This window comes from Rhodobium gokarnense, assembly GCF_025961475.1.
Lineage (GTDB): Bacteria > Pseudomonadota > Alphaproteobacteria > Rhizobiales > Rhodobiaceae > Rhodobium > Rhodobium gokarnense.
In genome coordinates, this window is the sequence record NZ_JAOQNS010000002.1 from 1 (window position 1) to 57,671 (window position 57,671).

At 65.7% G+C, this 57,671-nt stretch carries 45 protein-coding genes, 1 tRNA gene and 1 pseudogene (1 of these 47 running past the window's edge); 33 read left to right on the forward strand and 14 right to left on the reverse strand.

Annotation, left to right across the window (positions count from 1 at the left end):
• Nucleotides 1–509: 509 nt before the first annotated feature.
• Nucleotides 510–1,097, reverse strand: a complete 588-nt coding sequence (locus M2319_RS02900; protein ID WP_264599941.1) for a HupE/UreJ family protein — start codon at nucleotides 1,095–1,097, stop codon at nucleotides 510–512.
• 129 nt (nucleotides 1,098–1,226) lie between these two features.
• Between M2319_RS02900 and nikR the strand changes: the two genes are divergently transcribed.
• The 3 genes from nikR (at nucleotide 1,227) to M2319_RS02915 (ending at nucleotide 4,392) form a co-directional block, all read left to right on the forward strand.
• The gene (gene nikR, locus M2319_RS02905) at nucleotides 1,227–1,655 is read left to right on the forward strand and encodes a nickel-responsive transcriptional regulator NikR (RefSeq protein WP_264599942.1); all 429 of its coding nucleotides are present in this window, start codon (nucleotides 1,227–1,229) and stop codon (nucleotides 1,653–1,655) included.
• 24 nt (nucleotides 1,656–1,679) lie between these two features.
• The gene (locus M2319_RS02910) at nucleotides 1,680–2,807 is read left to right on the forward strand and encodes a zinc-binding dehydrogenase (RefSeq protein ID WP_264599943.1); all 1,128 of its coding nucleotides are present in this window, start codon (nucleotides 1,680–1,682) and stop codon (nucleotides 2,805–2,807) included.
• Between the two features lie 412 nt (nucleotides 2,808–3,219).
• Nucleotides 3,220–4,392: a PcfJ domain-containing protein gene (locus tag M2319_RS02915; RefSeq protein ID WP_264599944.1), complete on the forward strand. Its 1,173-nt coding sequence runs from the start codon at nucleotides 3,220–3,222 to the stop codon at nucleotides 4,390–4,392.
• Nucleotides 4,393–4,467: 75 nt separating this feature from the next.
• Here the strand turns inward: M2319_RS02915 and M2319_RS02920 are convergent, their stop codons facing one another.
• From M2319_RS02920 to M2319_RS02930, 3 genes and pseudogenes are all read right to left on the reverse strand, one after another.
• Nucleotides 4,468–5,448 (reverse strand): dimethyl sulfoxide reductase anchor subunit family protein, encoded by a 981-nt coding sequence (locus M2319_RS02920; protein WP_264599945.1) that lies wholly within the window; start codon nucleotides 5,446–5,448, stop codon nucleotides 4,468–4,470.
• A gap of 19 nt (nucleotides 5,449–5,467) precedes the next feature.
• A complete protein-coding gene (gene soeB / locus M2319_RS02925) occupies nucleotides 5,468–6,196 on the reverse strand; it encodes a sulfite dehydrogenase subunit SoeB (protein ID WP_264599946.1) in 729 nt (242 codons plus the stop codon).
• A 248-nt stretch (nucleotides 6,197–6,444) separates the two neighbouring features.
• Nucleotides 6,445–9,288, reverse strand: a pseudogene (locus M2319_RS02930) (molybdopterin oxidoreductase family protein); the annotation flags it as partial.
• A gap of 851 nt (nucleotides 9,289–10,139) precedes the next feature.
• Between M2319_RS02930 and glgC the strand changes: the two are divergent.
• From glgC to M2319_RS02960, 6 genes are all read left to right on the forward strand, one after another.
• Entirely contained in the window at nucleotides 10,140–11,408 is a 1,269-nt protein-coding gene (glgC, locus tag M2319_RS02935) for a glucose-1-phosphate adenylyltransferase (RefSeq protein WP_406682067.1), read from the forward strand.
• A 3-nt stretch (nucleotides 11,409–11,411) separates the two neighbouring features.
• Nucleotides 11,412–12,857 (forward strand): glycogen synthase GlgA, encoded by a 1,446-nt coding sequence (glgA, locus tag M2319_RS02940; RefSeq protein ID WP_264599947.1) that lies wholly within the window; start codon nucleotides 11,412–11,414, stop codon nucleotides 12,855–12,857.
• Between the two features lie 97 nt (nucleotides 12,858–12,954).
• Nucleotides 12,955–15,129 carry a glycogen debranching protein GlgX gene (glgX, locus tag M2319_RS02945; RefSeq protein ID WP_264599948.1) on the forward strand — a complete coding sequence of 725 codons (2,175 nt, stop codon included), beginning with the start codon at nucleotides 12,955–12,957 and terminating at the stop codon, nucleotides 15,127–15,129.
• On the forward strand, nucleotides 15,126–17,273 hold the full coding sequence (malQ, locus tag M2319_RS02950; protein ID WP_264599949.1) for a 4-alpha-glucanotransferase: 2,148 nt from the start codon (nucleotides 15,126–15,128) through the stop codon (nucleotides 17,271–17,273). The genes glgX and malQ overlap by 4 nt, the downstream gene beginning before the upstream one ends.
• A gap of 298 nt (nucleotides 17,274–17,571) precedes the next feature.
• Nucleotides 17,572–19,566, forward strand: coding sequence for a methyl-accepting chemotaxis protein (locus M2319_RS02955; RefSeq protein ID WP_264600374.1), 1,995 nt, complete (start codon nucleotides 17,572–17,574; stop codon nucleotides 19,564–19,566).
• 163 nt (nucleotides 19,567–19,729) lie between these two features.
• A complete protein-coding gene (locus M2319_RS02960; protein ID WP_264599950.1) occupies nucleotides 19,730–20,203 on the forward strand; it encodes a GyrI-like domain-containing protein in 474 nt (157 codons plus the stop codon).
• A gap of 102 nt (nucleotides 20,204–20,305) precedes the next feature.
• On the opposite strand, the gene glgB is transcribed toward M2319_RS02960, so the two are convergent.
• Nucleotides 20,306–22,534: a 1,4-alpha-glucan branching protein GlgB gene (gene glgB / locus M2319_RS02965; protein WP_264599951.1), complete on the reverse strand. Its 2,229-nt coding sequence runs from the start codon at nucleotides 22,532–22,534 to the stop codon at nucleotides 20,306–20,308.
• A 12-nt stretch (nucleotides 22,535–22,546) separates the two neighbouring features.
• A complete protein-coding gene (locus tag M2319_RS02970; protein ID WP_264599952.1) occupies nucleotides 22,547–24,985 on the reverse strand; it encodes a glycogen/starch/alpha-glucan phosphorylase in 2,439 nt (812 codons plus the stop codon).
• A gap of 407 nt (nucleotides 24,986–25,392) precedes the next feature.
• On the opposite strand from M2319_RS02970, the gene M2319_RS02975 reads away from it, so the two are divergent.
• The 22 genes from M2319_RS02975 to M2319_RS03080 all read left to right on the forward strand — a co-directional run bounded on the left by M2319_RS02975 (nucleotide 25,393) and on the right by M2319_RS03080 (nucleotide 45,900).
• Nucleotides 25,393–26,319, forward strand: a complete 927-nt coding sequence (locus tag M2319_RS02975; protein ID WP_264599953.1) for a sulfite exporter TauE/SafE family protein — start codon at nucleotides 25,393–25,395, stop codon at nucleotides 26,317–26,319.
• A 210-nt stretch (nucleotides 26,320–26,529) separates the two neighbouring features.
• Nucleotides 26,530–27,459 (forward strand): sulfite exporter TauE/SafE family protein, encoded by a 930-nt coding sequence (locus M2319_RS02980; protein WP_264599954.1) that lies wholly within the window; start codon nucleotides 26,530–26,532, stop codon nucleotides 27,457–27,459.
• 387 nt (nucleotides 27,460–27,846) lie between these two features.
• Nucleotides 27,847–29,142 carry a dissimilatory-type sulfite reductase subunit alpha gene (dsrA, locus tag M2319_RS02985; protein WP_264599955.1) on the forward strand — a complete coding sequence of 432 codons (1,296 nt, stop codon included), beginning with the start codon at nucleotides 27,847–27,849 and terminating at the stop codon, nucleotides 29,140–29,142.
• Nucleotides 29,143–29,290: 148 nt separating this feature from the next.
• Nucleotides 29,291–30,373: a dissimilatory-type sulfite reductase subunit beta gene (dsrB, locus tag M2319_RS02990; RefSeq protein WP_264599956.1), complete on the forward strand. Its 1,083-nt coding sequence runs from the start codon at nucleotides 29,291–29,293 to the stop codon at nucleotides 30,371–30,373.
• 198 nt (nucleotides 30,374–30,571) lie between these two features.
• Nucleotides 30,572–30,964, forward strand: coding sequence for a sulfurtransferase complex subunit TusD (gene tusD / locus M2319_RS02995; RefSeq protein WP_264599957.1), 393 nt, complete (start codon nucleotides 30,572–30,574; stop codon nucleotides 30,962–30,964).
• A gap of 11 nt (nucleotides 30,965–30,975) precedes the next feature.
• Nucleotides 30,976–31,407 carry a sulfurtransferase complex subunit TusC gene (gene tusC, locus M2319_RS03000; protein ID WP_264599958.1) on the forward strand — a complete coding sequence of 144 codons (432 nt, stop codon included), beginning with the start codon at nucleotides 30,976–30,978 and terminating at the stop codon, nucleotides 31,405–31,407.
• 23 nt (nucleotides 31,408–31,430) lie between these two features.
• Nucleotides 31,431–31,739, forward strand: a complete 309-nt coding sequence (gene tusB / locus M2319_RS03005; RefSeq protein WP_264599959.1) for a sulfurtransferase complex subunit TusB — start codon at nucleotides 31,431–31,433, stop codon at nucleotides 31,737–31,739.
• A gap of 103 nt (nucleotides 31,740–31,842) precedes the next feature.
• On the forward strand, nucleotides 31,843–32,175 hold the full coding sequence (locus M2319_RS03010) for a TusE/DsrC/DsvC family sulfur relay protein (protein WP_264599960.1): 333 nt from the start codon (nucleotides 31,843–31,845) through the stop codon (nucleotides 32,173–32,175).
• Nucleotides 32,176–32,356: 181 nt separating this feature from the next.
• Nucleotides 32,357–33,091 (forward strand): respiratory nitrate reductase subunit gamma, encoded by a 735-nt coding sequence (locus M2319_RS03015; protein ID WP_264599961.1) that lies wholly within the window; start codon nucleotides 32,357–32,359, stop codon nucleotides 33,089–33,091.
• 18 nt (nucleotides 33,092–33,109) lie between these two features.
• Nucleotides 33,110–34,720, forward strand: a complete 1,611-nt coding sequence (gene dsrK, locus M2319_RS03020; RefSeq protein WP_264599962.1) for a sulfate reduction electron transfer complex DsrMKJOP subunit DsrK — start codon at nucleotides 33,110–33,112, stop codon at nucleotides 34,718–34,720.
• A 178-nt stretch (nucleotides 34,721–34,898) separates the two neighbouring features.
• Nucleotides 34,899–36,845 (forward strand): NAD(P)-binding protein, encoded by a 1,947-nt coding sequence (locus M2319_RS03025; protein ID WP_264599963.1) that lies wholly within the window; start codon nucleotides 34,899–34,901, stop codon nucleotides 36,843–36,845.
• 7 nt (nucleotides 36,846–36,852) lie between these two features.
• Complete coding sequence (locus M2319_RS03030) at nucleotides 36,853–37,359, forward strand: hypothetical protein (protein ID WP_264599964.1); 507 nt, start codon at nucleotides 36,853–36,855, stop codon at nucleotides 37,357–37,359.
• Nucleotides 37,356–38,141 carry a sulfate reduction electron transfer complex DsrMKJOP subunit DsrO gene (gene dsrO / locus M2319_RS03035; protein ID WP_264599965.1) on the forward strand — a complete coding sequence of 262 codons (786 nt, stop codon included), beginning with the start codon at nucleotides 37,356–37,358 and terminating at the stop codon, nucleotides 38,139–38,141. Before M2319_RS03030 ends, dsrO begins: the two co-directional genes overlap by 4 nt.
• A 46-nt stretch (nucleotides 38,142–38,187) precedes the next feature.
• Nucleotides 38,188–39,390: an NrfD/PsrC family molybdoenzyme membrane anchor subunit gene (gene nrfD, locus M2319_RS03040; protein ID WP_264599966.1), complete on the forward strand. Its 1,203-nt coding sequence runs from the start codon at nucleotides 38,188–38,190 to the stop codon at nucleotides 39,388–39,390.
• 84 nt (nucleotides 39,391–39,474) lie between these two features.
• Nucleotides 39,475–40,482: a glycosyl transferase family protein gene (locus M2319_RS03045; RefSeq protein WP_264599967.1), complete on the forward strand. Its 1,008-nt coding sequence runs from the start codon at nucleotides 39,475–39,477 to the stop codon at nucleotides 40,480–40,482.
• Between the two features lie 119 nt (nucleotides 40,483–40,601).
• Complete coding sequence (locus tag M2319_RS03050; RefSeq protein ID WP_264599968.1) at nucleotides 40,602–41,171, forward strand: DUF302 domain-containing protein; 570 nt, start codon at nucleotides 40,602–40,604, stop codon at nucleotides 41,169–41,171.
• Between the two features lie 56 nt (nucleotides 41,172–41,227).
• A complete protein-coding gene (locus M2319_RS03055; protein ID WP_264599969.1) occupies nucleotides 41,228–42,634 on the forward strand; it encodes a cobyrinate a,c-diamide synthase in 1,407 nt (468 codons plus the stop codon).
• Complete coding sequence (locus M2319_RS03060; RefSeq protein ID WP_264599970.1) at nucleotides 42,631–43,557, forward strand: TauD/TfdA family dioxygenase; 927 nt, start codon at nucleotides 42,631–42,633, stop codon at nucleotides 43,555–43,557. Before M2319_RS03055 ends, M2319_RS03060 begins: the two co-directional genes overlap by 4 nt.
• Nucleotides 43,558–43,570: 13 nt before the next feature.
• Nucleotides 43,571–43,765, forward strand: a complete 195-nt coding sequence (locus M2319_RS03065) for a sulfur relay protein DsrC (protein ID WP_264599971.1) — start codon at nucleotides 43,571–43,573, stop codon at nucleotides 43,763–43,765.
• A gap of 25 nt (nucleotides 43,766–43,790) precedes the next feature.
• Complete coding sequence (locus tag M2319_RS03070) at nucleotides 43,791–44,006, forward strand: DUF6967 family protein (RefSeq protein ID WP_264599972.1); 216 nt, start codon at nucleotides 43,791–43,793, stop codon at nucleotides 44,004–44,006.
• Nucleotides 44,007–44,024: 18 nt separating this feature from the next.
• Nucleotides 44,025–45,524, forward strand: a complete 1,500-nt coding sequence (cysG, locus tag M2319_RS03075; RefSeq protein WP_264599973.1) for a siroheme synthase CysG — start codon at nucleotides 44,025–44,027, stop codon at nucleotides 45,522–45,524.
• Between the two features lie 34 nt (nucleotides 45,525–45,558).
• On the forward strand, nucleotides 45,559–45,900 hold the full coding sequence (locus M2319_RS03080; RefSeq protein WP_264599974.1) for a hypothetical protein: 342 nt from the start codon (nucleotides 45,559–45,561) through the stop codon (nucleotides 45,898–45,900).
• 77 nt (nucleotides 45,901–45,977) lie between these two features.
• On the opposite strand, the gene M2319_RS03085 is transcribed toward M2319_RS03080, so the two are convergent.
• The 3 genes from M2319_RS03085 to dsrE2 form a co-directional block, all read right to left on the reverse strand.
• Complete coding sequence (locus M2319_RS03085; protein WP_264599975.1) at nucleotides 45,978–47,372, reverse strand: OmpP1/FadL family transporter; 1,395 nt, start codon at nucleotides 47,370–47,372, stop codon at nucleotides 45,978–45,980.
• 400 nt (nucleotides 47,373–47,772) lie between these two features.
• Entirely contained in the window at nucleotides 47,773–47,997 is a 225-nt protein-coding gene (locus tag M2319_RS03090; RefSeq protein WP_111435625.1) for a sulfurtransferase TusA family protein, read from the reverse strand.
• Nucleotides 47,998–48,091: 94 nt separating this feature from the next.
• Nucleotides 48,092–48,595: a sulfur carrier protein DsrE2 gene (gene dsrE2, locus M2319_RS03095; protein ID WP_264599976.1), complete on the reverse strand. Its 504-nt coding sequence runs from the start codon at nucleotides 48,593–48,595 to the stop codon at nucleotides 48,092–48,094.
• A gap of 579 nt (nucleotides 48,596–49,174) precedes the next feature.
• On the opposite strand from dsrE2, the gene M2319_RS03100 reads away from it, so the two are divergent.
• Nucleotides 49,175–49,251 (forward strand) — tRNA-Met (locus M2319_RS03100).
• Between the two features lie 114 nt (nucleotides 49,252–49,365).
• On the opposite strand, the gene M2319_RS03105 is transcribed toward M2319_RS03100, so the two are convergent.
• The 5 genes from M2319_RS03105 to M2319_RS03125 all read right to left on the reverse strand — a co-directional run bounded on the left by M2319_RS03105 (nucleotide 49,366) and on the right by M2319_RS03125 (nucleotide 57,035).
• Nucleotides 49,366–51,936: a tetratricopeptide repeat protein gene (locus M2319_RS03105; RefSeq protein WP_264599977.1), complete on the reverse strand. Its 2,571-nt coding sequence runs from the start codon at nucleotides 51,934–51,936 to the stop codon at nucleotides 49,366–49,368.
• 790 nt (nucleotides 51,937–52,726) lie between these two features.
• The gene (locus tag M2319_RS03110; protein WP_264599978.1) at nucleotides 52,727–53,887 is read right to left on the reverse strand and encodes a mandelate racemase/muconate lactonizing enzyme family protein; all 1,161 of its coding nucleotides are present in this window, start codon (nucleotides 53,885–53,887) and stop codon (nucleotides 52,727–52,729) included.
• An 8-nt stretch (nucleotides 53,888–53,895) separates the two neighbouring features.
• On the reverse strand, nucleotides 53,896–55,404 hold the full coding sequence (locus M2319_RS03115) for a tripartite tricarboxylate transporter permease (RefSeq protein WP_264599979.1): 1,509 nt from the start codon (nucleotides 55,402–55,404) through the stop codon (nucleotides 53,896–53,898).
• 20 nt (nucleotides 55,405–55,424) lie between these two features.
• Nucleotides 55,425–55,931: a tripartite tricarboxylate transporter TctB family protein gene (locus tag M2319_RS03120; protein ID WP_264599980.1), complete on the reverse strand. Its 507-nt coding sequence runs from the start codon at nucleotides 55,929–55,931 to the stop codon at nucleotides 55,425–55,427.
• A 63-nt stretch (nucleotides 55,932–55,994) separates the two neighbouring features.
• A complete protein-coding gene (locus tag M2319_RS03125) occupies nucleotides 55,995–57,035 on the reverse strand; it encodes a Bug family tripartite tricarboxylate transporter substrate binding protein (protein WP_264599981.1) in 1,041 nt (346 codons plus the stop codon).
• A 292-nt stretch (nucleotides 57,036–57,327) separates the two neighbouring features.
• Between M2319_RS03125 and M2319_RS03130 the strand changes: the two genes are divergently transcribed.
• Nucleotides 57,328–57,671, forward strand: partial view of a 2-hydroxyacid dehydrogenase gene (locus tag M2319_RS03130; RefSeq protein ID WP_264599982.1) — the 5' portion only. The gene runs 685 nt beyond the window's last position; the window shows 344 of its 1,029 coding nt (coding positions 1–344); its start codon is at nucleotides 57,328–57,330; its stop codon lies off the right edge, out of view.

A 57,671-nucleotide genomic window follows, 5' to 3' on the forward strand; every position in this document is an offset into this window, starting at 1 on the left:
TCCGTTCGATCGTCCGGTCATAGCTGTTGTCGCGCATGGGTCGCTCCTTTCCGCGATCCCATCACCGAATATCTGAACTCGCACAGCAATGACGGTGAATGCTTAATCCTTCAATAATTTCAACGTCATTGCGAGGAGGCCGACAGGCCGACGCGGCAATCCAGCCCTTGGCTGAGAGCGATCAACGGCAGCGCGGCAATCACGCATGGACCCGGCGGACCGAACGCTCTCAATAGCCAAACACTCTGCCGTCACCCCGGCCCCCGAGCCGGGGCCTATTGCCCCCATCCATGCGGTATGCCGTCGGTTGTTGAAACGAGGCCGCGGCGTGGATGTCGGTCGTGTCAAGACTCGCCAATGGCGTACGGCGTTGCGACGGGCATTAGGCCCCGGGTCTCGCTTCGCTCGCCCGGGGTGACGGCGGTGGGTGAGCGGCACCGGCCGCATAAAAAAGCGGCGCCCGGAAAACTCCGGACGCCGCCTCTGTCGGTGGGGGTGTTTTGGGGCCCTCAGAGCACCAGGAGCGCGACGCCGGCGAGCGCAATGGCGCCGCCGCCGGCGCGGACGGCGGTCTTGCCGAAAGCGGCGCTCGTCATCTGCGCGGCAACGCCGATGCCGATGCCGATGGCGTGCAGGATCGCGGTGGCCAGGAGGAAGCCGGCGCCATAGGCGAGCCCGCTGGCGTCCGCCGGCATTTCCGTGCCGTGGGCGTGGCCGTGGAAGATCGCGAAGGCACCGACCAGGACGACCGCTGCGCCGAGCGGCAGGGAGCGCCCGAAGGCGATCACCGCGCCGAAGACGATGATCGAGCCGACGATGCCGAGCTCCACGAAGGGCACGCCGATGCCGGCCATGCCGGCCGCGCCGCCGACGACCATCATGCCGAGGAAGGCGAGCGGCAGCGCCCACAGCATGCGCCCGCCCATCTGGGCGGCGAGGAAGCCGACTGCGACCATGGCAAGGATGTGGTCGAGGCCGCCGAGCGGATGGCCGAAGCCGGTGGCGAAACCGGAGCCGCCGCCGACGCCGGTATGGGCGAGCGCCGGGCTGGCCACGGCGGTCAAAAGAAGCGAAAGTGGAAGGAGCGACCGATTCATCTCAAAGGAATCCCCTGGTTGCCGTCCGCCTTGATGTCCGGAAGGTGTGGCGGATCGTTATGAAGAAATACAAAAAGATCATACGCCCGATCGGGCGGTGAGGCAACGAACGGGGCGAAACGAACCGCCATGGCGCGCGTGACCATTTCCATCGACGATGAACTCCTGGAAAAGTTCGACGTCTTCATCGCCGAGAAGGGCTACGAGACCCGGTCGGAGGGCATCCGCGACGCCGTCCGGCAACTGCTCGCCGGCGAGGAGGTGACGCAAAAGAAGGACGTGCCCTGCGTCGGCTGCGTCACCTATGTCTACAGCCACCGGGAACGCACGCTGTCCGCCCGCCTGATGGAGACCCAGCACCACCACCACGACATCCCGGCCGCCACGCTCCACGTCCATATCGACCCGGAGACCTGCCTTGAGACGACGGTCCTCAGGGGCACCGTCGCCGAGGTCGAGGACCTTGCCGACCGCATCACCTCCCAGACCGGCGTGCGCCACGGCCGGCTGCACGTCATTCCCGTCGAAACGGCGAAACACGAAAAACACGAAACGTAAAAAGTACAGAGTGCGGAGGAAATCATGTCCATTGAGATCGAAGCCGCGGTGCTGGCCTCCCCGGCGCCGCAGCGCACCTTTGCCGAGGGCCGGCCGCTTTCCATCGAGACCTTGCTGCTCGATCCGCCGAAGGCGGACGAGGTCGTGGTGCGCATCGAGGCGGCGAGCCTCTGTCGCTCGGACCTGTCCGTCATCACCGGCATCCGCGCCTGGCCGATGCCGATCGTGCCGGGCCACGAGGCGAGCGGTATCGTGGAAGAGGTCGGCTCCGAGGTGACGGGCCTTGTCCCCGGCGACCGGGTGGTTCTGGTCTACCAGCCGCAATGCGGCCACTGCCCTGACTGCATCGAAGGCGATGCCCATCTCTGCGAGCCGGGCCTTGCGGCCAACCGCGCCGGCGCCCTCCTCTCCGGCGGCCAGCGGCTGCACAGGGGCGCGGACGCGGTCCACCATCACATGGGGCTCTCGGCCTTCGCGACCCGCGCGGTCGTCTCCGAGGCGTCTCTCGTCAAGGTCGACCCCGACCTCGATCCGGACATTGCCGCACTCTTCGGCTGCGCGGTGATGTGCGGCGCCGGCAGCGTCATCCATACGGGACACGTCACGGCCGGCGAGACGGTGGCGATCGTCGGCATCGGCGGCGTCGGGGCGAGCGCCATCCTAGGCGCGCGGGTCGCCGGCGCCGCGCGCATCATCGCCGTCGACCCGGACCCGGAAAAGCGCAAGGCCGCCCTCGACTTCGGCGCCACCGATGCGGTCGCTGCAGGCGATGACGCGGCAGCCATGATCGTGGAGATGACGAAGGGCGGCGTCGATTGCGCCTTCGAGACGGCGGGCCAGCACGATGCCTTCGCCACCGCCTATGGCGCGGCCAAGCGCGGCGGGCGCGTCGTCACCGTCGGCCTCGTCAATCCGCAAACGCCCTTTGCCCTCGACATCGCCGGCCTCGTCACCGGCGCCAAGTCGATCACCGGCAGCTACATGGGAAGCTGCAATCCGAAGATCGACATCCCGAAATTCGTCGGCCTCTACCGTTCCGGCCGCTTCCCGGTCGACAAGCTGATCACCCACCGCATGCCGCTCGCAGAGGTCAACACGGCCCTCGACCGCATGGCCGACAGCCGCGCGTTCAGGCAGATCCTGAAGCCCTGAGTGCCAACTCGGCAGGCAACGCCGAACTTTAGCCGCAATCCCCGGTATAGTGCCCCGTCTCCTGCCGATCGAGGCGCAACCAAGGGATAGTCGATGCTCAGAGCCATGAACAATTTGCTGGACCGCCCGGCGAATGGCTCCTGTCCTTGCGCCAATTCGCCGATCGTCCGCTAGCCGACAACACGCTTCAAACCGTCGCGATGGTTTGCCGAACGCCCTGAAACCGGGCGTTTGTGGCGGCGTTTGATGCCGTATCGGCTGGCGCTCCGCGCCGGTCCTCACCGAAGACGCGTTTCCGCAGCATCCATATAGCATGCGTGATGCAGGCATTTTTACAAGCCTGACCCATCACGCATTGCGGACAGCGTCTTGCGGCAAGGCCGGCGTACCGAACCCTTTCGAAAGACCCGACATGACCTGCAAGACAACCTTTGCGGGAACTGGAAAGCTGCGCCCGGGGCTCGATGCCCAGCTCCGCCGCTACCATCGCGACCACCGTCGGCGCCTGCGCAAGCTCGCCCGCGGCTCGGTCGCGCTGCGTGATCTCGTCCACGGCTTTCCGGCGATGGCCGTCGCGCTGGTCACCGGCTATCGCACCCGCGCGGATCGCGACGGCTGCATCGCCGTGCTCACGGCGGGCGGCGACCTGAAGCGGGCCGCCGGCGTCCTCGGCCTGCCGTTCTGGCTGCGCCGCCTGCCGCCGGAGGCCTTCGTCGGGCCGCTCGACGAGGGCGTGGACGGCAAGGCGGCGAGCGACGAAAAATTCGCTCGCCGTGTCGTCAACCTCGTGCCGGAAGACCCCAACGCGACGGCCATGTGGCTCGCATGGGTTCAGGCGGCGCGGCGTGGAGCGGGGGACGATTTCGCCCTCTGGCTCGCCTCCCGTCGCATCTACCGGGCGGGGGAGGCCGGGCCGCCGCCGCTGACGGTGCTTGCCGCCTATACCTGGTTCTCCGCGAACCGCGAGCTGACGGCGGCAAGCCTCATCGGCACGCCCTGGCATGCCCGTATGGCGCTTCCCCGTGCCGTGGCGGAGGCGAAGCGCTGGTTCCACCGGGCCGTCTTCGGCTTCTGCCGCAGCGCGCCGGGGATCGACGCGAGCTGGTACCGGACCCAGGCGGTGGCGGGCATCCGCTTCGTGCCGCTGACGAGCCGTGAGGCGCTGCGGCGCGAGGGCGACCGGATGGCGAACTGCGTCGCCGGCTACCACGAAAAGGTCGTCGAGGGCGGTTGCCTGATTTATGGCCTGCGCCGGGACGACGCCCCCGTCGCGACCATGGAGCTGGTGCCGCACCCGTCGGTGCCGGGCGTCGGCCTCATCGCCCAGCTCCTTGGGCCGGGCAACACGCCCGTCGACCGGGATGTGGTCGAGGCCGCCCGGACCTGGCGGGCGCGCCAGGGGCCGTTTCCGCTCGGCATTACCCGCCTTGCGGTCTCGCCCGAGCGCTGGGAGCGGCTCTTTGCGCCCTACCGCGAGGCAATGGGGGCCGATGCGGCGATCGCCGAGGCTCCGACCCCGGCCTTCCTCGCGCGGATCTCCCGCGAGCTGGCGGCGCTGGAGGCGATCGCCACCAAGGCGACGTGATCGCCACACAAAAAGCGCCGCCGCCGGACGAGAAATCCGGCGGCGGTGCGCTTGTTTCGTGCGGCGGGATCGACCTCAGCCGAGCGTGCGGTAGTAGATGTTCTGCGGATGGTTGGCCTCGGCGAAAAAGTACCAGCGCTCCACCAGGAGCCCCAGCACCTGCACCGCGACGGCGGCAACGAGGATCGGCAGCGAGTAGAAGAAAATGCCGGCGGCCGTCAGGATCACCGGGACGACGAAGACGGCAGTGAGGAAGATCGGCCGCAGCAATTTCATCAGCTTGGCGCCCGCCCCGTGGAAGAACTCCCGCGTGTTGAAGGTGCCGCCGAGCGCGCCCATGGACCTCTGGACGATGCGGTCGTGGTGGACGCCGATGGCCGTCTGCGGCGTCGATTTGGGCCTGAGCCGCGCATTGCGGATCAGCGAGGCGCCGCGGGTGACGAAGGCGATGACGGTGAGGACGATCGCCCAGCCGCCGTAGAAGTAGGTCAGCGCCGGGTCGAAATAGGCCGCCAGCGCCGTCGCCAGCACGAAGCCGGAGGCGCCGCCGAGGAGGATGTAGTTCAGCACGGTCAGCGGCGAGTGCCATTCCTGCAGGAATTTCAGGCACGCATAGATCATCGCCGTGCAGACGAAGAGCCCGAAGGAGAACACGGTGCCGACGACGCCGACGAGGAGCGAGAGGCGCACCGGCGGCGCCCCCTCGCGGATCAGGAACACCGGGTTCCAGTCGAGATAATGGATGGCGCCGTAGATGAAGACGAGGCCGATGACCGCCGGCATGATGATGACTTCGCGCGACAGCCAGGACGTCCGCCACATCGCCGCCGCCCGCCAGGCCCGTTCCGGCCGGCCGAGGTGGAAGAACGAGGCGATCAGCCCGCCGATGAGGAGGAGGAAGGCGAGGGCGCTGCCGACGATATAGAGGACCGGCGCCGGATCGACGGGCAGAAGCTCGAAGAAGTCGTAGATCTCCGCCGTCGTCATGGCGAGGAACAGGCCCTGGCCGAGGCCGGCGAGCACCGTCAGAAAGATAACCGAAAATGCGGGATGCATGGGGTAAAGCTCCTTCGGGCTACCAGGGCATGAACTCGTCCGAGGTCGGCTTGTCGAGTTCCGCTTTCGGCTGCTGTTCTTTCTTCAAGGGGTTGTCGGCACGGGTCAGTTCGTCCTCGTGCAGGTGGATGCGGGTCTTGCGCCGCGGCAGGTAGCGGTTGGCCGGCTTGGTGCCCCATTCCGGCATCAGCTCGTAGCCGCCGCGCTCGCGCACCGCGGTCGAGGCCTCCGACTCCGGATCGTGGACGTCGCCGAAGAGCCGCGCATTGGTCGGGCAGGCGAGCACGCAGGCCGGCTTCCTCTGGGCCTCCGGCAGGCTGGTGTCGTAGATGCGGTCGACGCAGAGGGTGCATTTCTTCATCACCTTCTGTTCCTCGTCGATCTCGCGTGCGCCATAGGGGCAGGCCCAGGAGCAGTATTTGCAGCCGATGCACTTGTCGTAGTCGACCAGCACGATGCCGTCCTCCTTGCGCTTGTAGGAGGCCCCGGTCGGGCAGACGGGGACGCAGGGCGGGTCCTCGCAATGCAGGCAGGATTTCGGGAAATGCACGGTCTCCGTCATCGGGAAGGTGCCGACCTCGAAGGTCTGCACCCGGTTGAAGAACGTGCCGCTCGGATCGGCCTCATAGGGCCGCTGGTCGGTCAGCGGCCCGGCCTGGCCGCCGGTGTTCCATTCCTTGCAGGAGGTCACGCAGGCGTGGCAGCCGACGCAGACATTGAGGTCGATGACCAGGGCAAGCTGGGTCATTTGGTGTCTCCTTCGGCTTCGAGCGACTTTTCTTCGGCCGGCGCGGCCGCGGGCGGCGGCGCCTCCTGCTTCGGCAGCTCTTCTTCCGTGGCGGGCGCTGCCGTTGCCTCGGCCGGCACCGGCGGCTCCGCCGGTGCGGCCGCGGGCGTAGCCCCGTTACTGCCTGCCGCCGCAACGCCTGCCCCGACGGCCGGTGTTGCCATCGGCGCCGGCTCCTCACTCATCGCCTTTTTCGGGAAAAGCTTCGACCAGAGGCTCCGCGCGCGCATGCCCGGCACCGGCTTCATGGTGGCGAACTGCGGGTAGCTCTGCTTCGGCTCGTCGGCGCCGGCCTTGCGGATCCTGACGCGCACGTCGTACCAGCCGGCCTGGCCGGTGATCGGGTCGGAGTTGGAGTGGATGTCGCCGGTCTCGGGGTCCGCCGGCAGTTCTTCCGAGATCAGGTGGTTGAGCAAAAATCCCTTCTGGGATTCGTTGGCCTGCGGCGACAGGTTCCAGGCGCCTGACGCCTTGCCGATGGCGTTCCAGGTCCACACCGTGCCGGGCTCGACCGACTCGGAGTAGCGGCACATGCAGCGCACCTTGCCCCACTGGGACTCCACCCAGATCCAGTCGCCGTCGGCGATGCCGAGGCCGGCCGCGACGCTGGAATTGACGTAGAGATAATTGTGGGCGTGGATCTGGCGCAGCCAGGCGTTCTGGGAGTCCCAGGAGTGGTACATCGCCATCGGCCGCTGGGTGATGGCGTTGAGCGGGAAGCTCGCCGTATCCGTCTGCTGCGCCTCCAGTGTCTCGTAATAGAAGGGCAGGGGATCGAAGAAGGTCTCGATGCGCTTCCTCAGCCGGTCCGGCGGCTGGCGGCCGTCACCCTTGCCTTGCGCGGCCAGCCGGAAGCTCTGCAGCACTTCGGAATAGAGGTGGATGATGAGCGGGTCGGCGTAGCGGGTCAGCCGCATGCGCTGCGACCAGTCCAGATAGCCGCGGTTCCAGTTGCGCATATACTGGTAGGAGCGCGGCAGCTCGTAGTGGAAGACGCAGTTGTTGCGGGCGTACATCTCCCACTGCTTCGGGTTCGGCTCGCCGCGCATCGCCTTCTCGCCCGCCTTGCCGCGCCAGCCCGACAGGAAGCCGATGCCGGAGCCCGGCTCGGTCTCGAAATTGACGATGAAGTCGGGGTAGTTACGGTATTTGCGGGTGCCGTCGGGGCGCACGAAGGCCGGCAGCTTCAGCCGCGAGCCGAGCTCGATGATGACCTCCTGGAACGGCTTGGAATTGCCGTGCGGCGGCACCACGGGAACGCGGATGGAATCGCACGGCCCGTCATATTCGGAGATCGGCCGGTCGAGCAGGCTCATCACGTCGTGGCGTTCCAGATAGGTCGTGTCCGGCAGCACCAGGTCGGCGAAGTTGACGGTCTCGGAGTGGAAGGCGTCGGCGACGATGATGAACGGGATCTTGTACTCGCCGTTCTCCTCCTTGTCGGTCAGCATCTGCCTGACGCCGACCGTGTTCATGGTCGAGTTCCAGGCCATGTTGGCCATGAACATGAAGAGCGTGTCGATCTTGTAGGGGTCGCCCCGCCAGGCATTGGTGATGACGTTGTGCATCAGGCCGTGGGCGGCGAGTGGGTAGTCCCAGGAGAACGCCTTGTCGATGCGCACCGGCGCGCCCTCTTCGGTGACGAACAGGTCGTCCGGATCGGCCGGCCAGCCGAGCGGCATGCCGTCGAGCGGCGTGTTCGGCTTGACCGCGAGGTCGGTGGTGGGCGTCTTCGGGCAGGGCGGGATCGGCCGCGGGAACGGCGCCTTGTGGCGGAAGCCGCCGGGCCGGTCGATGGTGCCGAGCAGCGTCATCAGGATCGACAGCGCCCGGATCGTCTGGAAGCCGTTGGAGTGGGCGGCAAGGCCGCGCATGGCGTGGAACGAGACCGGGTTGCCGGTGACGGTGTCGTGGTCCTTGCCCCAGGCATCGGTCCAGGCGATCGGCAGTTCGATCTTCTGGTCGCGGGCGACGACGCCCATCTCGTAGGCGAGCCGGCGGATGGTGTCGGCCGGAATGCCGGTGATGTTGGCGGCCCATTCCGGGGTGTACTGCTCGACCCGCTCCAGGAGAAGCTGGAACGCCGGCTTGACCGGCGTGCCGTCCTTCAGCTCGAACTCGCCGAGGAGCCGGGGTTCCGCGCCATCGGTATGGGTGACGACGGGCGTGTCCTTGTTGAGGTCCCACCACATGGTGTTGGGGGCGTCGAAACAGCCTTCCTCCACCTCGATGTCGGCGCGCACGAACTTGCCGTGTTCCTGCGAGGCCTCGTCGAGATTCACCAGTTGCGGCGCGTTGGTGTAGCGCCACAGGAAGTCGCGGTCGTAGAGCCCGACCTTGATGATCTCGCGGATGAGGGCGAGGAACAGCGCGCCGTCGGTGCCCGGCTTGATCGGCACCCACTCGTCGGCGATCGCGGCATAGCCGGAGCGCACCGGGTTGATGGCGATGAACCGCCCGCCATTGCGCTTGAACTTGGAGATCTCGGCCTTCAGCGGGTTGGAGTGGTGGTCCTCCGCCGTGCCGATCATGACGAACAGCTTGGAACGCTCAAGGTCGGGGCCGCCGAACTCCCAGAACGAGCCGCCGATGGTGTAGATCATTCCGGCGGCCATGTTGACCGAGCAGAAGCCGCCATGAGCGGCATAGTTCGGCGTGCCGAACTGCTTGGCGAAGAGCCCGGTCAGCGCCTGCATCTGGTCGCGGCCAGTGAACATGGCGAATTTCTTAGGGTCGGTCGCGCGCAGGTGCCCGAGCCGCTTTTCCAGGATGTCGAAGGCTTCGTCCCAGGAGATCGGCACGAACTTGCCGGCGCCGCGCTCGGTCCCCGGCGCCCGCTTCAGCGGTTCGGAGAGCCGCGCCGGCGAATACTGCTTCATGATGCCGGAGGCGCCCTTGGCGCAGATCACGCCCTTGTTGAGCGGATGGTCGGGGTTGCCCTCGATGTAGCGGACCTTGCCGTCCCTGACCGTCACGCGGATGCCGCATCGGCAGGCGCACATGTAACAGGTCGTGTTGACGACCCGCTGGCCGCTGCGATCCTCGCCGGTAATCGGCTCGCCGTCCTTGAACCTCGTTGCCACTCGCAACCCTCCCTTGGTCCCTCGGCATCCGGAACGGGTGGGTCTCCGGCTGCCGTGCCGCTCCGCGCCGGCCATGCGGCCGGGTCGGGCATTGTTGTGGAGGAAATGTCGCGGCGGACCGGCGGGCGATCACGGACGCCGGAACGCACAGACCCAAGGGGCCGGCGCGCGAGCGTGCCGAGGCGCTTCCTCACATTCTTTGCGGATAATTTAATACATACTAATATTTACATGCAAACCGCGAGTTCCTCTGTCTTGTTTTTATTTCCTCGGCCCGCATGTCGGCCCCCATCGGCCGAGCAAGCTGCTGCATGGCACAATGGGAGGGACCTTGCGAGTGTGCGTCACTTGCGCACGCTGTCAAGCCGGCCGGCCGATCTTTTTCGTAAAGGCCCGATTCCAAACGGGATTCGCCCTGTGCAACAGCGCGGCCGGCAAGGCGAACAATTACGAAAATCGGAACGTGGCGCCGCCCAAGCGGCGCGCGCAAAGGGTATAAGGGAATGCGGCGCGCCGATGCCCCTGGCCCGCCGGTGCTGCGCCGCAAACGTGTCGAAAATGCCACATTCGCCCGCCGATTGATGTATGGAAAGGAACGGTTTTGTGCTGCGGCGCGTTATTGAAAAACGATTCAACCGCGGCATCGGGCCATTGGTGGGCAGGTGGAAACCTGTAGATGGCATATGGTTTTGCAAATTGCATTCAACGTCATCTCTGCGAAATAATGGGTTGAATACCTTCTGCAGCGCACCGAGACGTGCGACGACAAAATCCAGCAGCCGACCGAAATTCAACGGTCTGAAGCAATCGGGGTCCGGAAAATGCCCACCAATTTCTTGACGCAGCGGCGCCTTGCGCGGCACACCATGGCGATTGTGCTCGCGGGCGGCAGAGGCAGTCGCCTGAAGGAACTGACGGAGACCCGCGCCAAGCCCGCGGTCTATTTCGGTGGCAAGAGCCGGATCATCGACTTTGCCCTGTCCAACGCCCTCAATTCCGGCATCCGAAAGATCGGTGTTGCGACGCAGTACAAGGCTCACAGCCTGATCCGGCACCTGCAGCGCGGCTGGAACTTCTTCCGCGCCGAGCGCAACGAGATCTTCGACATCCTGCCGGCCTCCCAGCGCGTCGAGGAGGGCAAGTGGTACGCCGGCACCGCCGACGCCGTCGCCCAGAACATCGACATCCTGGAAGGCTACGAGGCCGACTACATCGTCATCCTGGCCGGCGACCACATCTACAAGATGGACTACGAGCTGATGCTGGAGCAGCACGTGGAGTCCAAGGCCGACGTCACCGTCGGCTGCATCGAGGTGCCGCGCGAGGAGGCCACCGGCTTCGGCGTCATGAAGGTCGACACCACCGGCCGCATCATCGACTTCGTCGAAAAGCCCGCCGACCCGCCGCCGATGCCCGACGATCCGGACCGGGCGCTGGCCTCCATGGGCATCTACGTCTTCGACCGCAAATATCTCTTCGAGCGGCTGCTCGAGGACACCGACAACCCCGAATCGACCCACGATTTCGGCAAGGACATCATCCCGGACATCGTCCGTAACGGAAAGGCCGTCGCCCACCGCTTCACCACCTCCTGCGTGCGCAAGAGCACCGACGAGGAGGCCTACTGGCGCGACGTCGGCACGGTCGATGCCTTCTGGCAGGCCAATGTCGACCTCACCGACTTCACCCCGTCCCTCGACCTCTACGACACCGACTGGCCGATCTGGACCTACGCCGAGATCGTGCCGCCGGCCAAGTTCATCCACGACGAGGAAAAACGCCGCGGCACGGCGACCTCCTCGCTGGTCTCCGGCGGTTGCATCATTTCCGGTGCCGGCATCGACAAGTCATTGCTTTTCACCGGCGTCCATGCCCATTCCTACAGCCAGATGGAACACGTCGTGGCGCTGCCCTATGTTACCATCAACCGCAAAGCTCGCCTGAAACAGGTCGTCATCGACCGCGGCGTGACCATTCCCCCCGGCCTGGTGGTCGGCGAGGATCCCGAGGAGGATGCCCGCCGCTTCCGCCGCACCGAGAAGGGCACCTGTCTGATCACGCAGAAGATGATCGACCGCCTGGAGATGTAATCCTTGCGCATCCTATTTACGGCATCCGAGTGCTTTCCGCTGATCAAGACCGGGGGGCTGGCCGATGTCGTCGGGTCCCTGCCGCCGGTCCTGCTTGGCCAGGGCTGCGATGTCCGCATTCTCATTCCCGGCTACCGGGACGTCATGGCCAAGGTCGCCAACCCGCGCGCCGTGGCCACCATCGCGGACCTGTTCGGCGGCGAGGCGACGATCCGCCGGGCCGACGTCGGCTCGCTGTCGCTGCTGCTGCTCGACGCGCCGCACCTGTTCGACCGTCCGGGCGGCCCCTATACCGACGACGACAAGAAGGACTGGCCGGACAACCATCGGCGCTTTGCGGCACTGTCCATGGCCGCCGCGACGATCGCCCGCGACGGCGTCGACGACTGGCGCCCGGATATCGTCCACGCCCATGACTGGCAGGCCGGCCTCGTGCCGCTCTACGTCAAGCGCCTCGGCGAGACCCGGCCGAAGACCGTCTTCACCATCCACAACATCGCCTATCAGGGGAACCTGCCGCCCTCGGTGCTGTCGGAACTGGCGCTGGAGCCGACGGAGTTCACCTCCGACCGGCTGGAATACTGGGGCAATATCAGCCTCCTGAAGGCCGGCATCCTCGATGCCGACAAGGTCACCACCGTCAGTCCGACCTATGCCCGCGAGATCCGCACGCCGCAATTCGGCTTCGGCATGGAAGGGGTTCTGAACGCCCGCTCCGCCGACCTTGCCGGCATCCTCAACGGCATCGACGAGACCGTCTGGGATCCCCAGGCCGACGGCCAGATCGCTGCCACCTACAAGCGCACCCAGCTGAAGCGCCGCGTGGAAAACCGCCAGGCCGTCCAGGACGCCCTCATCCTGGAGCGCGATCCGGATGCCATGCTGGTCGCTGTCATCAGCCGGCTGGTGCACCAGAAGGGTCTCGACATCCTGCTCGAAGCCGTGCCGCAGATCGTCGCCCGCGGCGGTCAGCTCGCGCTGCTCGGCTCCGGCGATCCGGGGCTTGAGGCGGGCTATCGCGATGCCGCCCGGCAGTATCCCGGCCGGGTCGGCGTGCGCATCGGCTATGACGAGGAGCTGTCGCACCTGATCTATGCCGGCGCCGACGTCATGGCGATCCCGTCGCGCTTCGAGCCCTGCGGCCTGACCCAGCTCTACGCCCTGCGCTACGGCGCGGTGCCGCTGGTCGCACGCACCGGCGGCCTTGAGGACACCGTCATCGACGCCAATCCGGCGGCGATGTCGGCGCGCACCGCGACCGGTTTCGTGTTCTCGCCGATCACCGCCGGCGAACTCGGCTTTGCCCTGGAGCGGGCCTTTGAGTTGTTTGCGGACAAACCCTCCTGGCACATGGTACAACGCCGGGGAATGGCCCAGGAAGTCGGCTGGTCGCTCTCCGCCAAGAGCTACATGGCGCTCTACAAGGGGTTGCTCGACACCGCGTCCTGACCTTCCGCCGCATTTCGCGGCGCCTCCCGATTCCGTATCGCCAGGGGCCGGTTTCCGGTCGCCCGGACATTGAGAACGAAAAGGTCTTTCCGGTCGTATGAAACCTCCCGCGCACGACCTCGATTTTTCCGTTTCCGCCGGCCACCCCGATCCGCTCGGGGCGACCTGGGACGGGGAAGGCACCAATTTCGCCCTCTTTTCCGCCAATGCCACCCATGTCGAGCTATGCCTGTTCTCGCCCCAGACCGGGCGCGAGGTGGCCCGCATCGAGATGCCGGAATACACCAACGAGGTCTGGCACGCCTATCTCACCGGCATCCGCCCGGGCGCGCTCTACGGCTACCGCGTGCACGGCCCCTTCGAGCCGGAGGCCGGCCACCGCTTCAACCCCAACAAGCTGCTGATCGACCCCTACGCCAAGGCGCTCTCGGGCCGCTTCTCCTGGTCGGATGCGCTAATGGGCTACCGTGTCGGCTCCGGCCGCGAGGACCTCTCCTTCGACCGCCGCGACAGCGCCTTTGCCGTGCCGAAATCCGTCGTCGTCGACCCGTCCTTCGTCTGGGGCGACGACCGGGCGCCGGACACGCCCTGGCAGGACACGATCATCTACGAGGCCAACGTCAAGGGCGTCACCCAGCAGCGCTCCGACGTGCCGCAGACCGAGCGCGGCCGCTTCCTCGGCCTCGTCGCACCGGCCATGCTCGACCATCTCGTCAAGCTCGGCATCACCGCCGTGGAGCTGCTGCCGGTCCATGCCTTCGTCGACGAGCGCTTCCTGGTCGAGCGCGACCTCGTCAACTATTGGGGCTACAACTCGATCGGTTATTTCGCCCCCGATCCGCGCTATCTCGCCGGCCCCGGCGTCGCCGAGTTCCAGCACATGGTCCGGCGCTTCCACTCCGCCGGCATCGAGGTCATCCTCGACGTCGTCTACAACCACACCGCGGAGGGCAATCAGCTCGGGCCGACGCTCTCCTTCCGCGGCATCGACAATGTCAGCTACTATCGGCTGTCCTCGGAAAACCGGCGCTTCTATACCGACTACACCGGCTGCGGCAACACGCTCGACACGCTGCATCCGCGTGTCATCCAGATGATCCTCGACTCGCTTCGCTACTGGGTCGAGACCATGCACGTTGACGGGTTCCGGTTCGATCTCGGCGCCGTCCTTGGCCGCACGAGGCACGGCTTCGACCAGGAAGCGCCGCTGATGAGCGCGATGCGCCAGGACCCGGTGCTGTCGCGGGTCAAGATGATCGCGGAGCCCTGGGACACCGGCCATGGCGGCTACCAGCTCGGCGGCTTCCCGCCCGGCTTCGGCGAGTGGAACGACCGCTACCGCGACACCGTGCGCCGGTTCTGGCGCGGCGATGGCGGCGTCACCCCGGAATTCGCCGCCCGCCTCCTCGGTTCGGCCGAACTGTTCGACAAGCGCGGCCGCCGCCCCAGCGCCTCCATCAACTTCATCACCGCCCATGACGGCTTCACCCTCGCTGATACGGTCAGCTACACCGCCAAGCGCAACGAGGCCAATGGCGAGGACAACCGCGACGGCCACAGCGCCAATTTCAGCTTCAACTGCGGCGTCGAGGGCAAGACCGACAAGCCGGACGTGCTCGCCCGGCGCTGCCGCCAGATGCGCAACCTCGTCGCCACCATGGTGCTGAGCCAGGGAACGCCGATGCTGCTCGCCGGTGACGAGGTCGCCAACGGCCAGCTCGGCAACAACAACGCCTATTGCCAGGACAACGAGATCGGCTGGGTCGACTGGCCGCTGGAGGGCGAGGAGGACCGCTGCAACCAGCAGCGCTTCGTCGCCAACCTCCTGCGCTTTCGCCGCGAGCACAAGGTGCTGCTCCAGACCCGCTTCCTGCATGGCGGGGAGCGCGAGGACGGAGAGGTCGACGTGCGCTGGCTGGCGCCGGAGGGTGGCGAGCCGGACAACGGCCACTGGGGCGATTCCAACTGGCGCTGCATTGGCCTCCTGTTGCGCGTCGCCGCCGATGCGCCGGACTACGAGGCCGACGACGACGCCCTCTTCATCATCTTCAATGCCGGCACGTCCGAGACGGCTTTCACCATCCCCGATGCCCGCGAGAACCACCTCTGGCACGAGGTGTTTTCCAGCGCCACGGCCGACGGCACGCCCGACATCGTCCACATCGTCATGGGCGGCATGGAGATCCCCGTCGAGGGCCAGTCGGTGCTGATCTTCCGCGAGGAATCGAAGCGATGGCCGCCCTTCAACAACGGCCCCAGGGATGACGCATGAGCGGGTTCACCGAGCGCCTCGACCGTCTCGCCGACATGCTCGGGATCGAACGCCACGTCTATGACAGCATCGGCGCCGAGCACATCGCGCCCGACGAGTCGCTGCGGGCGATCATCGCCGCCATGGGCTATGCGGCCGACACCGAGGCCGATCTCGACGCCGCCCTCGATGCCGTCACCGCCATCCGCACGGCGCGCCTGATCCCGGAGACCTGGTGCGTCAACGAGGGAAGCTGGCTGTGCTTTCCGGTGCGCGCCGAGCGCGGCGCCTATCGCCGCACCATCGTGCTTGAGGACGGGCAGAAGCTGGAAGCCGACGGCCTCCTGGAAAACCTCCACCCCTATCACGGCGAGGCGGTCGCCTCGCGCGCGCTGCTCGTCACCGAGCCGGTGCCGGTCGGCATCCACCGGGTGACCCTGGAGACCGGCGAGCGACGCGAGGAGGCAACGCTCATCGTCGCCCCGGCGCGGGCCTTCGGCGTTACTGATGCGACCGGTGGCCGGGACCGGCTGTGGGGCCTGATGGCGCCGCTCTACGGCCTCGTCTCGCAGCGCAATTTCGGCGTCGGCGACTACGAGGACCTCGGCCGCCTGTCGGAGATCGCCGCCGGCCTCGGCGCCGACTTCGTCGGCGTCAATCCGGTCCACGCCCTGTTTCCCGAGGAGCCCGAGGCCGCCAGCCCCTATTCGCCGTCGAGCCGGCTGTTCCTCAACGTCATGCAGATCGCGCCCGACAGGGTGCCGGAATTCGCCGCCAGCGAGGCCGCCCGGCGCTTCGCCTCCGACAAGGCCGGCGCGCTCGCCGCCGACCGCACCAAGGCCTATGTCGACTACAACAGGGTCGCCGGCATCAAGCTGCCGATCTTCGAGCAGCTCTTTGCCACCTTCCGGCAGGCCGCCGATCCGGACCGGATCGCCGCCTTCGATGCCTTCCGCGCCGCCCGCGGCGACCGGCTGCGCAAGCACGCCCTGTTCGACGCCCTCAGCCGCCATTTCGCCGTCATCGGCTGCCGCCGCGGCTGGATGCACTGGCCGCGCGCCTATCGCGATCCGGATACCGCGGCCGTCGCCGATTTCGAGCACGATTTCGAGCGCGACGTCACCTTCTTCGAATATCTGCAGTGGATCGCCGACGAGCAGCTCGGCGATGCCGCGGCCCGCGCCGATGCCGCAGGCATGGCCCTCGGCCTCTATCTCGACCTTGCCGTCGGCGTCACCGAGGGCTCGGCCGACTGCTGGACCTCGCCCGGCGACTACGCGCGCGGTGTCTCCCTCGGCGCACCGCCCGATGCCTTTTCCGCCGACGGCCAGTGCTGGGGTCTTTTGCCGCTCAATGTCGGCGAATTGCGGCGGCGCCACTTCCGCCCCTTCATCGAGCTCCTGCGCTCCGTCATGCGCCATGCCGGCGTCATCCGCATCGACCATATCCTCGGCCTTGCCCGCTGCTTCTGGGTGCCGCACGGCCTGCCGGGCGCCTATGTGCGCTACCCGCTGCACGACCTTTTGGCCATCATCGCCGTGGAGTCCCACCGCGCCAAAACGGTGGTCATCGGCGAGGACCTCGGCAACATCCCCGACGGCCTGCACGAGGCACTGACGGGCCGCGGCATCCTCGGCTGCCGCGCCGCCTATTTCGAGCGCACGGGCAATGGCGATTATCTGAGCCCGCACCACTATCCGCGCGACGTCCTCGCCTCGGTCGGCACCCACGACCTGCCGCCCCTGCGCGGCTTCTGGGAGGGCTGCGACCTCGCCTGGCGGTTCGACATCGCCGACCTCTCGGAGGACGAGGAGAAGGCCGAGATCACCGGCCGCATCGCCGACCGCCACGCGCTCTGCCGGCTCGTCGGCCACGACGTCGATTTCGACGTCGACCCGATCGAGGACCCTTGCGCCTTCGGCGTCGTCTCCGCCGGCCTCACCGCGCAACTGGCCGAAAGCCCGGCCAGCCTCGTCGCCCTTGAGAGCGAGAACGTCCTCGGCCTCACCGAGCGCACCAACATGCCGGGAACGACCGACGAGCATCCCAACTGGTGCCGCCGCCTGCCGGTCGATATCGAGGATCTGGCCGAACGGGCGGACGTGCAGAACGCCGCCAAGACCATGAACGCCGCACGCGGCCATCCGGACGAGTCAGACGGTTAACTTAGGTGCCTCGTCTTTTTTCTTGCGAAAACGCAGCATTGCGCGCGAAAGGCGGGTGGAAGCTTTCTAAAATCTAAATACTACGGCGAAAAATGCACGTGGTTTATATCATAGATAGAAATCAATATTTTAGATAGACAATACCAGCGCGTACAGATTGTCGCGTTGGTTTCCGTTCTTTTCCAAATTTTAACAAAGCGCGTCCACTTTGGCACAACATTCCGATTATTGAAGGCATTCCGCAATGGTTCGGTCCTTGAGTGCGCGCATCATCCTTGGTGTGGTGTTTTTGCTTTTTGTGGTTTCGGCAACGAATTTCGCCATCGGTCTCTATGTCGGCGACAGCATCATCGACGGGTCCTCGAAGCTCGTCGACGTCATGCAGAAGGGTATCGAGGACAAGGAAACGGCCCTGGAACAATCCGTCCACCAGGGGCTCACGCTCGAGACTGAACGCCTCGGCGCCATCCAGGAAACCGACCGTCTGCGCAGCACCATGAAGACCGAGAAGGAGGAGAGCTTCCTGCACGGCAAGCGCTCCGGCCTGTCCGCCACCGTGGTGACCATGATCCGCGCCTCGATGATGTCCGGCGAGGCCTCCGCCACCACCGACCTGATCGACACCCTGACCGAAGATCCCAACCTTGCCTCCATCTCCCTGTGGCGCACCAACGGCGTCAAGGCGCTCAGCGACAACGCCACCATCGATGCGGTCAACGAGATGATGGGCGACGAGGTCTTCAAGCGCCGCACCGACGTGGCGACGGAAAGCATCGAGGGTCCGCGCGCCGAGGCGCTGCAGAAGGCGGTCGCCGATCCGGATGGCGACGTCACGCTGGAGACCGAGATGGACATCGACGGCACCGAGACGCCGGTGATCTATTCCTACCACGTCCTGAAGAACACCGAGGAATGCCAGGGCTGCCACACCGACGTGATGAGCCCGCGCGGCGTCCTTGAGATCGCCATTTCCCGCGCCGATCTGCTCGCCCTGCAGCAGAACGCGGAAAAGGAAATCGCCGCCCTTCAGGCAAGCCAGGCGGCCGAGGCGGAACAGCTCCGCACCGCGGCCGAGACCCGCGTCGAGAAGATGAAGGCGGACGTCGCCGCGCTCGCCGCGCTGGTCGGCGAACGGCGCGACGAGCTGAGCGCGCTGCACGGCGAATCCCGCTGGCTGCTGATCATCGTCACCGCCGTCGTGCTGGTCGTCGCCGTCGTCTTCATGACGATCGCCCTGCGTCGCACCCTGTCGGTGCCGCTGACCCGGATGACCGAGGCGATGCGCAAGCTGTCCGGCGGCGACTTGGACACCACCATCCCGGCCCGCCACCGCAAGGATGAGATCGGCCAGATGGCCGGCGCGGTGCAGGTCTTCAAGGAGAGCATGATCACCTCGGCCGAGCTTGGCGAAGCCCAGGCCAAGGAAGAGGAGCGCAAGGAAGAGCGCCGCGTCCTGATGGAGGAACTGACGCTGGAATTCGAACAGCGCGTCTCCGGCGTCATGAAGGCGGTGCAGGAAGCGGCCGCGAGCATGGCGACGCTGTCGTCCGACCTCACCGACACGGCCGACCGCACCAACCACCGCGCCGCAGACGTCACCCGTTCGGTGGAGAACGTCTCGTCCAACATCGAGACCGTCGCCTCGGCGACCAGCGAACTGTCCTCCTCGATCCAGGAGATCAGCGCCCAGGTCGCCCAGTCGAGCACCGAGGCCCGCGCGGTCGCCGGCGACGCCGATGCCGCCAACAGCCGCGTGCGCAGCCTCGCCGATTCCGCAGAGCGCATCGGCGAGGTGGTGACCCTGATCCAGGGCATCGCCGAACAGACCAACCTCTTGGCGCTGAACGCCACCATCGAGGCCGCCCGGGCCGGCGAGGCCGGCAAGGGCTTTGCGGTCGTCGCCGCCGAGGTCAAGGAACTGGCCACCCAGACCGCACGCGCCACCGAGGACATTGCCGACCAGGTCAGCTCGATCCAGGGCGCCACCCAGGAGACCGTCCACGCCATCCAGGGCATTGCGGAGAAGATCGCCAAGATGAGCGAATCGAGCTCGGCGATCGCCGCGGCCGTTGAGGAGCAGGGCGCCGCCACCTCCGACATCTCGCGCAGCGTCAACCAGACCTCCGACGCCACCCATCAGGTGACCGAGACGATCGCCGAGGTCTCCAAGGCGACCGGCGAGACCGGCCACGCGGCCGATACCGTGTCGAGGGCCGTCGTCAACCTGAAGGCCCAGTCCGAACAGCTCAATGAGCACGTCTCGGCCTTCCTGATGAACATCAAGGCCGTCTGATCCGCCTTTCCGCCAACCGCACCATCGGACGTCGCCGCCGGCCCGGCAAAGGGCCGGCGGTTTTTTGCTGCACGGAGCAACAAGAGCGGGTCAGACGTTTCTCTGGCATCATGGCACCGCACGCCAACGGCGTGTGGGTGGATTGAGGGCAGGGAGAGGATCGATGAAGTTTGAGATGACCGAGGTGTCGGAGCGCCCCTATCTCTATGTGGAGCGCACCACCGGCATGGACCCGGACGAAATCGGCGCGGCGATGGGCGCGGCCTTCGGCGAGGTGGCGGGGTTCCTGCAGGAACACGGCATCATGGCGACCTCCGCGCCGCTGTCGGCCTATTACGAGTACGATCCGGAGAAACTGACCTTCCGCGCCGGCTTTCCGGTCGCCCCAGCCGATCTGGAACGGGCGTCCGGCAACGTCGAGGCCGGCACCTTGCCGGGCGGCCGGGTGATGACGTTCACCCATGTCGGGCCCTATTCGCGCCTGCGCGATTCCTACGCGGCGCTGATGGCCCATATGGCGGAAAACGGCCTGGAGTTCGGTGGCCCGGCCTGGGAGGTCTATGTCGACGATCCGGCAAAGGTGCCGGAGGAGGATCTCCACACGCTGGTCTATGTGTCGATCGCCGAGCCGGAATAGGGCCTCTCCGGGCCCTGTTCAGGTGCGGACCCGGCTCGGACATGCCAAGCGCAACCGCGCCGGCGCTCATGCGCCGCAAAGCCCCGCTGGCGCCTGAACGCTTTAACCGTCCAGTTCGAAGATGACCGTTGAGAGCGGGGGCACGGTGATGAGGGCCGAACAGGGCCGGTTGTGCCAGCCGACCGAATCGTCGGCCACCACGGCACCCTGGTTGCCCATGCCCGAACCGCCATAGTCGGCAGCGTCGGTGTTCATGATCTCGCGCCAGCGGCCGGGCTGGGGCAGGCCGAGCCGGTAGTTCTCGCGCGGCACCGGCGTGAAGTTGCTGACCACCGCGACCGGCCGGTCGCCGGCGTTACCGAGCCTCAGATAGGCAAAGATCGATTCCGCATCGGCATTGGCTTCCAGCCATTCGAAGCCGCCCGGCTCGCAGTCCCGCACATGCAGCGTCGGGTGCTCCCGGTACATCCGGTTGAGGTCCCGCACCAGGCTCTGCACGCCGCGGTGCGGCGCCCACTCAAGGAGGTGCCAGTCGAGCGACTCGTTGTGGTTCCACTCCGCCCACTGCGCGAACTCGCCGCCCATGAACAGGAGCTTCTTGCCGGGCTGGGTCCACATGAAGCCGAAATAGGCCCTGAGGTTGGCGAATTTCTGCCAGTCGTCGCCGGGCATGCGGCCGATCAGCGAGCCCTTGCCGTGGACCACCTCGTCGTGGCTCAGCGGCAGCACGAAATTCTCCGAATAGGCATACATCATGCCGAAGGTCATCTGGTTGTGGTGGAACCGGCGGTGGATCGGCTCGCGGCCCATATAGGCCAGCGTGTCGTTCATCCAGCCCATGTTCCACTTGAAGCCGAAGCCGAGGCCGCCGCCGTCGGTCGGCCGCGACACGCCGCTCCAGGAGGTGGATTCCTCCGCCACCGTCATGATGCCCGGGTTGCGGCCGTAGGAGACCTCGTTCATCCGCTTCAGGAAGTCGATCGCTTCCAGGTTATGGTTGCCGCCATAGATGTTGGGCAGCCACTCGCCCTCTTTGCGCGAGTAGTCGAGATAGAGCATGGAGGCGACCGCATCGACCCTGAGCCCGTCGATGTGGAACTGCTCCAGCCAGTAGAGCGCATTGGCGATCAGGAAGTTGGAGACCTCCGGCCGGCCGTAATTGTAGATCAGCGTGTTCCAGTCGGGATGGAAGCCGCGTCGCGGGTCCATGTGGTCGTAGAGATGGGTGCCGTCGAACTGGTTGAGCCCGTGGGCGTCGGCCGGGAAATGGCCCGGCACCCAGTCGAGGATCAGGCCGAGCCCGGCCTCGTGGCAGGTCTCGACGAAGAACTCGAAGTCCTCCAGCGTGCCGAAGCGGCTGGTCGGCGCATAGAGCCCGACCGGCTGGTAGCCCCAGGAGCCGTCGAACGGAAACTCGCTGACCGGCAGCAGTTCCAGATGGGTGAAGCCCATGTCCTTGGCGTAGGGAATGAGGGTGTCGGCGAGCTCGCGATAGGTCAGGAACCGCGATTCCGGCCCGGCCTTGCGCCAGGAGCCGAGATGCACCTCGTAGATCGAGATCGGCGCCGTCACGCTGTTGCGGGCCTCGCGGCTTTCCATCCAGTCCGCGTCTTCCCAGGTCCTGGTGCCGACCTCGCGCACGATCGAGGCGGTATAGGGCGGGTGTTCGGCGCCGAAGCCGACGGGATCGGCCTTCAGCGGCAGGATCGAGCCGCCCGGCCCCTTGATCTCGTATTTGTAGGTGGTGCCGGCGCCGATGCCTGGCACGAAGATCTCGTAGATGCCGCTGCGGCCGCGCTGGCGCATCATGTGCCGCCGGCCGTCCCAGTAGTTGAAGTCGCCGACGACGGAGACCCTGCGCGCATTCGGCGCCCACACGGCAAAGACCGTGCCCCACACCCCCTCATGCACCGTCGGATGGGCGCCGAGCCGGTCGTAGAGCCTGTGGTGGCTGCCTTCGGAGAACAGGTACTCGTCCATCTCGCCGATCACCGGCGGAAAGCGGTAGGGGTCCTCGATCTCCTCGCGCCAGTCGCCCCAGGTCACCGCCAGGCGGTAGGGGAACCATTCCGTGCGGCCGGGAACCGGGCCGGCGAAGATGCCGGCATCATGCGCCTTGTCGAGGTCGCACACGTCCTCGCCGCTCGCCGCATCGACGACGGTGACGGCGTCGGCGTCGGGCAGGTAGGCGCGCATGACGAGCCCGCCATCCGCATCGTGAAGGCCGAGCACGGCAAAGGGATCGGCGAGATCGGCCGACAGGAGCGCGGCGATCTCACCAACCGTGATTGCGCTCGTCGGACCGGGTCCGGGCGCCTTATTCAGGGTCATATCGATACTGCTCTAGCTTCCTACGGGAACGTTCCACATGTCCCGTGCGTAGCCGCGAATGGAACGGTCGGACGAGAACCATCCGACATTCGCAGTGTTGAGGATGGACCGGCGGGTCCAGTCGTCGGCATTGCGGAAGGCGCCGTCGATGATCCGCTGGGCCTCACAGTAGGCCGCGAAATCCACCGTGACGAGGAAATAGTCGTCATAGCGCAGCTTGTCGGTGACGGCGTGGAAGCGGCCGCGGTCGTCCGGGGAAAAGTCGCCCCGTTCGATCATCTGCACGGCCTCGGCGAGCGCCGGCGTGTTGTTGACGATCTCGTTGGAGTTGAAGCCGGTCTTGCGGATATCGGCAACGCCCTCGGCGGTCAGGCCGAAGATGAAGATGTTGTCCTCGCCGACCCGTTCGCAGATCTCCACATTGGCGCCGTCGAGCGTGCCGACGGTGAGCGCGCCGTTGAGGGCGAACTTCATGTTGCCGGTGCCGGACGCCTCCATGCCGGCGGTCGAGATCTGTTCCGACAGGTCGGCCGCCGGGATGATGATCTCGGCCGAGGAGACGTTGTAGTTCGGCATGAAGACGACCTTCAGGAGATTGCCGATCTCCGGGTCGTTGTTGACCACATTGGCGACGTCGTTGATCAGCTTGATGATCATCTTGGCCATGAAATAGCCCGGCGCCGCCTTGCCGGCGAAGATCTTCACCCGCGGCGTCCACTCGCCGTTCGGGTTCGCCTTGATGGCGTTGTAGCGGGCGATCACTTCAAGGATGTTGAGGAGCTGGCGCTTGTATTCGTGGATGCGCTTGATGTGCACGTCGAACATGGCGTGCGGATCGACCGAGATGCCGCAGCGCTTCTTGATCTCCCCGGCAAGCCGCACCTTGTTGGCGAGCTTGGCCTCGGCGAAGCGGTCACGGAAATTGGCGTTGTCGGCCAGCGGCAGCGCCGCCTCGATATATTCCAGGTCGCCGACCCAGCGCTCGCCGATCGATTCGATGAGGAGGTCGCGCAGGCCCGGATTGCACTGGTAGAGCCAGCGCCGCGGCGTGATGCCGTTGGTCTGGTTGACGATGCGGTCCGGATAGAGCGCGTGCAGGTCGGCGAACACCGTCTTCTTCATCAGGTCGGTATGCAGCGCCGAGACGCCGTTGACCCGGTGGCTGCCGATGAAGGCGAGGTTGCCCATGCGCACCCCGCCATAGTCGTCGATCACCTTGGTGGAGCCGAAGGAGACGTCGGTGCGGTGGTTTTCCAGATATTTTCGGTGCTGGTGGTCGATCCACTCGATGAGCTGCATGTGCCGCGGCAGCACGTGGCGCATCATGTCGACGGGCCAGCGCTCCAGCGCCTCCGGCATCAGGGTGTGGTTGGTGTAGCAGAGCGTCCGGTTGGTGATGTCGAACGCCTTTTCCAGCGGCAGGTCGTGCTCGTCGACGAGCCGGCGCAGCAGCTCCGGCACGGCGATCGAGGGATGGGTGTCGTTGAGCTGGATCGCGGCGTGGTCGGGCAGGCTCTCCACGTCGCCGTGGAACATCAGGTGCCGGATCAGGATGTCTTCCAGCGAGGCGGCGGTGAAGAAATACTCCTGCTTCAGCCGCAGCTCCTTGCCCTCATGGGTGGTGTCGTCCGGATAGAGGATGCGCGAAATGGTCTCGGCGAGCACCGCATGGCGGGCGGCGGACAGGTAGTCGCCGCGATTGAACTTGTCGAGGTCGAACATCTTGATCGGGTTGGCCGCCCACAGGCGCAGCGTATTGACGTTGGCGGCCTGCCAGCCGGCGATCGGCGTGTCGAACGGCGTGGCGATGACCCGGTCGGCCGGCCGCCAGGTCGCGCGGCCGTTCTCGTCGGTTTCCACATGGCCGCCGAAATTGATGGTGTGCCGGACCTCGGGGCGCTCGAACTCCCAGACATGGCCGGAGACCAGCCAGTCCTCGGCCTCCTCCATCTGCCAGCCGTTTTCGATGCGCTGGCGGAACAGGCCGTGCTCGTAGCGGATGCCGTAGCCGAAGGCGGAGATGCCGAGGCTCGACATGGAATCGAGGAAGCAGGCGGCAAGGCGCCCAAGGCCGCCATTGCCGAGGGCTGCGTCGGCCTCGCACTGGATCACGGCCTCGTAGTCGACGCCGAGCCGGTCCATCGCCTCGTGGCAGGTCTCGTCCATGCCGAGATTGGACACCGCGTCGCGCAGCAGCCGGCCGATGAGGAATTCCATCGACAGGTAATAGACGCGCTTCGGGCGGTGTGCCCGGCGATTGCGCATGCCGGTGTGCCAGTAGTCGACCACATGGTCGCGCACGGCCAGCGACAGCGCCGCGTTCCAGTGGCCGAGATCGGCCCGGTCGGGGTCCTTGCCGACGGTGTAGATCAGACGATCGACGATCCGCTGCTGCAGATCGGCGGCGGCGCCGGATGCGGACTCAAACGGTTCCAGTCCGGAAAGCGTCATCTATAAAAATCCTTCGCGCGGATGTTGAGGGGCGGCCAATGTGCCTTGGCCCGCCGTCTCGGGAATAGTGACGGGCGCCTCCGTATTCCTTCTTACAGACAACCATAGGAAAACGAAAGCGCATGACAAGGTGGTGTCGGGGAGCGCTGGGAGGTGCGGGAGGCGAAAAGCCCATACCCCGATACCTCTTTGATAACGCACGGGCCGCCGGTTTGTTGCATCGCAATATTGCCCTTGAGAATTGTGCCAAGCCCGCAGCCGGGCGCACCGTGCGCTGAAAAAACTTCGACTTTATGACATCTTCATATTAGCATGTGTATAACAGGTATTGACAGGAGACGCGATTTTGGGTTTGACGTGCTATTCGTTGTGGGCCGCATCTCAACTCCAGACTCGCGAGTATCCTCGTGCAGCTATACCTTCCGATTGCTGAGATCCCGGTCAATGTCTTCCTGATTTTCGGTATGGGCGCCGCCGTCGGATTTCTTTCCGGCATGTTCGGCGTTGGCGGTGGCTTTCTTATGACGCCGCTGCTCATTTTTACCGGCATCCCGCCCGCCGTCGCCGTCGCCACCGAGGCCAACCAGATCGTCGCCTCGTCCTTTTCCGGCGCGCTGGTGCATTTCCGACGAGGCTCGGTCGACATAAGGCTGGGGATAATGTTGCTCCTCGGGGGCTTCGTCGGCGCCGGCTTCGGCGTCTGGCTGTTCAAGATACTGCGCGAGCTCGGCCAGCTCGATCTCATCATCTCGCTCTGCTACGTCATCTTCCTCGGCGTCATCGGCAGCCTGATGATGGTCGAAAGCCTGATGGCGATGCGCCGGGCGAGCCGCAGCGGGCGTTCCGACGTGCGCCGTCCCGGCCAGCACAACTGGATCCACAAGCTGCCCTTCAAGGTGCGCTTCAAGCGCTCCAAGCTCTACCTTTCCGCCATTCCCGTGCTGGTGCTCGGCGCCCTCGTCGGCATCCTCGCCTCCATCATGGGCGTCGGCGGCGGCTTCATCATGGTGCCGGCGATGATCTACCTGTTGCGCGTGCCGACCAACATCGTCATCGGCACGTCCCTCTTCCAGATCGTCTTCGTCACCGCCTTCACCACGATCACCCAGGCGACGGCCAACATGACGGTCGACGTGGTGCTGGCACTGATTCTCATGATCGGCGGCGTCATCGGCGCCCAGTTCGGCGCCGAGGTCGGCCAGAAGCTGCGCGGCGAGCAGTTGCGCGCCCTTCTCGGCGGCCTCGTCCTCGCCGTCTGCCTGCGCCTTGCCTACAATCTGGTGATCACACCGGAGGAGTTCTATTCCGTCGGCGAGATGATCGGCGGCCATTGACGCGGTTCACCTCCGGCGCCGGCAAGGTTTCCTGTCGCGGCAAAAACATAAGCCGGAAGTTTACGTTAGGGCGAATTCGAATATTCGCGGGTGTCCTATGCCTATTGACATCTGCGACAATTGTGTCTTTGACGTAGCAACCGGCGCCGACCGCTTCTTTCCCACCCGGCCGACGCGCTTCGCCAACCCGACAGTTCCGCGAGCGTTTTCGTGCAGCTCTATCTTCCGATCGCCGAACTGCCGGTGAACATCTTTCTGCTTCTCGGCATGGGTGCGGCCGTCGGGTTCCTGTCCGGCATGTTCGGGGTCGGCGGCGGCTTCCTGATGACGCCGCTGCTGATCTTCATCGGCATCCCGCCGGGCGTTGCGGTCGCCACCGGCGCCAACCAGATCATCGCCTCCTCCGTCTCCGGCGCGCTCGTCCACTACCGACGAGGCACCGTCGACATAAGGCTCGGGGTGATGCTGCTGCTCGGCGGCTTCGTCGGCGCCGGCTTCGGTGTCTGGCTGTTCAAGATGCTGCGCGAGCTCGGCCAGCTCGATCTCATCATTTCGCTCTGTTACGTGATGTTTCTGGGCATTATCGGCGGCCTGATGATGGTCGAGGCGCTGATCGCTATCCGCCGCTCCGCCAGGGACCATGCGGCGGCCGACCGGCGCCGGCCGGGCCACCACAACTGGGTCCACCGGCTGCCCTTCAAGATGCGCTTCAAGCGCTCCAAGCTCTACCTGTCGGTCATTCCGGTGCTGGTGCTCGGCGGCCTGGTCGGCGTGCTTGCCTCGATCATGGGCGTCGGCGGCGGCTTCATCATGGTGCCGGCGATGATCTATCTCCTGCGCGTGCCGACCAACATCGTCATCGGCACGTCGCTGTTCCAGATCGTCTTCGTCACCGGCTTCACCACCATCAGCCAGTCGGCCACCAACCACACGGTCGACGTGGTGCTGGCGCTGATCCTGATGGTCGGCGGTGTCATCGGCGCCCAGTTCGGGGCCCAGGTCGGCCAGAAGCTGCGCGGCGAGCAGTTGCGCGCCCTGCTCGGCGCGCTGGTGCTTGCGGTCTGCCTGCGGCTGGCGTTCAATCTGGTGATCACGCCCGAGCAGCTCTACTCCGTCGGCCGCATGATCGGCGCCGGCTAAGCTTTTGCCGGTGCGCTTTGGCGCTGCCCCGGGCGGCCGGTCGATGCCCGCCGTGCGCGCAAAAGACGACGCGGCGCACACCGGTCGTTTAGGTGCAGCGCAGCACAATTGTTGCGCCTGCGAAGGTATATAATCCCCGGAAACTTGCCACTTTTAATGTCGATATAAATCATATTAGTTCTTGCTGATATGATAACATCGCTATATGATGACTTTCTGCCGAGAGGGAACGGTATCAGCATACGGGGCTCCCGGTGCGCATCTCGCGGCAACCGGGAGTGAGCGCCGATCGACTGGTCGGTCACTGTTATTGAACGCGGCGATTGTCGAAAAGAGGCGGTAAACGCCCGACGCGACCGCGGAGCCACAAGGAGAGGGTGAGAACTCATGGCGAATTCGAATGGCGGAGACGCGCGCGACCAACATGCGACGCCGATGCTCGACGAGCTGGAAACCGGTCCCTGGCCCAGCTTCATCACCGGCCTGAAGCGGCTGCGCGATTCCTCCGACAAGCAATACGCGCCGATGGTCAACGACCTGCTCGGCCAGCTTGAGCATTCCTACGAGAACCGCCTCGGCTACTGGAAGGGCGGCACCGTGTCCGTCTTCGGCTACGGCGGCGGCATCATCCCGCGCTTTTCCGAGGTCGCCGACAAGTTCCCGGCCTCCAAGGAATTCCACACCCTGCGCGTCCAGCCGCCGGCGGGCTACCACTACACCACCGACGTGCTGCGCCAGATGTGCGACATCTGGGAGCGCCACGGCTCGGGCCTGATCGCCTTCCACGGCCAGTCCGGCGACATCATGTTCCAGGGCTGCTCCACGGAGAACACCCAGAAGGCGTTCGACGAGCTCAACGAGATCGGCTTCGACCTCGGCGGCGCCGGCCCGGCCCTGCGCACCTCCATGAGCTGCGTCGGCCATGCCCGCTGCGAGATGTCCTGCTACGACGAGGTCAAGGCGCATCGCGAGGTCATCAACGAGTTCCTCGACGAGATGCACCGCCCGGCGCTGCCCTACAAGTTCAAGTTCAAGTTTTCCGGTTGCCCGAACGACTGCGTCAACGCTATCCACCGCGCCGATTTCGCGGTCATCGGCACCTGGCGCGACGACATGAAGGTCAACCAGGAAGAGGTCAAGAAATACGTCGCCGAGGTCGGCCGCAAATACGCCATCGACCACGTCGTCGCGATGTGTCCGACCCGCGCCCTCAGCCTCAATGACGACGACACGCTCGAGGTCGACAACAAGTCCTGCGTGCGCTGCATGCACTGCCTCAATGTCATGACCAAGGCGCTGTCGCCGGGCGACGACCGCGGCGTCTCGATCCTCATCGGCGGCAAGCGCGCCCTCAAGATCGGCGACCTCATGGGCATCATGATCAAGCCGTTCATGAAGCTGGAGACCGACGAGGACTACGAGGAGCTGAAGGAGTTCGCCGGCGAGGTGATCGACTTCTTCGCCGAGAACGCCCTGGAGCACGAGCGCATCGGCGAGACCATCGACCGCATCGGACTGCCCGCCTTCCTGGAGGCCGTCGGCGTCGATCCGGACCCGAACATGGTCAAGCACCCGCGGACCTCCTGCTTCGTGCGCACCGACGACTTCACCGAGGAAGCGGAGAAGTGGTACGCGCGCAAGGGCAGGAAGGCGGACGACGACGCCACGGTCGCCGCGGAATAGCGGCACTGGACGAGGCGAGATCCCATGAAAAAGGCGCGGCCTGCGACATCGGCACCGGTTTGCCGAAAGGGCCGCGCTCCAGAAAAGTCTAGGACCGGGAATGCGCGCGCGACCGGCGCCGCATTCCGATCTGGGGAGATGACGACAGATGAGTGAAGCAGCCACCCAACCGCGCATGCCCGACGAGGTCGGCGTACCGGATCCGTTCCAGTACATGCACCCGGTGATGAAGAAGAACTACGGCAACTGGGACTGGCACGAGCGGCCGCGCCCGGGCGTCCTGCGCCACGTCTCCAAGGACGGCGAGTCGATCTACACCGTGCGCGCCGGCACCCAGCGCCAGATGGACCTCTATACCATCCGCAAGCTGTGCGACATCGGCGACCAGTTCGCCGACGGCCACGTCCGCTTCACCACCCGCTCCAATATCGAGTTCCTGGTCGCCGACCCGGCCAAGGTCGATCCGCTGATCGAAAAGCTGCAGGCCGAGGGCTTCCCCGTCGGCGGCACCGGCAACTCCATCTCGATGATCTCGCATACGCAAGGCTGGCTGCACTGCGACATCCCCGGCACCGACGCCTCCGGCGTCGTCAAGAGCCTGATGGACCAGATGTATGACGACTTCATCAAGGAGGAGATGCCGAACCGCGTGCGCATCACCACCTCCTGCTGCCAGATCAATTGCGGCGGCCAGGGCGACATCGCCATCAATGTCCAGTACACCAAGCCGCCGCGCATCAACCACGACCTCGTCGCCAATGTCTGCGAGCGTCCGGCGGTCGTCGCGCGCTGCCCGGTGGCGGCGATCCGGCCGGCCATGGTCAACGGCAAGCCGTCGCTGGAAGTCGACGAGAAGAAGTGCATCTGCTGCGGCGCCTGCTATCCGCCGTGCCCGCCGATGCAGATCAACGGCGACGACTCCACCAAGCTGGCCATCTGGGTCGGCGGCAAGCATTCCAACGCCCGCTCCAAGCCGACCTTCCACAAGCTGGTGATGGCCAACCTGCCGAACAATCCGCCGCGCTGGCCGGAGGTGTCCGAGGTCGTCGGCAAGATCCTGAAGGCCTACAAGGACAACGCCAGGGACTGGGAGCGCATGGGCGAGTGGATCGAGCGCATCGGCTGGCCGCGCTTCTTCGAGCTTGCCGACCTGCCGTTCACCAAGCACCATCTCGATACCTGGACCGGCGCGCGCCACAACATGAACATGTCGGCGCACGTCCACTTCTAGAGCGTGTCTCCCAAAAGTGGGAACCGGTTTTGGGAAAAAGACACGCCCAGAAAAATGGATAGAGAACGGCGAGTGACTCAGTTGAAACGAGATGTTCTCTAGCCGAAGTCGCGAGCCGGGGACCGTCCTTCCGCCGCATCGTTTCTTGCCGGAAGCCGGCCCCCCTCGCCCGAATGTCGAACGGGGGGAGTTAAAGGGTTGAAGTTCGCAGTGCTGATCAACGAGGGGCCATACACGCACCAGGCGTCCGACTCGGCCTACCATTTCACCAAGGCCTGTCTGGACAAGGGGCACGAGGTCTTTCGCGTGTTCTTCTACAATGACGGCGTCAACAATGGCACGCGGCTGACGGTGCCGCCCCAGGACGACCGGAACCTGCAGAAGAACTGGACGGAGCTGGCCGAAAAGCACGACCTCGACATGGTCGTGTGCATCGCCGCCGCCCAGCGCCGCGGCATCCTCGACGAGAACGAGGCAAGGCGCCAGGGCAAGGACGCCGACAACATCGCGCCGGGCTTTCGGATTTCCGGCCTCGGCCAGCTCGTGGAGGCGGGCATTGCCGCCGACCGGCTCGTTGTGTTCGGCGACTGAGGGAGGCGGATATGTCCATGGATGAAGAGATCGATACCGAGGTCGTCAAGAAGTTCCTCTATGTGAATCGCAAGGCGCCCTACGGCACCATCTACGCCCTGGAGAGCCTGGAGGTCGTGCTGATCTCCGCCGCCTTCGACCAGGATGTCAGCCTCGCCTTCCTCGACGACGGCGTCTACCAGCTCGTCGACGGCCAGGACACCAAGGCGATCGGCATGAAGAACTTCTCGCCGACCTACCGGGCGCTCGGCGATTACGAGATCACCAAGCTGTTCGTGGAAAAGGAATCCCTCGACGAGCGCGGCCTCACCGAAGACGATCTGATGGAGATCATGTATGAGGACGAGGACGACGACTGGGCCGAAAAGCCGTCGATCCGCATCGTCAGCCGCGACGAGATGGCCGCTATCATGGCCGACCAGGACGTGGTCCTGAGTTTCTGAGCGCGGCAAGGGAGATCAAGAAAATGCCGACACTTCACACGGTCAACAAATCGCCCTTCGAGCGCACCGCCTTCGGCAGTTGCCTGAAGCACCTTGCCGCCGGCGACGCCGTCCTCGTCCTGGAGGACGGGGTGGTGGGCCTGCGCAAGGCGACGGCCTTTGCCGGCGACCTCGATGCGGTCAGCGGCGACCACAAGCTCTATGCGCTGGGACCGGACCTCGACGCCCGCGGTCTGAAGGCGGACGATCTGGTTTCCGGTATTACCGTCGTCGACTATGACGGCTTCGTCGATCTGGTTGCCGAACACGACAGAACACAAGCCTGGCTTTGATCATTCGCAAGGCGCGATAAGCCTCGGCTAAGGTAAAAGCTTGGAGTTGCAAGAAGCGATAAAAGGCTTTGAGCGAAAAAGGGTAAGGAAGAGGAGCACACCCATGTCCTATCAACTCAATGGCGCGACCATCGAGCACGACGAAGAGGGCTACCTGACCGACATTTCGGTCTGGTCGAACGACCTGGCGGAAATCATCGCCAAGGACGAGAACATCGACATGACGCCCGAGCACTGGGAAGTCGTCAACTTCCTGCGGGAATATTACGACGAATATCAGATCGCCCCGGCCATCCGTGTGCTCGTCAAGGCGCTGAAGAAGAAGTACGGCCCGGAAAAGGCCTCGAACAAGTACCTCTACGAGCTGTTTCCGTACGGCCCGGCCAAGCAGGCCTGTAAGATCGCCGGTCTGCCGAAGCCGACGGGCTGCGTCTGATCGACGACAGCGCGGGATAAGGGAAACCGGCCGCCCGATAAGGCCGGACCCGGCACCAGAAAGCGACCAGAAAGCCATGGCCTGACGGGGCCCGACGCCCCAGGATGAGGTCCATGCGAAATAACGACGCGAATCGCCGTTCCGCCACCGCGGAGCGAGTGCGAGCCCGGGAGGAGTGCGCGTGCTGACGACGGCCTATGCCCTGCTGTTCTATTTCGCCACGATCGTGCTGGTCGCAGGGCTCGCCTGGCGCATCTACGAGTACGCGACCGTCCCCGCGCCCTTAAAAATCCCGACGACGCCGGCGCCGACGACACGGCGCGGCGTCATCTTCCGCATGGGCCGCGAGGTCGTCCTCTTCGAAAGCCTCTTCAAGTCGAACAAGTGGATCTGGCTGTTCGGCTGGCTGTTCCATGTCGCGCTCGCCGTCGTCGTGCTGCGCCACCTGCGCTACTTCATCGAGCCGGTGTGGAGCTGGGTCGTGTTCGTGCAGCCCTTCGGCGTCTATGCCGGCTTTGCCATGGTCGTCGGGCTCCTCGGCCTTTGGGCGCGCCGCTTCCTCGTGCCGCGGGTGCGCTACATCTCCGCCCCGTCCGACCACCTGATGCTGGCGCTGATCGTCGCCATCGGCCTCTCCGGCCTTGCCATGAAGTTCGTCGCCCGCACCGACATCGTCGCGGTCAAGGCGTTCTTCCTCGGCCTGGTGCGCTTCGATCCGCAGCCGCTGCCGGCCGACCCGGCGCTCCTCGTCCACCTGACGCTGGTCGCGCTGTTGATGATCATCTTCCCGTTCTCCAAGCTGCTGCATGCGCCCGGCGTCTTCTTCTCGCCGTCGCGCAACCAGGTCGACAATCCGCGCGAGCGGCGTCACCTGGCGGCCTGGGCGGCGCGGATGGACCGCCAGCCGGGCGAATAGGGACAAGGAGAAGCCGCAATGGCCGACGCCGACACCATCGACCGCCCCGAGGCAACGGAGCTCCCCGATCCCTTGGAGATGCCGACGCTGTGCCCCGGCGCGATGGCGGGGTCGAACCCCTATCCGGCCAAGCCCGACCACAACACGGCCCTCGGCTTTCCCGGCGAACTGGTCGACGACTGGCACGACCGCGCCATCGACAAGATGGGCGAGCTCCTTGGCAAATACCGCTCCTTCCGGGTCTATCTCGACAGCTGCGTCAAATGCGGCGCCTGCACCGACAAATGCCATTATTTCCTCGGCTCGGGCGACCCCAAGAACATGCCGGTGGCGCGCCAGGACCTCCTGCGCAAGGTCTACCGGCGACACTTCACCCTCGCCGGCAAGTATTTCCCCAAGCTCGTCGGCGCCGCCGACCTGACGGAAGACGTGCTCGACGACTGGTATTCCTATTTCCACCAGTGCTCCCAGTGCCGCCGCTGCTCGGTGTTCTGCCCCTACGGCATCGACACCGCCGAGATTTCCATGGCCGCCCGCGAGATCCTCGACACCGTCGGCAAGGGCCAGAAATACTGCAACGAAATCCTCGGCAAGGTGCACAAGATCGGCAACAATCTGGGCCTGCCCGAGCCGGCGCTGCAAGCCACCCTTGAGGACCTGGAAGAGGACATCGAGGACGAGACCGGCGTGCCGGTGAAGCTCCCCCTCAATGTCGAGGGCGCGGACATCCTCCTCATCACGCCGAGCGCCGACTTCTTCGCCGAGCCGCATATCGACGGCCTCATCGGCTACGCCAAGGTGTTCCACCAGGCGGGCGTCTCCTGGACGCTCTCGTCCTACGCCTCCGAAGCCGCCAACTTCGCCATGTTCATCGGCTCCTACGACCAGATGCGCGAGGTCGCGCTCCGCATCCGCAAGGCCGCCCTCGACCTCGGCGTCAAGCGCATCGTCGTCGGCGAGTGCGGCCATGCCTGGCGCGTCGCCTATTCGTTCTGGAACACGCTGGCCGGGCCCTTCGACTTCCTCGACCCGAACTACCCGATCCCGCAGCACATCTGCGAGTTCACATACGATCTGATCCAGAAGGGCCAGCTCACCTTCGACAAGTCGAAGAACGACCACATGACGCTGACCTTCCACGATTCCTGCAACGTCTCGCGGGCCTCGCGCATGGGCGACATGCCGGGCGGCCAGTTCGAGATCCCGCGGGCGATCATCAAGGCGGTCTGCAACAACTATGTGGACATGGCCCCGGACACGATCCGCGAGTCGACCTTCTGCTGCGGCGGCGGCGGCGGGCTCCTCACCGACGAGATCATGGACATCCGCAAGAAGGGCGCGCAGCCGCGCATGCGGGCGCTGCGCCAGGTCGCCGACGAGAACGGCGTGACCCACATGGCCGCCATCTGCGCCATCTGCAAGACCCAGTTCACCAAGGTGATGCCGGAGTTCGGCTTCGACCGGGAATCGATCGTCAGCGTCCACCAGCTCGTCTCCAACGCCATCATCCTCGATCCGCCGGAAGACGCCGGCGAACCGGAGGAGGACGACGAGGACGAGGTGACGGTGGCAGTCGAGGCGGCAACGGAATCGGAAGAAGCGGTCCAGGCCGCCGCAGACGAAAAATAAGACCGCCAGAGGCGGCACCACGACCGGGCGGCCTTGAAGGGGCGCCCGCAAATGAAACGGCGGGGAAGACGGAATACGCGCCGACGCCCTGCATGATCCGGGAGACGTTCCGTCCCGACACCGGGAATTGGAACGGCGTCATGCGGGCCCCAAGGGCGACGCGATGGAGGAAACGACAATGACCAAGCCGCTCGACGACACGAAGCTGACCTACCGGCGGTTCCAGGACGGCGACAGTGCGCCGCCGCCGCTGGAGGAAAAGATCTTCCAGGCGGACCACTCCTACAAGTGCCCGACCTACGTCCACCGCACGCCGCCGTGCCAGGGCTCGTGCCCGTCCGGCCACGAGATCCGGGGTTGGCTGGCCATTGCCCGCGGCATGGACAAGCCGACCGAAGAGGGCATGACCTGGCAGCAATACGCCTTCGACCGGATGATGCAGGCGAACCCGTTCCCCTCCGTCATGGGCCGGGTCTGCCCCGCCCCGTGCGAGGACGGCTGTAACCGCAACGAGGTCGATGACTTCGTCGGCATCAACGCCGTCGAACAGTATGTCGGCGACTGGGCGATCCTGAACGGGCTGAAGGGCAAGGGCCCCGAGACCGAGACCGGCAAGAAGGTCGCCGTCGTCGGCGGCGGACCGGCCGGCCTGTCGGCCGCCTTTTTCCTGCGCCAGAAGGGCCACGGCGTCACCGTGTTCGAGGCCCACGACCACCTCGGCGGCATGATGCGCTACGGCATTCCGGGCTACCGCACGCCGCGCGCCATGGTCGATGCGGAGATCCAGCGCATCCTCGACCTCGGCGTCGAGGCCCGCCTCAACACCCGCATCGGCGAGGACATCAAGGTCGAGGAGTTGGAGCGCGACTTTGATGCCATCTTCTGGGCCGTCGGCGCCCAGGCCGGCCGGCCGCTGCCGGTGCCCGGCTTCGACGCGCCGAACTGCATTTCCGGCGTCGAGTTCCTCGATGCCTTCAACCAGGGCTGGGTGGTCCATACGGCGCAGAAGATCGTCGTCGTCGGCGGTGGCGACACCTCCATCGACGTCGCCTCCGTCGCCCGCCGCCTCGGCCACATCCAGACCGTCCATCCCAAGGACAACACCGACCCGGGCATGCTCGGCTATACCGCCCACGACGTTGCCGGCACCATCGCCCGCGAGGGCGTCACCGCGGTGCTGACCTCGCTGTTCCCGATCGAGGGCATGACGGCGGCCGCCCGCGAGCGCGAGGATGCGCTGCGCGAAGGCGTCGACATCAAGGGCGGGGTGATGCCGCTGGAGGTCATCAAGGGTCCGGACGGCCGCGCCGTCGCCCTGAAGATGTGCGAATGCGACATGGACGGCATGAAGCCGATCCCGCGCGAGGGCACCGAGTTCGAGATCGAATGCGACATCGTCGTCTCGGCCATCGGCCAGATGGGCGAACTGACGGGCGATCTGGAAAGCCTCGACAACGGCCGCGGCTTCATCGACACCGACGCCGTCTTCCGGGTGAAAGGCAAGGACAAGCACTTCGCCGGCGGCGACATCCTGCGCCCGCACCTTTTGACGACGGCCATCGGCCACGGCTCGGTCGCCGCCGAATGCATCGACGGCTATCTCGCGGGCACCCTGAAGGACAAGCGCCCGAAGGTCGACGTTCACCACTTCAACCTCCTGAACGAGCTGCACCAGCGCAAACTCGATCCGGAACCCTACGGCCACGTGCAGACCCGCGGCACCAATGAGGCCGGCTTTGCGATCCACAATTACGAGGACCGCTCCAAGGCCCAGATCATCCCGCACGACGAGCTGTTCCTCGGCCACTTCAAATACGAGCCGCGGGCCGTGCGCGAGGAAATCCACATCGCGGGCGATGCTGTCGTTGGCAATTTCGACGAGCGCCTCGTCGGCCTCACCGAAGAGCAGGCGCAGGCCGAGGGCAAGCGCTGCATGAGCTGCGGCATGTGCTTCGAATGCGACAACTGCGTGATCTTCTGCCCCCAGGACGCCGTGTTCCGGGTCAAGAAGGACAACCGTGCGGTCGGCCGCTACGTCGACACCGACTATGCCAAGTGCATCGGCTGCCACATCTGCCAGGACGTCTGCCCGTCCGGCTACATCCAGATGGGCCTCGGGGAGTAGCGGCTTCATGTCTGGTGGTATTTGGTATCGCGTGAAAAGGGGTCTGCCGGCTCTCGTCGTCGCACTGGCGGCGATGGTGGTCCTGGTTGCGGCGGGAGCGACCGGGGCCCGTGCCGGCGACGTGCCGGTTCCTGAGCCGGCAAAGGGCGCCGGCGAGGCTTGCGTAGCCGATACCGCCTTCATGCGCCGCTACCACATGCAGATGCTGGTCCACCAGCGCCGGGACACCGTGCATGAGGGCATCCGCACCGAACAGTTCTCGCTGAAGGGCTGCATCGAGTGCCATCAGGTCAAGGGCGAGGATGGCGCCGCGGTAAAGGTCAGCGACAGCCGCCATTTCTGCCGCTCCTGCCACGACTACGCCGCCGTCAGCATCGACTGCTTCGAGTGCCATGCCTCCGTGCCGGAGGAGGCGGGTAAATCCGCCGCGGCGGCTGAGCCGGAAAACGAAGCGGTCGCCGCTCTCGGTGCCTATGTCCACGGCAAAACGACAGGGGAGGGAGCGGCGAAATGAGCAAGTGTTCTCCGTCCTGCACCTGCGGCGCGCCGGACGAGCGCCCGGTCGACGCCGCGCGCCGGTCGTTCCTGAAGACAGCCGCCACAGCCGGTGCCGTCGCGCTCGCGCCCGGCGTCACGCTCTATGTGGTCGGCGGCCGGGCCGAGGCCCGCGCGCCTGACCAGCCGGTCGATCCGAAAAAGCGCTGGGGCATGCTGGTCGACGTGTCCAAATGCACCGAGGACTGCTCGGCCTGCGTCACCGCCTGCCGCACCGAGAACGGCCTCGGCGCGCTCGACGATCCGAAGATCGACGCCCAGTGGATCCGCAAGGTCGAGGTCAACGATCCGGCGACCGGCTACAGCCGCTCGCTGCCCGTCATGTGCCAGCACTGCGCCGAGCCGCCCTGCGTCGACGTCTGCCCGACCGGCGCCTCGTTCAAGCGCGACGACGGCATCGTCCTTGTCGACAAGCACATCTGCATCGGCTGCCGCTATTGCATGATGGCTTGCCCCTACAAGGCGCGCTCCTTCGTCCACGAACCGCTGAGCGACCAGAAGCCCTACGCCCCGCGCGGCAAGGGCACGGTGGAATCCTGCACCCTCTGCGTCCACAAGGTCGATGCCGGCGAGCTGCCGGCCTGCGTCACGGCCTGCGCCACCGAGGGCAACGGCGCCCTCGTCTTCGGCGACCTCAACGATCCGGAAAGCGATATCGCCAAGCGCCTCAAGGCCTATCCGACCCGCCAGATCCGCGCCGACCTCGGTGTCGATCCGGGCGTCCACTACCAGGGGCTTTGAGCGATGGCCGAGGCAAGAATGCAAACGACGCGGGGAGGCGTCTGACATGGCCCGCATCACCTATCGCGAGCTGTCGCGGCCGAAGGGCTTCTTCGTCGGACTGATGACGCTGCACGCCGTCGTCATCGCCGCCGGCCTTGCCGCCTTCTACTACATGGAACACAACGGCCATATCGTCACCGGCATGACCAACCAGGTGGTCTGGGGAACGCCGCACGTCTTTGCCGTCTTCCTGGTGGTCGCGGCCTCCGGCGCCCTCAACGTGGCGTCCATTTCCTCGGTCTTTGCCCGGCTCACCTACAAGCCGTTCGCCCGGGTCTCCGGCCTTCTCGCCGTGGCGCTGCTGATCGGCGGCCTCGCCGTGCTGGTGCTCGATCTCGGCCGGCCGGAGCGGCTGACCGTCGCCATGACCACCTATAACTTCAAGTCGATCTTCGCCTGGAACATCTATCTCTATACCGGCTTCATCGTCATCGTCGCCGCCTATCTGTGGACGATGATGGCGCGCACCGGCGGCCGCTACAACAAGGTCGCGGCCTATACCGCCTTTGCCTGGCGGCTGATCCTGACGACCGGCACCGGCTCCATCTTCGGCTTTCTCGTGGCGCGCGAGGCCTATGACACGGCGCTGCTCGCCCCGCTCTTCATCGCCGGCTCCTTCGCCTACGGGCTCGCCTTCACCGTGCTGGTGCTGATCACCATGTGCCGCTCGCTCGGCGAGGCGCTGATGTCGGAAGAGGCGGTGCAGAAATTCCGCAATCTCCTGACCATCTTCGTGCTCGCCGTCGTCTATTTCACCGCGGTCCTGCACCTCACCAAGCTCTACGGCACAAGGAACCACGGCGTCGAAGCCTTCCTGCTGGTGAACGGCGGCATCTATCCGGTGCTCTTCTGGGGCGTGCAGATCGTGCTCGGCAGCGTCATCCCGCTGCTGATCCTCAACTTCACGGCCTTCGGGCGCACCCGCAACGGCCTGTCGCTCGCCTCCATCCTGGTGCTGATCGGCGGCCTTGCCCAGATGTACGTCATCATCATCGGCGGCCAGGCCTGGCCGCTGCAGCTGTTCCCGGGCATGGAGGTGTCGAGCAGCTTCGGCGACGGCGCGATTGCGGCCTACGCCCCGTCGCTGCCGGAAACCCTGCTCGGCTTTGCCGGCATCTCGATCGCCATGCTGATCACCGGGCTTGCCCTGATGGTGCTGCGCTTCCTGCCGGGCGAGGCGGTCGAGGCGGCCCGGGCCGCCAGCTAGCGCCGGCCGGATATCGCTAGATCGAAACATGCAAAGAATGCGATCATTATTGAGCTTTAACGCGACCATTTCGGAGCTTTCGTCATGACCCCTGAGCCGCATCCCTTTGCGCGGTTCGTCGCCATTCTCGGCCGCGGCAAGACCCTGACCCGCTCGCTCACCGTCGACGAGGCGGAAGAGGCGATGTCGATGATCATCGAGGGCCGCGTCCTGCCCGAGCAGGTCGGCGCCTTCCTGATGCTCCTGCGCGTCAAGGAGGAAAGCCCGGAGGAGATCGCCGGCTTCGTCCGGGCCGTGCGCAGCCACGTCGCCATTCCAGCCGGCGCGCCGAAGGTCGACCTCGACTGGTCGTCCTATGCCGGCAAGCGCCGCCAGCTTCCCTGGTTCGTGCTCTCGGCCATGCTTCTGGCGCGGAACGGCATCAAGGTCTTCATGCACGGCACCGAAGGCCATACGGCCGGCCGGCTCTACACCCGCGAGACGCTCGAACAGCTCGGCCTTTCCATCGCCGGCAGCTTCGACGAGGCGGCCGCCCAGCTTGCCGCCACCAATTTTTCCTACATGCCGTTGGAAGTCATCTCGCCGAAGCTGAAGCACCTGATCGAGCTGAGGCCAGTCCTCGGCCTGCGCTCGCCGGTCCACACGCTTTCCCGGATGGTCAATCCGTTCAAGGCGCCGGCCACCATCCAGGGCATCTTCCACCCCGGCTATATGGACATCCACCGCGGCGCGGCGAAGGTGCTCGGCGAGCCCAATATGGCCGTGTTCCGGGGCGAGGGCGGCGAGGTGGAGCGCCGGCCCAACAAGCCCTGCGAGGTCTGGACCGTCCATGACGGCGTTGCCGGCGAGGAGGTCTGGCCGCCGCTCTTGCCGGAGCCGCGCCAGGGCGCCGACGAGGATATGGATATTTCGCGGCTCACCGCCCTGTGGCGCGGCGAGTTCGCGGACGACTACGCCGAGGCGGCGGTCACCGGCACGGTGGCGCTGGCCCTGAAGGTGATGCGCCGCGCCGGCTCGCTCGAAGAGGCGCAAGGGGCGGCCGAGGCGATGTGGAAGGCGCGCGACACGGCCGGTTTTCCGGCCGTCGCCTGAAAAAGGCGTGCCGCTTCCGTCTTGCATTCAGATGTGGTGATATGACCGCATAGCCAACAACGCGCCGCGATATCAAAAGACGGCGCAACGGGGGAGGAAATATGCGGTTACTGTGGAACTTGTTCGCCCTGATTGGGCTCGTCGCCGTCGCCGGCGTCGTCTATCTCGCCGTCACGATCGGGCCGAGCCTGTCGGCGCTCTCGTCGTTCGACGACAAGGCGGCCGAGACCTATACGCGGATGGCGACGCAACTGCTCGCCACCGGCAGCCCGGCCGAGGCCACGGTCTGGAAGGCCAGGGTCAAGGACGGTCTCAGCTTCGAGGAAGTCGACGAGTCCATCAAGTCGGTGGCGATCGAGCGCAACATCAAGGGCGTCGGCGAGCTGCCGCTGTCCGACCAGGTCGAGGCGATGACCGGCGAGCCCGGCCAGAAGATCAAGATCTACATGTACTGCAACCCGCTGACGGCGGCCAAGATGATCGAGTTCGACATCGCCTATGCCGCCTATCTGCCGTGCCGGGTCTCGCTGGTGGAGGACAAGACCGGCGCCCTTTGGATCTACACCCTCGACATGGACATGATGATCCATGGCGGCAAGCCGCTGCCGGAGGAGTTGAAGAAGGAGGCGCTTGAGGTCAAGGACATCATGAAGGCGGTGCTGAAGCGCGGCGCGGAAGGCGATTTTTGATGAGCTCGCGATCGGCGGGCTGACGCCGGCAGGACAGGTGTTCCGGGAAGGGTAACGTGGCCCATATCTATCTCTCCGCAGCCCACATGTCGTCCGGCAAGACGGTGGTCTCCGTCGGGCTTTCTGCGGCCCTCGGGCGCCGCGGCAGGACGGTGCAGCCGTTCAAGAAGGGGCCCGACTACATCGACCCGATGTGGCTCTCCCGCGCCGCCGGCCGGCCCTGCTACAATCTCGACTTCAACACCATGGATGCGGACGAGATCCGCGGCCTCTTCGCGGCCGGGATGGACGGCGCCGACATCGGCCTCATCGAGGGCAACAAGGGGCTCTATGACGGCCTCGACGTCACGGGTGGCGACTGCAACGCGGCGCTTGCCAAGCTGACGGAAAGCCCCGTCGTCCTCGTCCTCAACGTGGAAGGCATCACGCGCGGCGCCGCGCCGCTCGTCCTCGGCTACCAGCAGTTCGACCCGGACGTGCGGATCGCCGGCGTCATCCTCAACAGCGTCGTCTCCGCCCGCCAGGAGGAAAAGGTCCGCGCGGTGCTGGAACACTACACCGACGTGCCGGTGATCGGCGCCATCGGCCGCGACCCCTCGCTCGGCGTTCCGGAACGCCATCTCGGCCTGACGACGCCCGGTGACACCGACCACCGCGACCGCCAGGTCGCGCGCCTTGCCGACGCAATTGCCGCCGGCGTCGACCTCGACACGCTCATCGCGATCGCCGAGACCGCGCCGGCGCTCGAGCCCCTTGCATCGGTTCCGGCAATGCCGCGGCCGGACCTGACGGTGGCGATCGCCCGCGACGCCGCCTTCGGCTTTTATTACCAGGACGACCTGGAAGCCTTCGCCGCGGCCGGCGCAAAACCCGTCTTCTTCGACACCATGCACGACACCGCCCTGCCGCAATGCGATGGCCTCTTCATCGGCGGCGGCTTTCCCGAAACCCATATGGCCGAGCTGGAAGACAACCATCGCCTGCGCTGCCGCATCGCCCGCGCCATCGCGAACGGTCTTCCGACCTACGCCGAATGCGGCGGCCTCATGTATCTCTGCCGCACGCTCACCTGGCACGGCGCACGGCACACCATGGTCGGTGCCGTTGCCGCCGATGCGGTGATGCACGAGCGCCCGCAGGGACGCGGCCTCGTCTGCCTGGAGCCGACCGGCGCCGCCCCCTGGCCGCTGGCCGAAGACGGCATGCCGATCCACGCCCACGAGTTCCACTATGCCGGCCTCGAAAACGTCGCAAGGGACACCGTCTTTGCCTGCCGCGTCGCCCGCGGCCACGGCATCGACGGGACCAACGACGGCATCGTCCGCGGCAATCTCGTTGCTGGCTTCAGCCATCTGCGCTCGACCGCCGCCAACCGCTGGGTCGAGCGCTTCGTCGCCTTCATGCGCGCCCAAAAGGCACAGCGAGAGGCCGCTGCCCCGGTCGCCGAGGAGATCGTCTCGTGATCGGCTCCACGGCATTGCCCTTCGACCTCGGCAACGACGCCGCGTATCAGGCCTGGCGCGCCGAAAAGCTCGCCAACTTCCCGAAGAGCGCCGCCGAGCTCATCGTCGAGGTCGGCAATATCGGCGCGGTGACGGCGGCCGAGCGCGCCGCCATCGTCGATCTCAACGCCCGCGCCAATATGGCGATCTACCGTTGCCGGAGCCATTGCGACGACCCGGCGACCGTGCGCCAGCGCCTTCGCGCCTTTGCCGAGATCTTCGGCCTGCGGCACCTGGAGGCCCACCGTTCGATGGACGAGGAGGGCCTGGTGGCCCTGGAAGTGGTGCGGGAAGGGCAGGGCGGACGTCATGGCTTCATCCCCTATACGGACAAGCCGATCCGCTGGCACACCGACGGCTACTACAATCCGCCCGAGGCGCCGATCCGCGCCATGCTCCTCCATTGCGTGCGCCCGGCGGCGGAGGGCGGCGAGAACGGCCTCTTCGATCCGGAGATCGCCTATATCCGCCTGCGCGACCGCGACCCGGCGCTCATCAAAGCCCTGATGCACGAAGACGCCATGGCGATCCCGGAACATGTGGAGCCGGACGGCAGCACGCGTCCGCGCGCGACCGGCCCGGTCTTTTCCCTCGACCCGGCGACGGGCGCGCTGCTGATGCGCTTCACCGAGCGCAAGCGCAACATCGTGTGGCGCGAGAACGCGGAGACGACAGAGGCCGTCGCCGCGCTCCGCGACATTCTGCAAAGCGACGACCCGCTGCTTTTCCGCTATCGGCTCGGGGCGGGCGAAGGCGTCATCTGCAACAACGTCCTCCACGACCGGACCGGTTTCGTCGACGATCACCGGCCGGGCCGGACGAGACTTTACTTCCGCGCACGCTATATCGACCGTATCGGAGTACGGTCGGCCGCGGCCGCATAAGGGCTTCGACAAAATGGCAAATCTCAGCGACCTGATCATCCAGCATCCGGAAGTGACGACGTTCGAGGACCTGAAGAAACTCGTCGTCGAGGCGGCGAAAAGCGGCGAGCGGTTCTTGCATTTCGACGTCAAACCGGACTATCGCGATACGCCCCGAAACTGGGAAATCAAGCTGGAGACCGCCTTTTATTGGGGCGACAGGGTCTAGCACACAGTCCAGGACAGACAGCGTTTTGAGTAGCGAAGACATTACCCAACTGGAAAAGATCGCCGCGCCCTACGGGCGCGAAGTCACCCTGAAGGAAGTCACCTTCGACAGCGGCATGACCTTGCTTCGCGTCACCATCCGCGAGGGCAAGCGCATCACCTCCGTCGACATCGACGCGGAAACGGCGTCGCGCTGGGCGGGGGCCATGCAGGGCTGGGCGGACAGGGCCGAAGGGGCCTGAGGACAAGGAAGGCGCGGGATGCCGCGCCGCATGAGGAGCTTCGACGGATCGATGGAGCAATTGCCGATCTTCCTCGATATTCGCGACAAGCGCGTCATTGTCGTCGGTGGCGGCACGGCCGCGGCGCGAAAGGCCGACCATGCGCTGCGCGCCGGCGCGCGCGTCACGGTGCTGGCTGACAGCGTCAATGACGACTTCAAGGAGTGGGCCGACCACCCGAACCTGACCGTGCTCGCCGAGACGCCCCGCAGCGAACACTTCGCGGGCGCCATCCTCGCCTATGGCGCGGCGGAGGACCGGGAGATCGATCTCGCCGTCCACAAGCTCGCCAGGGAAGCGGGAACCCTCGTCAACATCGTCGACAGCCCGGACTATTGCGACTTCGTCACCCCGGCGGTCGTCGACCGCGATCCGCTGTTGATCGCCATTTCCTCCTCCGGCACCTCGCCGATCCTTGCCCGCATCATCAAGGCGCGGCTGGAGACCATGCTGCCGTCCGCCTATGGAAGGCTCGCCCGTTTCGTCGGCGAATTGCGCGGCCGGGTCATGGAGGCGATCACCGACGGCCCCGCCCGCCGCCGCTTCTGGGAGCGCATCATCGACGGCCCCGTCGCCGACCTGGTGCTTTCCGGCTCGACCGAAAAGGCCGAGGCGACGCTGAACAGCGAGCTTGAGGCCGCGCGCCGGGAGGCGGCGCGCCCGACCGTCGGCGAGGTCTATCTCGTCGGCGCCGGCCCCGGCGATCCGGATCTCCTGACCTTCCGGGCGCTCCGCCTCATCCAGCGCGCCGACGTCGTGCTCTACGATCGCCTCATCAGCGACTGCCTGCTCAATCTGGTGCGCCGCGACGCGGAGCGCATCTATGTGGGCAAGATGAACCGCGACCACACCATGCCCCAGGAGGACATCTCCGAGCTGATGGTGCGGCTGGCGCAAGAGGGCAAGCGGGTGCTGCGGCTGAAGGGCGGCGATCCCTTCATCTTCGGGCGCGGCGGCGAGGAGATCGAGCGCCTGGCGCTGTCGGAGATCCCGTTCCAGGTGGTGCCCGGCATTACCGCGGCGACCGGCGCCTCGGCCTATGCCGGCATTCCGCTGACCCACCGCGACCATGCCCAGGCCTGCGTCTTCGTCACCGGCCACGGCAAGAACGGCCGCCTCGACCTCGACTGGAAGACGCTGCTGCAGCCGGCCCAGACCGTCGTCGTCTATATGGGCCTGTCGATGCTGCCGGAACTGACCCGCGAGTTCCTCGCCCGCGGCGCCGATCCGGACCTGCCGGTGGCCGTGGTGGAAAACGCCACCCGCCGCAGCCAGCGCGTCGTCACCGGCACCGTCACCGACATCGCCGACAAGGTCGCCGAGGCCGGCATCGAGGCGCCGGCCCTGACCATCCTCGGCACCGTCGTGACCTTGCGCGCCCGGCTCAACTGGTACCATCCGTCCTCGGCCGCCTCCGACGAGGGCGACTGCCTGCACGCCATGCCCTTCGATCCGGTGGAAACCAGCGAATTCGCCTGAGCGGGCGCGCCGCCTCGCGATTGCGGAGGCTCCCATGGGCGAGGCGACCCGGCTCGTTCTGATCTATGCCGTCTGCGGCCTGCCGGTGCTTCTGGTGCCCGGCTGGCGCACGCTCGGGGCGCTCGCCGCGGCCTGGGCCGTCGTCGCTGTCTGGGTGGTGACCTGCTGGGAGCCGCCGGATGGGCTCGGCTTTTCCGAAAAGCTGTTCGTCGCGCTTCTGGTCGTCGCCGGCTTCGTCGGCGTTGCGGCCGGCATCGGGGCGAGGGCGCTGATCCTTTTCGTCCACGGCAAGGGCGGCGACAGGGCGCCGGCGTATCTCGGCGCCGGACTGGTCTACGCGATCCCGCCGCTCGCCTTCTTTCTGCTGTCGAAATAGCCGGCCGGCAGGAGCGCAAGAAAAACGCCGCGATCCCGTGGGATCGCGGCGTCCGGCATGTACGAAGTGAGCGGCCTTCAGTACTTGCGGATGACCGGCTCGTCGTCGAGATCGACGCTCGGCGTCAGGTCGCCGAAACGGTAGGTCCAGCCTGCCGTAATGTCGAACTGGCTCATCGACAGGTCGACGCCGTGGCCGGCTCCGGCGCCGAAGGGTGGCGGCAGCTCGCGGCCGTGGATCGTCGTCTTCGGCATGAACGCGCCGGTCAGCTCGAAGGAGTTCCGCTCGTTGACGTCGTATTTCAGACCGCCGGTGATGTGGTGCTGGACGACGCCCGGGGCGAGGATGTTGAACATCGCGTCGCGGCCGTTGATCGGCTGGGTGTTGTAGGCATAGCCGGCGCGCAGGGTCAGGTCCTGCGTGGCGTTCCATTCCACGGCGACCTTGAAGATGTCGACGTCTTCCCAGCCGAAGCCGGCGCCGTTGGAGCCGCCGAGACAGCCCGGCGCGCCGCCGCCCGGCGGGCAGGTCAGGATGTTGCGCGACGGATTGCCGATGGCATCGACGGTGGAGTACCAGATCCGCTGGTAGTCGAACATCAGCGTGACGTCCGGCGTTGCGTCGAAGGCGACGCCGATGGTGGCGCTCGGCGGGATGTCGAACTCGCCGCCATTGGCAAAGAGGCCCGAATAGTCGTCGAGCTTGGTCATCCACATCGGCGTCTGGCCGGCGAGGCCGAGGCGGATGCGGTCGGTGACGTCGAACTGCAGGCCGCCCCGGAAGCCGCCGCCATAGGACCAGTCGTGCTGGTTGCCGGTGAGGTTGCCCGGGCTGTTGGACGAGCCGGCGAAGGCGCCGAGGCCCTGCGCCTTGAACCACTGCACGGCGAGCATCGGCGTCAGGCCGAAGGAGACCGGGCCCATGCGCCGGGCATAGGTGGCGCCGATCAGCATCTGGCCGAGATTGACGCCGGCCTTGCCGTTACAATAGGTGCCCCGCGCAAACGGCCGTGGCAGGCCCGATACCGGGTTGATGCAGGGGCCGTTGGTGAAGGTGCGCGGCATCGCGCTCCAGTCGGTGTTCATGCCGCCATTGCCGATGACCATCAGGCCGATGGCGCTGTCGGCGTCGAGCTTGTAGCTGACGGCCATGTTCGGCATCGCGAAATATTCGCTGCCGCTGTCGTACTCGCCGAGCGGGGTAAAGCCGAAGCCGCCGGTGCCCTTGAAGCTGCGGCGCGGGCTGAACAGCGAGAACGCGAAATCGATCTGGTCGCCGGCATTGACGAGCCCGGCCGGGTTGTTGGCAGGGGCCGTGGCGTCGGCCGAGTCGGCGACGCCGGCGCCGGCGAGCGCCTTGGAGCGGGCGCCGTAGCCATGCTGGAAATAGCCCTCGGTGGCGGCAGCCGGAAGCGCCATCAGCGCCGACGCCGAAAGGGCAAGAATGGAGACCGCAAATGTTCTGGTATTCATGAATTCCCCCCAAAGGATGCCTGATTCCGGCAATGCCGGGCCGTTCTGTTCGGCCGTTCTGCCTGCCGGTCCTTCAGTCGTCCGCCTCGCCCCCCGGCAATTCGCGATTTTTCTTGGTTCTTGTGCCGCGCCTGACCTTGCGCAAAAGGGAGGATCAACGAAAAACGACGGCCGATCTTAGCAACAGGATCGGCCGTCGTCTGATGTAATTCTGCAACATTCGCTAATATTTATATATGCGAATGTGGTTTTAAAAATACCGTAATCGCAGCGCCTTAGGGCGTTTGGGACGATGACGGAATCGCCCCAAACGCCCTGATTTTCAGGTTTGACGGGTCGCCTTTTCCGAAAGCCGGTCTCCACTTTTCGCTTTCGCGGACCGCCGGTTCGGGACGACGCTTTAGACGTGCTTGATCACGAACCGGTAGGTGTCGCCGTCCTGGCCGGATTCCAGAAGCTCGTTGCCGGTGGTGCGGCAGAAGGCGGCGAAATCGGCGACCGAACCGGGGTCGGTCGACAGCACTTCCAGGGTGCCGCCCGACGGCACCGTCTTGATCGCTTTCTTCGCCTTCAGGATCGGCAGCGGGCAATTCAGGCCCTTCGCATCCAGCATTACGTCAGCCATGGGGTCTCCTCTTCCTCACATGCTTCTAGCAGCGCCCGCCGCCGCGGCCCGACCGCTCGGGCAGTGCGTGGCGCACGGGGGCCGGCTCCGGGGGTCAGATGAACAGGTTTACGTCGGACTTCAGCGCCATGTCGATATAGGTCGCCGCGCCGCCCAGTTCGATGTCGTCGATGAGATCCTTCTGGGAGTATTCGAAGAGATCGAGCGTCATCTGGCAGGCGACCATCTTGACGTCGGCCTCGATCGCCATCTCGCGCAGTTCCTCGATGGAGGCGACACCCTTCTTCTTCGTCATGTTCTTCATCATGGTGCTGGCGAGCGAGGTGACGCCCGGCATCACGCCGACGATATTCGGCATCGACATGTGGCCGCCCATCATCGGCATTTCCATCGCCGGATTGCCGAGCGGCGAGACCTTCAGGTTGAGGTCCTTCTTTAAGAGCGTCAGGCCGTAGAAGGTAAAGAACATCTGCACGTCGACGCCCATCGCCGCGGCCGTCGAGCCGAGGATGAAGGGCGGATAGGCCCAGTCGAGTGTTCCCTTGGTGACGATGATGGTCATCGTCTTGGTATTCGTGCCCTCGGCGTCATCGGCCATGGTCGGATTCTCCCCTTGCGTTCGGCGGCCGTTCTGCAACGTCGGCGGGTCGGCGGCCGTTTCTCTTTGATTTGATCGTCCATTAGCAGTTGTTAAAAAGCGAATGTCAAGATCGGGTTGCCCCGGAGCCGCGCCGCATCAACGGTTTATGATCCAACGTTACCAGATTTGGCCGGGTGAGGCGAGGAAACGGCCGCTGCGCGCCCGCCCCGCAAGCATCCGAAGACGGTAGAAAGGCGGGGGTCGGCGTCGAGGGCCCGGCATTGGGTAGAGGCGGTCGCAAGGCCCGCCGGGCAGGTCGCGATGGCGGCTCAACGGTGTTGCCGGCAGCCGGCGGCGGCGCCGGCGAGCGCCCGCCGGCGCGGGGCGGCCAAGGGCGGCGATTTCCGGAGTTGACAGCACGGTTTGACCGCCCTTATATCGCCGCTGTCTTCGCTCCCTGGGCCAAGGCCAGACGGACGTCGCCCCGACGTCGCGCCAAGGCCGACGGCGGAGCTGCCGACAACGGGGTTTGCTCGAGACCCCCGGCAGCGACAGGCGGGCGCGCCGCGCCTTTTACGATGGGCGGCAGGGACATGTGGCGGGGTAGCTCAGTTGGTTAGAGCAGCGGAATCATAATCCGCGTGTCGGGGGTTCGAGTCCCTCCCCCGCTACCAAGATTTCCTTGTTAGGCCAAAATGTTATATTCTTTTGTTGTCGGCGTCGCGCGCCAAAATAAATGACGCGGTGAACAAGAAAAGATGGCAACAATCGAGCTGCGCCGAAAGCGCTCAAGGCTCATTCGAGGGGTCGTTTGAACGCTGACGTATTTCCTCGGAGGTTCTGTTCAAGTTATCCGTCGTTATCTTCCAAAAGAGCGGGTGTTCCTCGACTGTGAAAACCTCAAGGGCAGCGCGAAAGGCGGCGACGGCCTCTTCTAGCCGTGCCGTAACGATTTCCCGTTCGCCAAGCGTCGCAAGCACGGCGCCGAGATTGTTCTGGGTCCCCGCCCATTGGAGCGGCACGCGCTCGCTGGTCCACTCCTCAAGTGCGGCGCAGTAGGCGGCAACGGCCTCCTCAAGCCGTTCCGTGCTGCTTTCCCGTCGGCCGAGGGTCGCAAGCGCGGTGCCGAGATTGTTCTGGGTCATCGCCCAGTCGAGGGGCACGCGCTCCCGGGTCCGCTCTTTGAGGGCGACGCGATAGGCGTCGACGGCCTCGTTGAGCCGTTCCGTGCCGCTTTCCCGCTCGCCGAGCCTCGACAGCACGTTGCCCAGGTTGTTCTGGGTCGCCGCCCATTGGAGGGGCACGCGCTCGCGGGTCCGCTCCTCAAGGGCGGCGCGGTAGGCGGCGGCGGCGCCTTCGAGCCGTTCCGTACTGCTTTCCCGTTCGCCGAGGGTCTTAAGCGCGTTGCCCAGATTGTCCTGGGTCGCCGCCCAGTCGAGCGGCACGCGCTCGCGGGTTAGCTCTTCAAGGGCGGCGCGGTAGGCGGCAACGGCCTCTTTGAGCCGTTCCGTTCCGCTTTCCCGTTCGCCGAGATCCCGAAGCGCGGTGCCGAGATTGTTCTGGGTCATCGCCCAGTCGAGGGGCACGCGCTCGCGGGTCCGCTCCTCAAGGGCGGCGCGGTAGGCGGTGACCGCCTCTTTGAGCCGTTCCGTGCCGCTTTCCCGCTCACCGAGCGTCGACAGCGCGTTGCCCAGATTGTTCTGAGCCGTCGCCCATTGGATCGGCGCGCGCTCGCGGGGCCACTCCTCTAGGGCGGCGCGATAGGCGTCGACGGCCTCTTGAAGCCGTTCCCTGCCGCTTTCCCGCTGGCCGAGGATACGAAGCACGTTGCCCTGATTGTTCTGAGCCGCCGCCCATTGGAGCGGCGCGCGTTCGCGGGTCCACTCCTTAAGGGCGGCGCGATAGGCGTCGACGGCCTCTTTGAGTCGTTCCGTACCGCTTTCCCGCGCACCGAGGATCCCAAGCGCGTTGCCCAGATTGTTCTGGGTCGCCGCCCAGTCGAGCGGGACGCGCTCGCGGGTCCGCTCCTCAAGGGCGGCGCGATAGGCGGCGATGGCGAAGAGAAGGGCCGCGTTGTCGCCCTTGGTTTCGCCCCGATCCCTATAATACTTGGCCCGGTCAACGAGCCATTGGGAAAGGTCTGCCGCGCCAACGATGCTCTCGTTTTCCGCCAACAACAACAGCTTTGCCACACCGGCCGAAGGATCAAACGCCAGCTCATCGAACCGGATCGCCTCTTCCAGGAGACGGCTGCGTTTGCGTCGCCTTTCCTCCTGGTGTTCCTGCTCTTGCCGTTCTTCCCGTTCCAGCTCTTCCATGAACGGGCGCGAGGCTTCGCCGATGCACCCTTCGCGGAACCTTCTTTCGGCTTCGCGGCGCGCAGCCTCGAAGGCGTCTCCTTCGTTGCTCTGCTGCCCGAGCTGTTGCTGGGCGCGATCGATCCATTTTTCGATTGACGGCAGAAGGGAGACATCCGCGATCTTTTCGTCGAAAAGACGAACGGCAATCGCGCGAACCGCCTCGACCGTTATTCCTGCTTGTTCGGCCCGAGAAAGGACACCGCCCGCTTTCAATATGGCCAGCACTTCCTCGACACCGGCCCTGGTCGCAACGACGTCGCTTTCCATCCGGTCGGTGCGGGCGTCGATGCGTTCAAGCGTTGATCCGAAGCGGTGTTCCAAGCTGGCCAGAAGGGTGACGGCGTCGTTGGCAACACCTTCGATCGCGGCGAGTTTGCCGCCGATGAAAACGCTGTGAAACCCGTCGTTGTCCCGGAACTCCCTGGTGATGAAAGCGCCGAATGCGTCCATGAAACGGGGGTACTGGCCTGACCCTTGCCGGAAATGGTCTTCGAACCCGTCCGGCAGCCGAACCCCGCCGAGGTGCTGGCAAAGCTCGTCCAGAACGGCGTCCTCGGTCAGGGTAGCGAGATCGTCCTGCGCCGCCTCCGCCGTCCCCGTTCGCGCCGCCAGCGCCCCGTCCAATGCTGCGACCATGTAAGGCGTGAGGTCGTCGTTGACCTTCAAAGTGAGGTCGCGGCAGCGCCCGACGGCTTTTTTGCAGAAGTCCAAGGATTGTTCGTGAAACATCTCCGGGCGGGTATGGGGCTCGTCCTGCCATTCCGGCCGTCCGACCTTCCAATAGTCGCGAATGGTGCGTTCCAGAGCGGCCAGTTGCCCGCGCCGCACGGCGCGGGCGATGTCATCGCCCTCGGGCACGCCGAAAAGGCCGCCAAGCCGGTTTCCGGTCGCCCTGGCGAGGCCCACGACGCCCTGATAGCTGGAATTGCCGACAACGCCGGCGCCGACCCAGGCCAGGCCGCCCACTGCAACGGTTCCGAGCGTTATTGGATCGGCCATCGGTTCCCCCAAAACACCGCGGGATGCTAGCGCGCCGCCGCTGCCCCGGCAACTTGCGGTAAGGCATGTGCCTCAGGATGATCTCGGCTTCGGATACTGGATTTTTTGCGGCCCCTTTCAACGAGGCGGCGCCAGCGCGCCTCCGCGCTGGCGTTTCCCTATTTGGATTCATCGCCCCATGGGGCCGAGCTGCAACCCGGCCGATCCTTCCGTCACCGAGCGGGTGCGGCCCATCATGCGGGTTTAGGAGTACTGAGATGTCAGCCTGCGACTACCCGCCCTTCGCCGTGCGCCCCGACGCCAGCGGCCCGGGCGGCTCACATCGCCTTCGCCCGCAAGCACCCTGACCGGTGGCCCTTCCTCCTCAACGCCGTCTTTGGCGGAACGGCCTCGGCTGGTTCGGCGCCCTTATCGGAGCTTGCGCCGAAGGCGGCGGAGCGGTGCTTCGCCGGGATGGTTCAAAGCCATTGACCAGTGCCGCCGATCATCTCGAAATGCTCAAGGTGCTTCTTGATCGAGGTGCGATCGACGAGAGGGAGTGCCAGGCAGTGAAATGGAAAATCTTGGGCAGCTGTCCGGGGTGAGTTTGGCGGCAGTGATCTGATCAACCGGTTCCGACCCACAGCAGTCTTTCGCTATGGTCGGTCGCGTCGCGGTTCAGCTTCCCCGAAACCGCCGATCGCTGCCTGATCGTTTCGCACTGTGTCATCGACCGATACTGCCGACCCGTCCGCTCACGCCGCGGGATACGTTCCGCAAGCTCAGTCGTCTCACCGTGACCCGTGCCGTGTCAGTATGCCGAGAGCGGGATTTCGATCTTTTCGCGCAGCATGTCGCTGCAGCATGCGATATCGGGGTCGTAGCCGAGCCCGGGGGCGTCGGGGATCGGAAAGCGGCCTTCGGCCAGGCTTCCGTCGTGGGCGGAGAGGCCGGCACTCAGCGGATTTTCCGAGGAATCGACCTCCAGCAGTCCCGGACCGCCGACCGCCGCCAACAGATGGGCCGACGCCATCAGGCCGACGCCGCCGCCAAGGTAATGCGGGCAATAGGACAGGCCCGCGGCCAACGCCTGCCGGGCCACCTCGGCAGCGCCGTTGAGGCCGCCCCATTTGCAGATGTCGGGCTGCACGACCCGGATCGCGCCGGACGCGATGGCAGCGCCGAAGTCGGCGGCGGTGCGCAGATTCTCACCGGCCGCCAGCGGGACGGGGCTCGCGTCGGCCAGGCGCTGCCATTCGGGCCAGGGCGCATCGGCGCGCAGGGGCTCTTCCAGCCAGTGCAGATCGAACGCGCCCAGTTTCCGCACCCGCGCCAGTGCCGTGTCGAACGACCAGGACTGGTTGGCATCGACGCGAAGACGTTCGTCCGGCGCCAACGCCGCGACCATGCGGGCGAGTTCGGGCAGGCTGTCCTCGACGCCGAAGCCGATGCGGAGCTTGAAATCGCGAAAGCCCCTGGCGCGCATCCGTTCCAGTTGCCCGGGCCAGATGTCCGGGCTGATGCCGCTCGCATAGGCCGGTACCGGCCCGACCCGTTCGGCGCCGAGATGGACGGCGAGCGGGACGCCGGCCCGCCGTGCGGCGAGATCGGCGAGGGCGATATCGGCACCGGCCGCGACCTGCGCCAGCGGCCCCGGCTCGCCCGCCTGAAGCGACAGGTTGTGAAAACGCCGTGCCAGCTGGAAGAAGGCCGTCTCCGGACCCGCCGATATGGCGCTCAAGGCGTCGGGCAGGATGTTGCACGCCAGCCGCATCCGGTGCAGATCGCCATCGGGCGGGAAGTTGCACCAGATCTCGCCGTATCCTGCCGCGCCTTCCGTGTCCTCGATCTTCAGGACAAGCGCGGGACGGGCCGTGACCGGGCCCATGATGGTCGAGATCGGCCGCGAAAGCCTGTGACGGAAGTGATAGAGCGTCAGGCGCGCGAGTGCCGGTGCGCCCGGGCCGTCCATACCGCCGCTCACGACTTGTCGCGGGACAGGCGCGCCATGCCGATACCGGTCGATATCGACCGGCGGAGGAACGGCACGCGGACGAGCATGAACAGAACGATCAGCGACAGGAGCACCGTCGCGATCGGCCGCTGGAAGATTTCGGTCAGGTCGCCCTGGCTGATGATCAGCGCATTGCGCAGGTATTCGTCCAGCGGCCGGCCGAGCACGATGCCGAGCGTCAGCGGCGCCAGCGAGAAGCCGAAGGCGCGCATGGCAAGGCCGATCGCGCCAAAGGCAAACATCATCCAGAGATCGTCGAACTGGAGCTTGGAGGCATAGGCGCCGATCACCGCCAGCGCGACAACGACCGCCATGATATGCTCGCGCGGAACCCGCAGCACATTGATCATTGCCCGCGCCGTGATCAGACCGACGATGACCAGCAGCACGGCTCCCACCAGCAGCGCCGCGACCAGGTAGTGAAAGAGGTCGAGGTTGTCGATCAGGAAGGTCGGGCCGGGCTTGAGCCCGTGCAGGAAGAGCGCCGCCATGAAGATGGCAGCGCCCGCGCTTCCCGGAAGGCCGAGCGCGATCACCGGAATGATCGAACCCGGAACGACGGCGTTGTTTCCGGTCTCGGCGGCGACGACCCCTTCGATGGATCCCTTGCCGAATTTCTCGGGGGTCTTCGACGTCTGCTTGGCGGCGGAATAGGAGGCCCAGGCGCCGAGGTCTGAGCCGAGGCCCGGCAGGATGCCGATGAGCGTGCCGATGACGCTCGATTGCAGCGAAAGCCGCAGCTTGTCCTTCAGATCACTGAAGCGGGGCAGCACACGCTTGAGGTTCTGGGTGGCGAAGTGCTGGTTGCTCTCGCGCGGGCCCATCGAGATGACGACCTGGCTGATGCCAAAAAGCCCGACGATGGCGGCGATCAGTCCGACCCCTCCGGCCAGATAGGACGAGCCGAAGGTGAAGCGCGGCACCGAATGGAGGTCATCGAAACCGACCATCGCGATCAGCAGCCCGAGAAAGCCCGACATCCAGCCCTTGACCGGATCCTCAGCCGCCAGAGAGCCGGCGATGATGACACCGAAGAGGACGAGGAACAGCAGTTCCCACGAGGCGAACTGAAGCGAGAACTTGACCAGCCACGGCGTCAGCAGCGCCATGAAGATCGCGCCCATGAACGAGCCGAAGCCGGAGGAGACGGTGCAAAGGCCGATGGCCTCGCCGGCGCGCCCCTGCAGCGCCAGCGGATGCCCGTCAAGCGCCGTGGCGGCCGACGCGGGCGCGCCGGGGATGTTCAGCAGAATGGCCGACATCGAGCCACCGTAGACCCCGCCGATGAAGATCATCACCATTGCGACGACCGATACGTCGGTCGGCAGCGTGTAGACGAAGCCCAGAAGCAGGGCCATCGCCATCGGTGCCGTAAGCCCGGGCAACGCGCCCATCAGGATCCCGAACGCCATCGCCAGGACTGAGATCAGCATGATCGACGGCGAGGTCAGGATGTTGAGAATCTGGCCGAGCATTGTGCGTCAGGCTCCGCGTTTCAGGGCAGGGGAATGTAGAAGACTTCGCCGAAGACGTAATAAAGCGCGCCTGCTACGGCCGCGCTGTAGACCAGGCCCCATCCGAGCACGTGGCGGAGCGTACGGGGGCGGCTGGCAAAGACGATCTGGAAGACCGCGAGCATCACGAACGTCGAGACGAAATAGGGCACCCAGTAGAGCGAGCCGATATAGAGAAATATGATCGCGAACGCTGTGATCATCCGCTTCTGCGTCTCGCCAAGCCTGCGCGGCAGGCGCGGCAGCGGCGCCGACCAGCTTCGCACGATCAGGGCGATGGACAGGAGGACGAGCACTGCGGACAGAAAGCCCGGGGTCAGGCCCGGCGCGCCGAGTACCCGGTCGATCCCCTCTCCGATGCGCTCCATCGCCAGCGAATTGATCAGCGCGGCACCGGAAATCACCAGGAGGATGATTCCGGCCAGCTTGTCGCGACCCTTGCGGGCCATCGACTGGCCTTCGCTTTCCGTATCGTCGATGTCTGACATGATTTGGCCCGATCCGGGGCTGCCTCCGCCGCTCCGGCCGGTACCGGAGCGGCGGAAACAGAGTTACAGCTTGGTGATGCCAAGCTTTTCGCGGCTGACCTTGGCAAGGCCGGTGACATCTTCCAGAAGATATCCCCAGAACTCCGCCCGCTTCTTCATGAACGCGTTGGAGTCGGTATGCCCCTTGAGTCCAAAGAAGAAGTAAGCGTTGTCCTCGTAGACCTGCCGCATTTCATCGCCGTCCACGACCGCCGCGAAAGCGTCGTCGACCTGCTGCTTGATGCCATCGGGCGTGTCGGGGCGCAACGCAATGCCGTTCGCGTTGGTCCAGGGGAAGGTATCCTTCATCACCTGGTCGTCGGGGAAGAATTTCAACAGGCTCGGCGCGGTCACGCCAAGCGTGTTCCAGTCTTCCGGCACCGTGGCGGCCAGCACCCGCAATTCGCCCGACTTGACGAAAGCCGCCGCCGGCGTCAGCCCGACGACCGCGAAATCCGTCTCGCCTGCCAGCAGGCCACGCACCGTCGGTCCGCCGCCGCTGAAATTGGCCGCCCGGAACTTGAGGTCGTGGGCCTTTTCCAGGTAGGTCGCCAGAATGGACCATCCGGTCCCGGAAGGCGTGGTCGCACAGGTGACTTCGCCGGGGCGCTTGTTGATGTCGGCGACAAGCTCTTCCATTGTCTTATACGGCGAGGCTGCGGGAACGAGAACCGTCGCCGGCGTGCCGGCCGCCATCCAGAAATCGAAATCCCGCCAGGTGTAGTCGTAGCGCCCCATCATCGCGTAGGTGTCGATCTGGTCGCCCGACCCCAGCCAGGCATACCCGTCGGCGGGCTGCGAATGCACCCAGTTGGTCCCCTGCACGCCACCGGCGCTGGACATGTCCTGTATGCTGATGCGCGGGGCGCCGAGCTTGTCCTTCATCAAGCTGACGAGCGGGCGGACGCCGCGATCCGTACCGCCGCCCGCGGGTGCGGTCATGGCAACGGTGATGGGACGGGTCGGCCAGTCCGTCGCCGCCCTGACAAGCGCAGGTGTGCCCAGCACCGCACCCAGGGTGAGGCTGCCAGCAATAAAGTCGCGTCGGTTTACGGTTGATTTCATTAGTTTCTCCCATTCAAAGACGGGATCGATGCCCGACTTATCTGTTAGCCCCGCAGCGTCCTGCCTTGGAGCATTTTGCGCGAGGTTAGGCTATGGGCTTAACGGGATAAAGATGATTATTCCTAGTTGGTATAGGACACGCCTATACCTCGAGGGCACAAATGGATCGGCATTTTGATATCGGAAACTTCTATATAATGAAGGTTTTTTGAACTTCTGACCTGTCGCAGGGGCAAATAGCATGGCCCGGACGCAAATCGAAAACGCGCTCTGGACCTGTGGGAGACTGCCCGTGAACACGACAAGCCCCGAAACCCCCGGTACGATCAAGATCGGCATGACGCGGGAATTTGTCGACAGCGGCGCCCAGATCTGGGACCGGGACGTTTTCGCGCGGGTTTCAGCACTGCCGAATGTGGTCGTCTCGCCGGTTTCCTCGGATGCGGCGGGCATCGTGGCGCAGGACCTTGCAGAGTACGACATCCTCGTCGTCCGCAAGACCGGCGTTCCCGAAACCGCGTTCACCAAGCCGGACACCATTCGCACGCGCCTGATCGCGCGCTTCGGGGTCGGATACGATCACATCGCGATGGACGCCTGCACCCGCAACGGAATCGCCGTGACGATTTCACCGGA

What these genes read in the sequence shown, in the direction of transcription:
- M2319_RS02900 (WP_264599941.1), bottom strand. Translation starts at nt 1,097, where the DNA reads ATGAATCGGTCGCTCCTTCCACTTTCGCTTCTTTTGACCGCCGTGGCC.
- nikR (WP_264599942.1), top strand. Translation starts at nt 1,227, where the DNA reads ATGGCGCGCGTGACCATTTCCATCGACGATGAACTCCTGGAAAAGTTC.
- M2319_RS02910 (WP_264599943.1), top strand. Translation starts at nt 1,680, where the DNA reads ATGTCCATTGAGATCGAAGCCGCGGTGCTGGCCTCCCCGGCGCCGCAG.
- M2319_RS02915 (WP_264599944.1), top strand. Translation starts at nt 3,220, where the DNA reads ATGACCTGCAAGACAACCTTTGCGGGAACTGGAAAGCTGCGCCCGGGG.
- M2319_RS02920 (WP_264599945.1), bottom strand. Translation starts at nt 5,448, where the DNA reads ATGCATCCCGCATTTTCGGTTATCTTTCTGACGGTGCTCGCCGGCCTC.
- soeB (WP_264599946.1), bottom strand. Translation starts at nt 6,196, where the DNA reads ATGACCCAGCTTGCCCTGGTCATCGACCTCAATGTCTGCGTCGGCTGC.
- glgC (WP_406682067.1), top strand. Translation starts at nt 10,140, where the DNA reads ATGCCCACCAATTTCTTGACGCAGCGGCGCCTTGCGCGGCACACCATG.
- glgX (WP_264599948.1), top strand. Translation starts at nt 12,955, where the DNA reads ATGAAACCTCCCGCGCACGACCTCGATTTTTCCGTTTCCGCCGGCCAC.
- malQ (WP_264599949.1), top strand. Translation starts at nt 15,126, where the DNA reads ATGAGCGGGTTCACCGAGCGCCTCGACCGTCTCGCCGACATGCTCGGG.
- M2319_RS02960 (WP_264599950.1), top strand. Translation starts at nt 19,730, where the DNA reads ATGAAGTTTGAGATGACCGAGGTGTCGGAGCGCCCCTATCTCTATGTG.
- glgB (WP_264599951.1), bottom strand. Translation starts at nt 22,534, where the DNA reads ATGACCCTGAATAAGGCGCCCGGACCCGGTCCGACGAGCGCAATCACG.
- M2319_RS02970 (WP_264599952.1), bottom strand. Translation starts at nt 24,985, where the DNA reads ATGACGCTTTCCGGACTGGAACCGTTTGAGTCCGCATCCGGCGCCGCC.
- dsrA (WP_264599955.1), top strand. Translation starts at nt 27,847, where the DNA reads ATGGCGAATTCGAATGGCGGAGACGCGCGCGACCAACATGCGACGCCG.
- dsrB (WP_264599956.1), top strand. Translation starts at nt 29,291, where the DNA reads ATGAGTGAAGCAGCCACCCAACCGCGCATGCCCGACGAGGTCGGCGTA.
- tusC (WP_264599958.1), top strand. Translation starts at nt 30,976, where the DNA reads ATGTCCATGGATGAAGAGATCGATACCGAGGTCGTCAAGAAGTTCCTC.
- tusB (WP_264599959.1), top strand. Translation starts at nt 31,431, where the DNA reads ATGCCGACACTTCACACGGTCAACAAATCGCCCTTCGAGCGCACCGCC.
- M2319_RS03010 (WP_264599960.1), top strand. Translation starts at nt 31,843, where the DNA reads ATGTCCTATCAACTCAATGGCGCGACCATCGAGCACGACGAAGAGGGC.
- dsrK (WP_264599962.1), top strand. Translation starts at nt 33,110, where the DNA reads ATGGCCGACGCCGACACCATCGACCGCCCCGAGGCAACGGAGCTCCCC.
- M2319_RS03025 (WP_264599963.1), top strand. Translation starts at nt 34,899, where the DNA reads ATGACCAAGCCGCTCGACGACACGAAGCTGACCTACCGGCGGTTCCAG.
- M2319_RS03030 (WP_264599964.1), top strand. Translation starts at nt 36,853, where the DNA reads ATGTCTGGTGGTATTTGGTATCGCGTGAAAAGGGGTCTGCCGGCTCTC.
- dsrO (WP_264599965.1), top strand. Translation starts at nt 37,356, where the DNA reads ATGAGCAAGTGTTCTCCGTCCTGCACCTGCGGCGCGCCGGACGAGCGC.
- nrfD (WP_264599966.1), top strand. Translation starts at nt 38,188, where the DNA reads ATGGCCCGCATCACCTATCGCGAGCTGTCGCGGCCGAAGGGCTTCTTC.
- M2319_RS03045 (WP_264599967.1), top strand. Translation starts at nt 39,475, where the DNA reads ATGACCCCTGAGCCGCATCCCTTTGCGCGGTTCGTCGCCATTCTCGGC.
- M2319_RS03065 (WP_264599971.1), top strand. Translation starts at nt 43,571, where the DNA reads ATGGCAAATCTCAGCGACCTGATCATCCAGCATCCGGAAGTGACGACG.
- cysG (WP_264599973.1), top strand. Translation starts at nt 44,025, where the DNA reads ATGCCGCGCCGCATGAGGAGCTTCGACGGATCGATGGAGCAATTGCCG.
- M2319_RS03080 (WP_264599974.1), top strand. Translation starts at nt 45,559, where the DNA reads ATGGGCGAGGCGACCCGGCTCGTTCTGATCTATGCCGTCTGCGGCCTG.
- M2319_RS03085 (WP_264599975.1), bottom strand. Translation starts at nt 47,372, where the DNA reads ATGAATACCAGAACATTTGCGGTCTCCATTCTTGCCCTTTCGGCGTCG.
- M2319_RS03090 (WP_111435625.1), bottom strand. Translation starts at nt 47,997, where the DNA reads ATGGCTGACGTAATGCTGGATGCGAAGGGCCTGAATTGCCCGCTGCCG.
- dsrE2 (WP_264599976.1), bottom strand. Translation starts at nt 48,595, where the DNA reads ATGGCCGATGACGCCGAGGGCACGAATACCAAGACGATGACCATCATC.
- M2319_RS03105 (WP_264599977.1), bottom strand. Translation starts at nt 51,936, where the DNA reads ATGGCCGATCCAATAACGCTCGGAACCGTTGCAGTGGGCGGCCTGGCC.
- M2319_RS03110 (WP_264599978.1), bottom strand. Translation starts at nt 53,887, where the DNA reads ATGGACGGCCCGGGCGCACCGGCACTCGCGCGCCTGACGCTCTATCAC.
- M2319_RS03115 (WP_264599979.1), bottom strand. Translation starts at nt 55,404, where the DNA reads ATGCTCGGCCAGATTCTCAACATCCTGACCTCGCCGTCGATCATGCTG.
- M2319_RS03120 (WP_264599980.1), bottom strand. Translation starts at nt 55,931, where the DNA reads ATGTCAGACATCGACGATACGGAAAGCGAAGGCCAGTCGATGGCCCGC.
- M2319_RS03125 (WP_264599981.1), bottom strand. Translation starts at nt 57,035, where the DNA reads ATGAAATCAACCGTAAACCGACGCGACTTTATTGCTGGCAGCCTCACC.